The organism is Rugamonas fusca (genome assembly GCF_014042365.1).
Taxonomy (GTDB): domain Bacteria; phylum Pseudomonadota; class Gammaproteobacteria; order Burkholderiales; family Burkholderiaceae_D; genus Rugamonas; species Rugamonas fusca.
This window is the reverse complement of sequence record NZ_JACEZS010000008.1, coordinates 1-54,620: the sequence shown is the minus strand read 5'-3', so window position 1 is coordinate 54,620 and position 54,620 is coordinate 1. Positions and strand designations below refer to the sequence as shown.

At 64.6% G+C, this 54,620-nt stretch carries 61 protein-coding genes, 1 tRNA gene and 1 other RNA gene; 38 read left to right on the top strand and 25 right to left on the bottom strand.

Features of this window, described 5'->3' with window-relative positions; all coding sequences use genetic code 11:
- Positions 1–41 precede the first annotated feature (41 nt).
- The 4 genes from H3H36_RS11045 (at position 42) to H3H36_RS11030 (ending at position 4,993) form a co-directional block, all read left to right on the top strand.
- A complete protein-coding gene (locus H3H36_RS11045; RefSeq protein ID WP_182217358.1) occupies positions 42–443 on the top strand; it encodes a hypothetical protein in 402 nt (133 codons plus the stop codon).
- Positions 444–513: 70 nt separating this feature from the next.
- On the top strand, positions 514–942 hold the full coding sequence (locus H3H36_RS11040; RefSeq protein WP_182217356.1) for a hypothetical protein: 429 nt from the start codon (positions 514–516) through the stop codon (positions 940–942).
- Between the two features lie 767 nt (positions 943–1,709).
- Positions 1,710–3,908 (top strand): DEAD/DEAH box helicase, encoded by a 2,199-nt coding sequence (locus tag H3H36_RS11035; protein WP_182217354.1) that lies wholly within the window; start codon positions 1,710–1,712, stop codon positions 3,906–3,908.
- Between the two features lie 182 nt (positions 3,909–4,090).
- On the top strand, positions 4,091–4,993 hold the full coding sequence (locus H3H36_RS11030; protein WP_229219860.1) for an alpha/beta hydrolase family protein: 903 nt from the start codon (positions 4,091–4,093) through the stop codon (positions 4,991–4,993).
- A 47-nt stretch (positions 4,994–5,040) separates the two neighbouring features.
- On the opposite strand, the gene H3H36_RS27705 is transcribed toward H3H36_RS11030, so the two are convergent.
- The 7 genes from H3H36_RS27705 to H3H36_RS10995 all read right to left on the bottom strand — a co-directional run bounded on the left by H3H36_RS27705 (position 5,041) and on the right by H3H36_RS10995 (position 10,918).
- Entirely contained in the window at positions 5,041–5,856 is an 816-nt protein-coding gene (locus H3H36_RS27705; protein ID WP_182217351.1) for a GNAT family N-acetyltransferase, read from the bottom strand.
- A gap of 5 nt (positions 5,857–5,861) precedes the next feature.
- Positions 5,862–6,296: a type 2 periplasmic-binding domain-containing protein gene (locus H3H36_RS11020; RefSeq protein WP_182217348.1), complete on the bottom strand. Its 435-nt coding sequence runs from the start codon at positions 6,294–6,296 to the stop codon at positions 5,862–5,864.
- A gap of 14 nt (positions 6,297–6,310) precedes the next feature.
- On the bottom strand, positions 6,311–7,486 hold the full coding sequence (locus H3H36_RS11015; RefSeq protein WP_182217345.1) for a porin family protein: 1,176 nt from the start codon (positions 7,484–7,486) through the stop codon (positions 6,311–6,313).
- 17 nt (positions 7,487–7,503) lie between these two features.
- Positions 7,504–8,292 carry a substrate-binding periplasmic protein gene (locus H3H36_RS11010; RefSeq protein ID WP_182217343.1) on the bottom strand — a complete coding sequence of 263 codons (789 nt, stop codon included), beginning with the start codon at positions 8,290–8,292 and terminating at the stop codon, positions 7,504–7,506.
- A gap of 130 nt (positions 8,293–8,422) precedes the next feature.
- On the bottom strand, positions 8,423–9,232 hold the full coding sequence (locus H3H36_RS11005) for an SDR family NAD(P)-dependent oxidoreductase (protein WP_182217341.1): 810 nt from the start codon (positions 9,230–9,232) through the stop codon (positions 8,423–8,425).
- 50 nt (positions 9,233–9,282) lie between these two features.
- A complete protein-coding gene (locus tag H3H36_RS11000; RefSeq protein WP_182217338.1) occupies positions 9,283–10,212 on the bottom strand; it encodes an alpha/beta fold hydrolase in 930 nt (309 codons plus the stop codon).
- A gap of 7 nt (positions 10,213–10,219) precedes the next feature.
- Positions 10,220–10,918 carry a TetR/AcrR family transcriptional regulator gene (locus H3H36_RS10995; RefSeq protein WP_182217335.1) on the bottom strand — a complete coding sequence of 233 codons (699 nt, stop codon included), beginning with the start codon at positions 10,916–10,918 and terminating at the stop codon, positions 10,220–10,222.
- Between the two features lie 145 nt (positions 10,919–11,063).
- On the opposite strand from H3H36_RS10995, the gene H3H36_RS10990 reads away from it, so the two are divergent.
- Complete coding sequence (locus H3H36_RS10990; RefSeq protein WP_220459715.1) at positions 11,064–12,566, top strand: flavin-containing monooxygenase; 1,503 nt, start codon at positions 11,064–11,066, stop codon at positions 12,564–12,566.
- Between the two features lie 48 nt (positions 12,567–12,614).
- Here H3H36_RS10990 and H3H36_RS10985 read toward each other — a convergent pair whose 3' ends face one another.
- A complete protein-coding gene (locus H3H36_RS10985; RefSeq protein WP_182217333.1) occupies positions 12,615–14,567 on the bottom strand; it encodes a putative bifunctional diguanylate cyclase/phosphodiesterase in 1,953 nt (650 codons plus the stop codon).
- Between the two features lie 136 nt (positions 14,568–14,703).
- A complete protein-coding gene (locus tag H3H36_RS10980) occupies positions 14,704–15,354 on the bottom strand; it encodes a GIN domain-containing protein (RefSeq protein WP_182217331.1) in 651 nt (216 codons plus the stop codon).
- Positions 15,355–15,633: 279 nt separating this feature from the next.
- Here H3H36_RS10980 and H3H36_RS10975 point away from each other — a divergent pair, with 279 nt between their 5' ends.
- From H3H36_RS10975 to H3H36_RS10950, 6 genes are all read left to right on the top strand, one after another.
- Positions 15,634–16,335 carry a methyltransferase gene (locus H3H36_RS10975; protein ID WP_182217328.1) on the top strand — a complete coding sequence of 234 codons (702 nt, stop codon included), beginning with the start codon at positions 15,634–15,636 and terminating at the stop codon, positions 16,333–16,335.
- Positions 16,332–17,570 (top strand): sulfotransferase family protein, encoded by a 1,239-nt coding sequence (locus H3H36_RS10970; protein ID WP_182217325.1) that lies wholly within the window; start codon positions 16,332–16,334, stop codon positions 17,568–17,570. The genes H3H36_RS10975 and H3H36_RS10970 overlap by 4 nt, the downstream gene beginning before the upstream one ends.
- Positions 17,465–18,505: an arginase family protein gene (locus H3H36_RS10965; RefSeq protein WP_182217654.1), complete on the top strand. Its 1,041-nt coding sequence runs from the start codon at positions 17,465–17,467 to the stop codon at positions 18,503–18,505. Before H3H36_RS10970 ends, H3H36_RS10965 begins: the two co-directional genes overlap by 106 nt.
- 122 nt (positions 18,506–18,627) lie before the next feature.
- Positions 18,628–19,089 carry a GNAT family N-acetyltransferase gene (locus H3H36_RS10960; protein WP_311196624.1) on the top strand — a complete coding sequence of 154 codons (462 nt, stop codon included), beginning with the start codon at positions 18,628–18,630 and terminating at the stop codon, positions 19,087–19,089.
- A gap of 94 nt (positions 19,090–19,183) precedes the next feature.
- Positions 19,184–19,963 (top strand): class D beta-lactamase, encoded by a 780-nt coding sequence (blaOXA, locus tag H3H36_RS10955; protein WP_182217323.1) that lies wholly within the window; start codon positions 19,184–19,186, stop codon positions 19,961–19,963.
- A 117-nt stretch (positions 19,964–20,080) separates the two neighbouring features.
- The gene (locus tag H3H36_RS10950) at positions 20,081–20,317 is read left to right on the top strand and encodes a hypothetical protein (RefSeq protein WP_182217321.1); all 237 of its coding nucleotides are present in this window, start codon (positions 20,081–20,083) and stop codon (positions 20,315–20,317) included.
- 15 nt (positions 20,318–20,332) lie between these two features.
- Here the strand turns inward: H3H36_RS10950 and H3H36_RS10945 are convergent, their stop codons facing one another.
- The 4 genes from H3H36_RS10945 to H3H36_RS10930 all read right to left on the bottom strand — a co-directional run bounded on the left by H3H36_RS10945 (position 20,333) and on the right by H3H36_RS10930 (position 24,529).
- Positions 20,333–21,103, bottom strand: a complete 771-nt coding sequence (locus H3H36_RS10945; protein ID WP_182217319.1) for a ParA family protein — start codon at positions 21,101–21,103, stop codon at positions 20,333–20,335.
- A gap of 117 nt (positions 21,104–21,220) precedes the next feature.
- On the bottom strand, positions 21,221–22,441 hold the full coding sequence (locus H3H36_RS10940; protein ID WP_182217316.1) for a TIGR04552 family protein: 1,221 nt from the start codon (positions 22,439–22,441) through the stop codon (positions 21,221–21,223).
- Between the two features lie 273 nt (positions 22,442–22,714).
- Positions 22,715–23,872: an iron-containing alcohol dehydrogenase gene (locus H3H36_RS10935; protein ID WP_182217313.1), complete on the bottom strand. Its 1,158-nt coding sequence runs from the start codon at positions 23,870–23,872 to the stop codon at positions 22,715–22,717.
- A 216-nt stretch (positions 23,873–24,088) separates the two neighbouring features.
- Positions 24,089–24,529, bottom strand: a complete 441-nt coding sequence (locus H3H36_RS10930; RefSeq protein ID WP_182217311.1) for a nuclear transport factor 2 family protein — start codon at positions 24,527–24,529, stop codon at positions 24,089–24,091.
- A 203-nt stretch (positions 24,530–24,732) separates the two neighbouring features.
- Between H3H36_RS10930 and H3H36_RS10925 the strand changes: the two genes are divergently transcribed.
- Positions 24,733–25,587, top strand: a complete 855-nt coding sequence (locus tag H3H36_RS10925; RefSeq protein WP_182217309.1) for a GNAT family N-acetyltransferase — start codon at positions 24,733–24,735, stop codon at positions 25,585–25,587.
- A gap of 79 nt (positions 25,588–25,666) precedes the next feature.
- Entirely contained in the window at positions 25,667–26,203 is a 537-nt protein-coding gene (locus H3H36_RS10920; RefSeq protein WP_182217306.1) for a DUF2058 domain-containing protein, read from the top strand.
- A gap of 13 nt (positions 26,204–26,216) precedes the next feature.
- On the opposite strand, the gene H3H36_RS10915 is transcribed toward H3H36_RS10920, so the two are convergent.
- From H3H36_RS10915 to H3H36_RS10895, 5 genes are all read right to left on the bottom strand, one after another.
- The gene (locus H3H36_RS10915) at positions 26,217–26,855 is read right to left on the bottom strand and encodes a TetR/AcrR family transcriptional regulator (RefSeq protein WP_182217304.1); all 639 of its coding nucleotides are present in this window, start codon (positions 26,853–26,855) and stop codon (positions 26,217–26,219) included.
- A 52-nt stretch (positions 26,856–26,907) separates the two neighbouring features.
- The gene (locus tag H3H36_RS10910) at positions 26,908–27,696 is read right to left on the bottom strand and encodes an SDR family NAD(P)-dependent oxidoreductase (protein ID WP_182217301.1); all 789 of its coding nucleotides are present in this window, start codon (positions 27,694–27,696) and stop codon (positions 26,908–26,910) included.
- A gap of 162 nt (positions 27,697–27,858) precedes the next feature.
- On the bottom strand, positions 27,859–28,239 hold the full coding sequence (locus H3H36_RS10905) for a GFA family protein (protein ID WP_182217299.1): 381 nt from the start codon (positions 28,237–28,239) through the stop codon (positions 27,859–27,861).
- A gap of 76 nt (positions 28,240–28,315) precedes the next feature.
- Positions 28,316–30,046, bottom strand: coding sequence for a bifunctional protein-serine/threonine kinase/phosphatase (locus tag H3H36_RS10900; RefSeq protein WP_182217296.1), 1,731 nt, complete (start codon positions 30,044–30,046; stop codon positions 28,316–28,318).
- A 55-nt stretch (positions 30,047–30,101) separates the two neighbouring features.
- A complete protein-coding gene (locus tag H3H36_RS10895; protein ID WP_182217294.1) occupies positions 30,102–30,923 on the bottom strand; it encodes a formate/nitrite transporter family protein in 822 nt (273 codons plus the stop codon).
- Positions 30,924–31,561: 638 nt separating this feature from the next.
- Here H3H36_RS10895 and H3H36_RS27325 point away from each other — a divergent pair.
- Both H3H36_RS27325 and H3H36_RS10890 read left to right on the top strand, forming a co-directional pair.
- Positions 31,562–31,684, top strand: a complete 123-nt coding sequence (locus tag H3H36_RS27325; protein WP_255461829.1) for a hypothetical protein — start codon at positions 31,562–31,564, stop codon at positions 31,682–31,684.
- On the top strand, positions 31,685–32,029 hold the full coding sequence (locus tag H3H36_RS10890; protein ID WP_311196623.1) for a phosphate-starvation-inducible PsiE family protein: 345 nt from the start codon (positions 31,685–31,687) through the stop codon (positions 32,027–32,029).
- A 287-nt stretch (positions 32,030–32,316) separates the two neighbouring features.
- Here the strand turns inward: H3H36_RS10890 and H3H36_RS10885 are convergent, their stop codons facing one another.
- Positions 32,317–32,679, bottom strand: a complete 363-nt coding sequence (locus H3H36_RS10885) for a hypothetical protein (RefSeq protein WP_182217292.1) — start codon at positions 32,677–32,679, stop codon at positions 32,317–32,319.
- 79 nt (positions 32,680–32,758) lie between these two features.
- Positions 32,759–33,181, bottom strand: coding sequence for a DNA-binding protein (locus H3H36_RS10880; protein WP_182217289.1), 423 nt, complete (start codon positions 33,179–33,181; stop codon positions 32,759–32,761).
- A gap of 206 nt (positions 33,182–33,387) precedes the next feature.
- Between H3H36_RS10880 and H3H36_RS10875 the strand changes: the two genes are divergently transcribed.
- Positions 33,388–33,699: a helix-turn-helix domain-containing protein gene (locus H3H36_RS10875; RefSeq protein WP_182217287.1), complete on the top strand. Its 312-nt coding sequence runs from the start codon at positions 33,388–33,390 to the stop codon at positions 33,697–33,699.
- Entirely contained in the window at positions 33,699–35,834 is a 2,136-nt protein-coding gene (locus H3H36_RS10870) for a Mu transposase C-terminal domain-containing protein (RefSeq protein WP_182217284.1), read from the top strand. Before H3H36_RS10875 ends, H3H36_RS10870 begins: the two co-directional genes overlap by 1 nt.
- A 34-nt stretch (positions 35,835–35,868) precedes the next feature.
- On the opposite strand, the gene H3H36_RS10865 is transcribed toward H3H36_RS10870, so the two are convergent.
- Positions 35,869–36,141, bottom strand: coding sequence for a hypothetical protein (locus H3H36_RS10865; RefSeq protein WP_182217282.1), 273 nt, complete (start codon positions 36,139–36,141; stop codon positions 35,869–35,871).
- A 129-nt stretch (positions 36,142–36,270) separates the two neighbouring features.
- On the opposite strand from H3H36_RS10865, the gene H3H36_RS10860 reads away from it, so the two are divergent.
- The 18 genes from H3H36_RS10860 to H3H36_RS10775 all read left to right on the top strand — a co-directional run bounded on the left by H3H36_RS10860 (position 36,271) and on the right by H3H36_RS10775 (position 45,837).
- Positions 36,271–37,011: an AAA family ATPase gene (locus H3H36_RS10860; protein ID WP_182217279.1), complete on the top strand. Its 741-nt coding sequence runs from the start codon at positions 36,271–36,273 to the stop codon at positions 37,009–37,011.
- Between the two features lie 12 nt (positions 37,012–37,023).
- On the top strand, positions 37,024–37,662 hold the full coding sequence (locus H3H36_RS10855; RefSeq protein ID WP_182217277.1) for a hypothetical protein: 639 nt from the start codon (positions 37,024–37,026) through the stop codon (positions 37,660–37,662).
- Positions 37,649–37,984 carry an XRE family transcriptional regulator gene (locus H3H36_RS10850; protein WP_182217274.1) on the top strand — a complete coding sequence of 112 codons (336 nt, stop codon included), beginning with the start codon at positions 37,649–37,651 and terminating at the stop codon, positions 37,982–37,984. The genes H3H36_RS10855 and H3H36_RS10850 overlap by 14 nt, the downstream gene beginning before the upstream one ends.
- Complete coding sequence (locus H3H36_RS10845) at positions 37,981–38,304, top strand: hypothetical protein (protein WP_182217271.1); 324 nt, start codon at positions 37,981–37,983, stop codon at positions 38,302–38,304. The genes H3H36_RS10850 and H3H36_RS10845 overlap by 4 nt, the downstream gene beginning before the upstream one ends.
- A 30-nt stretch (positions 38,305–38,334) precedes the next feature.
- Entirely contained in the window at positions 38,335–38,964 is a 630-nt protein-coding gene (locus H3H36_RS10840; protein ID WP_182217269.1) for a DUF3164 family protein, read from the top strand.
- A complete protein-coding gene (locus H3H36_RS10835; RefSeq protein WP_182217267.1) occupies positions 38,961–39,167 on the top strand; it encodes a hypothetical protein in 207 nt (68 codons plus the stop codon). The genes H3H36_RS10840 and H3H36_RS10835 overlap by 4 nt, the downstream gene beginning before the upstream one ends.
- 6 nt (positions 39,168–39,173) lie before the next feature.
- An RNA gene (locus H3H36_RS10830) (hammerhead ribozyme type II) lies at positions 39,174–39,241 on the top strand.
- 6 nt (positions 39,242–39,247) lie between these two features.
- Positions 39,248–39,727 carry a hypothetical protein gene (locus H3H36_RS10825; protein ID WP_182217265.1) on the top strand — a complete coding sequence of 160 codons (480 nt, stop codon included), beginning with the start codon at positions 39,248–39,250 and terminating at the stop codon, positions 39,725–39,727.
- Between the two features lie 3 nt (positions 39,728–39,730).
- Positions 39,731–40,153: a gp16 family protein gene (locus H3H36_RS10820; RefSeq protein WP_182217263.1), complete on the top strand. Its 423-nt coding sequence runs from the start codon at positions 39,731–39,733 to the stop codon at positions 40,151–40,153.
- A gap of 10 nt (positions 40,154–40,163) precedes the next feature.
- On the top strand, positions 40,164–40,595 hold the full coding sequence (locus H3H36_RS10815; protein ID WP_182217261.1) for a Mor transcription activator family protein: 432 nt from the start codon (positions 40,164–40,166) through the stop codon (positions 40,593–40,595).
- A 168-nt stretch (positions 40,596–40,763) separates the two neighbouring features.
- Positions 40,764–41,015, top strand: coding sequence for a putative holin (locus H3H36_RS10810; protein ID WP_182217259.1), 252 nt, complete (start codon positions 40,764–40,766; stop codon positions 41,013–41,015).
- Positions 41,015–41,644, top strand: coding sequence for a transglycosylase SLT domain-containing protein (locus H3H36_RS10805; protein WP_220459712.1), 630 nt, complete (start codon positions 41,015–41,017; stop codon positions 41,642–41,644). The genes H3H36_RS10810 and H3H36_RS10805 overlap by 1 nt, the downstream gene beginning before the upstream one ends.
- Entirely contained in the window at positions 41,641–42,048 is a 408-nt protein-coding gene (locus tag H3H36_RS10800) for a hypothetical protein (RefSeq protein ID WP_182217257.1), read from the top strand. Before H3H36_RS10805 ends, H3H36_RS10800 begins: the two co-directional genes overlap by 4 nt.
- An 87-nt stretch (positions 42,049–42,135) precedes the next feature.
- A complete protein-coding gene (locus H3H36_RS10795) occupies positions 42,136–42,372 on the top strand; it encodes a TraR/DksA C4-type zinc finger protein (protein ID WP_182217255.1) in 237 nt (78 codons plus the stop codon).
- 13 nt (positions 42,373–42,385) lie between these two features.
- A complete protein-coding gene (locus H3H36_RS10790) occupies positions 42,386–42,712 on the top strand; it encodes a hypothetical protein (RefSeq protein ID WP_182217253.1) in 327 nt (108 codons plus the stop codon).
- Positions 42,712–43,221 carry a DUF1804 family protein gene (locus tag H3H36_RS10785; protein ID WP_182217250.1) on the top strand — a complete coding sequence of 170 codons (510 nt, stop codon included), beginning with the start codon at positions 42,712–42,714 and terminating at the stop codon, positions 43,219–43,221. Before H3H36_RS10790 ends, H3H36_RS10785 begins: the two co-directional genes overlap by 1 nt.
- Entirely contained in the window at positions 43,218–44,969 is a 1,752-nt protein-coding gene (locus tag H3H36_RS10780) for a hypothetical protein (RefSeq protein WP_229219859.1), read from the top strand. Before H3H36_RS10785 ends, H3H36_RS10780 begins: the two co-directional genes overlap by 4 nt.
- 430 nt (positions 44,970–45,399) lie before the next feature.
- Positions 45,400–45,837 (top strand): DUF4376 domain-containing protein, encoded by a 438-nt coding sequence (locus H3H36_RS10775; RefSeq protein WP_182217247.1) that lies wholly within the window; start codon positions 45,400–45,402, stop codon positions 45,835–45,837.
- Positions 45,838–46,422: 585 nt separating this feature from the next.
- Here the strand turns inward: H3H36_RS10775 and H3H36_RS10770 are convergent.
- From H3H36_RS10770 to H3H36_RS10755, 4 genes are all read right to left on the bottom strand, one after another.
- Positions 46,423–46,498: transfer RNA gene (locus H3H36_RS10770), tRNA-Phe, on the bottom strand.
- A gap of 72 nt (positions 46,499–46,570) precedes the next feature.
- Complete coding sequence (locus H3H36_RS10765) at positions 46,571–48,937, bottom strand: S9 family peptidase (protein WP_182217244.1); 2,367 nt, start codon at positions 48,935–48,937, stop codon at positions 46,571–46,573.
- A 123-nt stretch (positions 48,938–49,060) separates the two neighbouring features.
- A complete protein-coding gene (locus H3H36_RS10760) occupies positions 49,061–49,639 on the bottom strand; it encodes a hemerythrin domain-containing protein (RefSeq protein WP_229219858.1) in 579 nt (192 codons plus the stop codon).
- 390 nt (positions 49,640–50,029) lie between these two features.
- On the bottom strand, positions 50,030–50,821 hold the full coding sequence (locus H3H36_RS10755) for a transporter substrate-binding domain-containing protein (RefSeq protein ID WP_182217242.1): 792 nt from the start codon (positions 50,819–50,821) through the stop codon (positions 50,030–50,032).
- 239 nt (positions 50,822–51,060) lie between these two features.
- On the opposite strand from H3H36_RS10755, the gene H3H36_RS10750 reads away from it, so the two are divergent.
- The 3 genes from H3H36_RS10750 to H3H36_RS10740 all read left to right on the top strand — a co-directional run bounded on the left by H3H36_RS10750 (position 51,061) and on the right by H3H36_RS10740 (position 54,435).
- Complete coding sequence (locus H3H36_RS10750) at positions 51,061–51,315, top strand: hypothetical protein (protein ID WP_182217240.1); 255 nt, start codon at positions 51,061–51,063, stop codon at positions 51,313–51,315.
- A 158-nt stretch (positions 51,316–51,473) separates the two neighbouring features.
- On the top strand, positions 51,474–52,262 hold the full coding sequence (locus tag H3H36_RS10745) for a substrate-binding periplasmic protein (protein ID WP_182217238.1): 789 nt from the start codon (positions 51,474–51,476) through the stop codon (positions 52,260–52,262).
- A 115-nt stretch (positions 52,263–52,377) separates the two neighbouring features.
- Positions 52,378–54,435, top strand: a complete 2,058-nt coding sequence (locus H3H36_RS10740) for a S9 family peptidase (RefSeq protein ID WP_182217236.1) — start codon at positions 52,378–52,380, stop codon at positions 54,433–54,435.
- Positions 54,436–54,620: the final 185 nt, after the last annotated feature.

Genomic DNA, 54,620 nt, shown 5'->3' with positions numbered 1-54,620 from the left:
GGAATTGTCCCGGCGCCGAAACCAGAAAAGGATTACACATCATGACCAAAATTATCGCTTCCCTGATCGCCGGCCTGTTCGCTACCGCTGCCTTCGCACAAGCGCCTACCGCCAGCGCCACCACCACCGCCGTCAGCGCACCTGTCGCGGTGAAAGCCGAAGCGAAAGACAGCAAGGCCGCCGTCAAGGCCGAAGTCAAGGAAACCAAATCCGCCACCAAGGCTGAAGCGAAAGCCGATAAGGCCGCTGCCAAGACCGAGGCGAAACTTGAAAAGGCCGACGTGAAGGCCGACGCCAAAGCCGCCAAGACCGAAGTGAAGACGGAAGCCAAGGTTGAAAAAACCAAGGAAACCAAAGAACACAAGAAGGCAGAAGAAGGCAAGGCCAAATCCGCCGCCGAAGCAGGCAAGGTGGCCGCCAAGGAAGCTGTCATCACCAAGTAATCAGCACCGGATTCGAACGCAGTACACACCGACACATAACGCACACTGAATTGTTTAAAGGATTACTACCATGAGCAAAATTATCTCCGCCCTGATCGCTACCCTGTTCGCCACCGCCGCTTTCGCCCAGGCTCCGGCACCGGCCGCAAACGCCACCGCGGCTACGGCCAGCAGCGCGCCCGTCGCCGCCAAGGTCGCCACTAACGAAGCCAAGCCTGCCGCCGTCAAAGCGGAAGCCAAGGACACCAAGGTGAGCGCCGCCACCGGCGAGGGCACGGAAGGCGCGAAGACCGAGACCAAGGAAGCCAAGGTGAAAACGCATCACCACAAGGCCGCGAAAGCCGCCAAGGCCAAGACCGAGACCAAGGATGCGGCCAAGGATGCGGCCAAGGTGAGCGAGTCGGCGGCGCCAGTGGCTCCTGCAGCGAAGGCCGCTCCGGCAGCACCTGTGGCACCGGTGGCGCAAGCCGCGCCAGCAGCGAAAGTGGCAACGAAATAATCCGCGCGGTATCGTCGCGATGAAGGACAGGGTTCGCGCCCTGTCCTTTTGTTTTTCTGCTGCGAGGACGGCTGCCAGCGCGGAGTCATGTGCCATAGGGGGCCGCTATTAAAATTTTGGCCCTCGTCGATATCGGTCTAATTGACGTGGAAAGAATCTAATCCGCTCCAGAAATGGCAAGCCGCTGCCTGAAACGGTCTAAAAAATCCACATGCGAATCTAATTCGATCGCGTTTTGGAAGATGAAAATCTAAAACGTACCAATTTCCGATTCCGCTGTCTAACTTTTAGTACGCTCCCTGGCGACAGCCATTGGATACGTGCCGCCGATTGCAGGTCACGTGCCGACGCGCAAGGGCCATCGGCCCGGCACGCGTGACAGACGGCCAGACGAGTCTAAAACTTGAAGTGGAGAACGGAATTCTAGTGCGCTTTAGATTTTCGCTTCCGAAAAAGCGACCGATTTAGATTTGCGCTTGATTTTTCTGGACCGTTTTAGACTTCGGCGTCCCGATTCTAGACCCGTTTAGATCCCATCGGCCCTGTTTAGTCCGAGTTAGCCTACGCTCCTTTTTTAACGCGTCCCTCCCCGGGCGCGCGTCCCTCCACTTCTCTTTCGATCTACGAATCCATATGTTGCCCGCAGCCGCGAGCGGAGTGGGCATTCGAAAATACCGCTAATTCAGCCCACCTGGCCAGGAGAGAGTAAACTACGCACCAATTTCTTTCGCAATTAGGCGATTCGAACAATTTTTGTGAGTGACGCCATGTCTGCATCCCCAATTGCCCTTTTCTCCGACCTGAACCTGAGTGCCCCGCTGATCAAGGTGCTGAACGAAGTCGGCTACGAGTCGCCATCGCCCATCCAGGCCGCGACCATTCCCTTCCTGCTCGATAACCAGGACGTGCTGGGCCAGGCCCAGACCGGCACCGGCAAGACGGCCGCCTTCGCGCTGCCCATCCTGTCGCGCATCGACATCAAGCAGGCCACGCCGCAAGCGCTGGTGCTGGCGCCCACGCGCGAACTGGCGATCCAGGTCGCCGAGGCGTTCCAGACCTACGCCGCCCACATTCCCGGCTTCCACGTGCTGCCCATCTACGGCGGCCAAAGCTACGGCCCGCAGCTGTCGGCCCTGCGCCGCGGCGTGCACGTGGTAGTGGGCACGCCTGGCCGCGTGATCGACCACCTCGACAAGGGCTCGCTCGACCTGTCCAGACTGAAAACGCTGGTGCTGGACGAAGCCGACGAAATGCTGCGCATGGGCTTCATCGACGACGTCGAACGCATCCTGCAGGAGACGCCCGAATCGCGCCAGACGGCGCTGTTCTCGGCCACCATGCCGTCGGCCATCCGCCGCATCGCCAATACCTACCTGCGCCAGCCCAAGGAAGTGACGGTGGCCGCCAAGACCGGCACCAACGAGAACATCCGCCAGCGCTACTGGCTGGTGAGCGGTATGCACAAGCTCGACGCGCTGACCCGCATCCTGGAAGCGGAAAGCTTCGACGGCATGATCATCTTCTCGCGCACCAAGCTCGGTACCGAGGAACTGGCCACCAAGCTGCAGGCGCGCGGCTTCTCGGCCGCCGCCATCAACGGCGACATCCAGCAGGCCCAGCGCGAACGCACCATCCAGATGCTCAAGGACGGCAAGATCGACATCCTGGTCGCCACCGACGTCGCCGCGCGCGGCCTGGACGTGGAGCGCATCAGCCACGTGGTCAACTACGACGTGCCGCACGACCCGGAAAGCTACACCCACCGCATCGGCCGCACCGGCCGCGCCGGCCGCAGCGGCGAAGCGATCCTGTTCATCACCCCGCGCGAAAAGAACCTGCTCAAGTCGATCGAGCGCGCCACCCGCCAGCCGATCGGCATGCTGGAACTGCCCACCATCCAGGCCGTGAACGACGTGCGCATCGCCAAGTTCAAGGAACAGATCACGGAAACGCTGGCGCAGGGCGAGCTGGAACAGTTCCAGGGCCTGATCGAGGACTACGAGCAGGAACACAACGTCCCCGCCGTCGAAATCGCGGCCGCGCTGGCCAAGATGGCGCGCGGGAACGTGCCGCTGCTGCTCGATAAAAAGCAGCTGACCACGTCGTGGGAAGAACGCCCCGCGCGCGCGGACAGCTTCGATCGCCCCGAGCGCGGCGAACGTCCGGAACGCGGCGAGCGCTTCCCGAAAAAAGAGCGCATCGTGCGCGCCGCCGATCCCGGCATGCAGACCTACCGCATCGAAGTGGGCTACCAGCACGGCGTCAAGCCCGGCAACATCGTCGGCGCCATCGCCAACGAGGGCGGCGTCGATTCCAAGCACATTGGCCGCATCGAAATCTACGACGACTACAGCGTGCTCGACATGCCCGATGATCTGCCGGCCGACGTGCTGCAGCACCTGGCTTCGATCAAGGTGGCGGGCCAGCAGTTGCGCATCAGCCGTGACGATGGCGGCGTGACGCCGGCTCCCGCCGCGAAGGCCGCGCCGGCCGCGCCAGCAGCCGCACCGAAGAAGGCCTCGCCGCTGGCCAAGGCCGCGCAAGTGGCGCCGGACGAACTGGAAGCGGCGCCGGCCAAGAAGAAAAAGGAAAAGCCGGGCAAGGTGCAGATTCCCATGAGCGCCTTCCGCATTGAAGTGGGCAGCAACAACGCCGCCACCCCGAGCAACATCGTGGGCGCCATCGCCAACGAAGCGGGGCTGGAAGCCAAGTACATCGGCCGCATCGAAGTGTTCGACACCTACAGCATGCTGGAGCTGCCGGCCGGCATGCCGGACGATATCTTCCAGCACCTGGGCAAGGTGTGGGTGGGCGGCGCGCAGCTGCGCATCAGCCATGCCGACCACATGCCACCGGAATCGGGCAAGTCCACGCCGCCCAAGAAGCCGGCACCGGGCGCGAAGGGCGACAAGTTCAAGGCCAGGCCGGCCGCACCGAAGGGCGCCAAGTCCCGCAAGGACTATTGAACGCCGCCAGCACGAAGTCAGCTGAACGACATGCGCTGAACGACGTGAGCTGAACGAGATGTAGTGAACGACAGGGCCTGCGGGCCCTGTTGTTTTTGGTGGCGCCACCAGCGCGCCAAATGCGTGTAGCATGCCGCTCAACCTATCCGGTTTATCCAACCTGACACCGAGAGGACGACAGCATGTTGAAAAAAATGCGCAAGCGCCTGATGGCCGGGGCCACAAGCCCGGCGGCCGGTGGCGCGGCCCCGGCGCCGATGACGCTGGACGATTACCTGGCCCTGGGCGGCCGCCAGCCCGACCTGCGCGTGGATTACGGCGACGGCCCATCCCAGTTCGCGGAGTTGTTCGTGCCGCAGGGCGCAGGCCCGTTCCCCGTGGTGGCCCTGATCCACGGCGGCTGCTGGACCGTGCAGTATGGCGGCATCACGCAGATGCGCAACATGGCGACCGAACTGGCGCGCCAGGGGATCGCCGTCTGGAACATCGAATACCGCTGCCACGACCAGCCGGGCGGCGGCTACCCCGGCATGTATCACGACGTGGCCAACGCGCTGGATGGGCTGCGCGCGCTGGCGGCCCCTCATCATCTGGACCTGTCCCGGGTGGCGCTGGTGGGCCATTCGGCCGGCGGCCACCTGGCGCAATGGGCCGCCGCGCGCGCGCGCCTGCCGCGCAGCAGCCCCTTGTTTGTGGAACACCCGCTACCGGTGCCGGTCGTGATCAGCCTGGGCGGCCTGGCCGACCTGCGCAACGAGGCCGCGCTGATCCTGTGCAGCTGCGAGCGCGACACGGCGCAACTGGCCGGCGAGCCCAGCGCGGCGCGGCCGGACGTCTTTGCCGACACGTCACCGGCCGAACTGCTGCCATGCGGCGTGCGCACGGTGCTGATCCACGGCCAGTTCGACACCATCTCGCCGCTGCGTGCCGGCGAGGATTATGCGCGCCGCGCCCGCGCGGCCGGCGACGCGGCCGAAGTGATCGTGCTGCCAGGCGGCAGCCATTACGACGAAGTGTCGGCCGGTTCGCCCTGCTGGCCCATCGTGTATGGCCAGATTCGCAAGGCGCTGGGAAGGGAGCCGTAACGGCGGCGCTGGACGCACACACCGCGTGTCCAGGGCGCGGAGGCGGCTCAATAATCGGAGTATTTGCGCGCGTCGCCGCGTACCCGTTCGACCGGGTACTTGCGGCGGTTCAGTTCCATCTTCTCGCGCAGGGCGGCCGCCAGGTCCACATTGGTCTTGTCGGCCAGCTGGATCAGGTAGGCCAGCACGTCGGCCAGCTCGTGGCGGATGCCGGTGCGCTTTTGCTGGTCCAGTTCCGCGTCCACGCCCGTGGGCAGCCACTGGAAATGCTCCACCAGTTCCGCCACCTCCACCGACAGCGCCATGGCCAGGTTCTTGGGCGTGTGGAACTGCTCCCAGTCGCGCTCGCGCGCGAACGCGCGCAGCTCGTCGCGCAGGGCCGTCAGCTCGCCTTCCGGCGCCCGCGCGGGGCCGGTCAGCGGCTTTTCCATGAACACGCTGAGCGGATCGTCGCGGTAGTCGCCGTAGGGCGGGCAGCGGCGGAAGCCGTGGCGCGCGTACAGCGCCAGCGCCGGCGGCTGGGACGGTCCCGTCTCCAGCGTCATGCGCGGGCAGCCGGCCGCCCGCGCCGCATCCTCCAGCATGTCCAGCAGGCGGTCGGCCGCGCCCTGGCCACGGCATTGCGGCCGCAAATACATGCGCTTGATTTCGCCATATTCCGGCGTCAGCACCACGGCGCCGCAGCCGACGGCCGTGCCGGCGTCGTCGCGCACCACGGCGAACTTCACGTGCGGCTGCTTGAGCGTGGCCAGGTCCAGCGCGTACACGCTTTCGGGCGGATACAGGGTGAGGTGGTAGGCGTCGAGTTCTGCGATCAGGGCGATCACGGCCGGCTGGTCCGGCGATTCAAAAGTGATGTGCATGCCCGCTAGTGTATCGACAGCACGGCACGCACGCTAGAGTCCAGCGCGCTGCGGTCGATATAGCCTACCAGGTTGGGATTGTCGGCCACCAGCCGCTTGATGGCCGCGTTGTCGCCCGATTCCACGGGGGGCTGGCCCCGTCCCGTAAACAGCATCCGGGCCCAGTGCGCCTTCATCTGGGCCGGCGCCTTGCCGCTGGTTTTCAGATAGAACGCATCGCGCACGGGCGAGCCTTCGCTCTGGTCGATTGGCACGGCGTGCAGGCCGTTGGGGAAGTCGGCCGATTTACCGAGGAACAGGTCGGACGCCTGTTCGCCGCTGAGCGTCTTGAGCGGATTCCTGGCCGAGACGATCACCACCACGTCGGCGCGGCAACTGGCGCCGGCCAGCAGCACGGTGGCCAGCAGCAGGCGCACGAGAACGGAGACGGGCAGGTGCATGAAGGGCCTCGTCATCAGAAAATGAAGTCGGCCAGCGCGCTGACCACGTTGACCTGGCCGCCGCGCGGCGTGCCCGGCGCCACGCTTTGCAGCGTGCCGTAGGAGCCGGCGCCCAGGTGCACCTGGTCCCACTGCAGCTTGAGGTCCAGATTGCGCGCCATGTCCCAGCGCACGCCGGCCGCATAGGTGTGCTGGGCGATCGGTGGAGCGCCCGTGTCCGACAGCGGCTTCAGGGCCGACACGGTGGCGTACGGCGTCAGGTTGCCGATGCGGACCCCGCCGTTCACATACCACGCGGCGCGCACCGCCTCGATGCCCCTGGCGTCGTAATTGGTCACCCGCACCCACTCGGCCGATGTGAACCAGTCGCCCGGATCCCAGGCCGCGCCCAGCGACCAGAAGCGCCCGCGCGGCGGGTTCTGGTTGTCCACGTCGCGCTGCTGGTACGCCGCATGCAGTGTCAGCGGGCCATGCTCCAGCGTGTCGAACACGCCCATCGCGGCGCTCGAATGGACGTCGATGCCGCGCGTGTTGGTGACGGTGCGCTTGCCATACAGGACGCTGGTGGTGTTGCTGGTGTCGCCGCTGCGCACGCGGTACGAGGCGTCCACGCCATCGCTTTCCTTGAGCGCCAGCAGCCGGTACACCTCGATCGGCGGACGGGCCGTCACGTTGCTGTAGCCGACCCGGCGCGAATCGGAGGCCAGGAAACTGGCCAGCGCGATGCGGCCGGCCCGCACGCTCAGGTTGGGCGTGATCGAATATTTGAGGTTGGCCCAGTTGATGAAGGGCTGGTAGCTGTTGTTCCAGCGGTACTCGGACAGCACCTGCACCACGGCCTGCAGCTGCGGCGTGAAATTGGCCGTGAACTGCACCCCGAGCCGGCTGTCCACGTCGCTGCTCCACTGGTGGTTGCGGCCCGTGCCCTGCGGCTGCAGGTTGTCGAACACATAGTCGGCGCCATGCTGGTCGGCGTGGGCGTAGCCGAACGTGCCAAAGCCGTTCACGGACAGCAGCGGGCGCGCGGGATAGTCCGGCGCGGCAGCGGGCTGGGATGCCGCCGGGCTGGCGCCGTCATGGTCCGCGGCGCTGGTGGCCAGCTCGCCGGCGTGCGCGGCGCCGCCGGCCAGCGTCAGCAGCAGGGCGGCCAGGGCCGGTGTTCGTGGCGTAACGGCGCGAGCTTGGGGCATCCGGACTCCGGGGCGGGTTAGTCTTCCAGGTAATGCGCTAGCAGTTTATCGAGTTCCTTGGTCTTGTCCAGCCGCGCCAGTCCGGCGTTTATGGTTCGCAACAGTTGCGCCGCCCCGGCGCCGCTGGCGGCCACGCCGAAATACAGTTCGCGCAAGGGCGAACCGGGCAAGGGCTGGCTCACCAGCGTGCCATCGACCAGCATGCCGCGCAGCGTGGGGTTGATCAGGTACTGGCCGGCCATGGTTTCGCGGCTGTCGATGAACAGGTCGCAGCGGCCCAGGTGCAGCTTGCCGATCAGCTGCTCGTAGCCGATGGTGGCGCCCCGGTCCACGTCGGCCGTGGCGATGCCGTAGGCCTCGAAGCGGTAGCCGCCCAGGCCGCACAGGTGGTAGCGGTGCACGTCGGCCAGCTGCCGCAAATGGATGCCCTGCGGGCGTGCCCGGCGCGAATAGAAGTACACATTGTGCATGGTGAAGTAGGCGTCGCTGAGCAGCAGCTTGCTGGCGGTGGCGTCGGCCTGGCCGATGTTGAGCGCCAGCGCCACGCGGTGGTCGGCCACCAGCGCCAGGCAGCGCGCCCACGGCAGCAGTTGCACTTGCACTTGCCAGCCGTGGCGGGCCCCGATCAGGTTGAGCAAGTCCACGCTGGCGCCCACCACCTGGCCGCTGCGCTGGCCGTGTACGCGCTCGGCGTACACGAACGGCGGCATCTCCGCCTGGTCGGCGCAAGCCTGGACGGTGGCCGCGCCCGCCTGGCACATGGCCAGGCTAAACAGCAGGAGCAGCAGGGCGTGGACTCGGTTCATGGGGTAATGGGACGCGACGGTGGTTGCCCGATCCTCATTCTAGCAAATGCCAGTGTCACGGTTGCCATTGTTGTTGTGCCAAAGCAAATCAAACGCCACCCGCGCCCGCACGCCACCGCCGCGTGGCGTGTCAGGCCATGCGTTCGAGCAGGCGCACGGCGCGCCCGTAGGACACGGGCATCAGCTTTTGCAGCGCGTTGAGCAGGCCGGCCAGGTGGCCGAATACGATGCGCCGCTGGCCGCGCGCCACGCCGCGCAGGATGGCGCGCGCCATGTCCTCGGGCGGCGTTTTCAACAGCTTGTCACCCTTGGCCACGAAGCCCCGTTCCGTCGCGTCGGCGTTCACGGAAAAGCGCGCCGCGTGGGCGATGTCGGTGCGGATGCCGCCCGGATGCACCGAGGTGGCCGACACCCCCGTGCCTTCCAGCTCCTGCCACAGGCATTCCGTGAAGCCGCGCACGCCGAACTTGGAGACGTTGTAGGCCCCCTGGCCGGGGAAGGCGACGATGCCGAAAATGCTGGAGATGTTGACCAGTTGCCCTTCGCGCTGGGCCAGCAGCATGGGCAGGAAGGCCTTGCAGCCGTAGATCACGCCCCACAGGTTGATGCCCAGCTGCCATTCGATTTCCTCGATGGTGCTGTGGGCGATGGTGCCGGCCAGCGTCACGCCGGCGTTGTTGAACACAAAATGGGCGGTGCCGAAATCGCGCCGCACCTGTTCCGCGTGGCCGAATACCTGTTCGCGACTGGACACGTCCACCCGGTAGCTGCGCGCGTTTGCGCCGGCCGGCAGCTGGCGCATGGTCTCGGCCAGCCCCGCCTCGTTCACGTCCGATAGCGCCAGCCGCGCGCCGGCCGCCGCCAGTTGCAGCGCCAGCTGGCGGCCGATGCCGCTGCCGGCGCCTGTCACCACGGCCACCTTGTCCTTGTAGTGCTGCATCGCCAGTCTCCCCTTGTTGTCGTTGTCAGTGTCGTTGTCGTGTGGCCGCGTCAGGCGCACGCGCGCTCTCGCCGGAACGCCAGGTAGTCGCGCGCGCTCTGGCGCGGCGCTTCCAGCATGGGCAGGTGGCCGATATTGGGCATCAAGATGGTGCGGCTGCGGCGGAACAGGGCGCCCAGCGCGGCGGCGCCGGACGGATCGAGGATGCGGTCCTGCTGGCCCCACACGATCAGGGTGGGTGGCGCCAGCTCGCGGTATTGCTGCTCCAGCAGCGGCGCCGTGGTCAGCTGGTGCATGATCTGGCTGTGCAGCGCATGGTCGGCCACGCCGCGCTGGCCCAGCGCCTTGCGCACGCAGTAGGGCAGGAACGGCTCGCGGTGGGTGGCGCTGGCGATCATCCGGTCGATGTCGCCCACCTGGCGCAGCAGCAGCGGTATGTCGCCCGTGTCGCGGTAGCGCTCCAGGATCGCTGAACTCTGGGCGGCGGCCGTGCCGGCCGGGTCCAGCAGCCACAGGCTGGCCACCCGTTGCGGATAGGTGGCCGCGAACTGGGCGGCGATGAAGCCACCCATGGAATTGCCGCCCAGGTGCACGGGACCGGGCGCCACCTGGTCCAGGAAGGCGCGCAGCCGTTCCACCTGTTCGGCGATGGTGTAGCTGGCCGCCGCGTCGCGCGTTGCTTCGCCAAAGCCGGGCAGGTCGGGGATCACGACATGGTAGTGGGGCGTGAGGAAGCGGGCAATGCGGGTGAAGTTGTCCTTGTCGCCGCCAAAGCCATGCACCAGCACCAGCGGCGCACCCTGTCCACCTTCCAGGTAGGGCATCACGAAGCCCGGCACGGCGGCGCGCTTGAGCCGCAGGCCGGCGCGCCACCGTTCCAGGTCCATGCCCAGCCGGGCCGCCGTCAGCGGCGCCAGCCGGTTGGCCAGCAGGATCACAACGAGGAGCGCCGCCAGGACTGCGGCAACGGTATCAACCATATCCATCTCAGGTGCTCCGGCGGCGGGTGGCAGCGGGGGGAATCGGCGCGGCGGGGCCCTGCCAGACGGCTGCCGTGGCCAGGCCCATGGCCAGCAGGTTTTTCACCAGCACGGTGCGCGCCGGCTTGAAGTCGGCCAGCGCCCAGTTCTTGGCCGTCTGGTAGATGGCGCCCAGCAGCGCGCCCGACAGCAGGCGCGGCGACAGGCCGTTGGCCGGCCTGGCCGGCAAATCGGCGCAGATCACCTGTTCGATCAGGTCGGTGGACAGGTCCAGCCGGTGGCGGTAAGTGGCGTTGGCCGCCTCGCTGGCGCCCTCGATCTCCATCAGCACCAGTCGCGCGCGCGCCTTGTCGGCCGCCACGGCCGCCAGGTAGGCGTCCAGCGCGGCCAGCATGCGGTCATGCGGATTGGGCGCGGCGCGCGCCACCTTGGCCGTCACCTTGGCCAGGATCGTGTCGGCCGCCTCGTTGTAGGCGCTGCACAACAGTTCATCGAAATTGCTGAACGATTCGTAGAAATAGCGCTCCGTCAGCCCCGCCTCGGCACACAGCATCTTGAGCGTCGTGTGATGGTAGCCGTGGGTGCCGAAGCAGTGGATGGCGGCCGCCAGCAGGCGCTGGCGGCGCTCGCTCACGCGCTGTTCATTGCTGGCGCCACGGTACACCCGCTCGCCCTTGGCCGCTTCCGCCGCCGTCGTGATTTTCATCTTGCCGCTCATGTCGTCGCGCTCTCATTGGTTTGACATCGTCCAATGTCACTATCGGATCTATGTTGACATTGAATAATGTCAATTGTAAAGTCATTTTACTGACATTGAGTAATGTCAGATAACGATAACTGGAGGCGGCGACATGGAGACGATGGCAAGCGGCGAGGGTGTGGACAACGGGCCCGTACCGGTTCTGGAAGTGGCCGTGATCGGCAGTGGCTTTTCCGGCCTGTGCATGGGCATCAAGCTGCGCGAGGCGGGCATCAGCAATTTCGCCATCCTGGAGAAGGACGCCGTGTTCGGCGGCACGTGGCGCGTGAACCACTATCCGGGCGCGGCCTGCGACGTGCCCAGCCACCTGTATTCGTTCTCGTTCGCCCAGAACGCGGACTGGAGCCGCAAGTTCCCGGCCCAGGCCGAACTGCTGCGCTACACGGAGCACATCGCCCGCCACTACGGCCTGATCGAGCGCATCCGTCTGGGCACGGCCTTGCTGGCGGCCGACTACGACGCTGCCAGCGGCTGCTGGCAGCTCACCACCAGCGGCGGCCAACTGACGGCGCGCAACCTGGTGATCGCCACCGGCGCCCTGTCGCGCCCGGCCATGCCGACCGTGCCGGGACTGGAGAACTTTCGCGGCAAGGTGTTCCACTCGGCCCACTGGGATCACGACTACGACTTGCGCGGCAAGCGGGTGGCCGTGATCGGCACGGGCGCCAGCGCCATCCAGTTCGTGCCCGTCATCGCCGGCCAGGTGGCGCAACTGGACCTGTACCAGCGCACGGCGCCGTGGGTGCTGCCCCGGCCCGACCGCGCCATCACGGCCGTGGAACGGTGGCTGCTGCGCCGGGTCAAGCCGCTGCAGGCGCTGTACCGGGGCCTGACCTATGTGCGCTACGAAGCGCGCCTGCTGGCCTTCGCCAAGTGGCCGTGGCTGATGCGGGCCGTGGAGTGGCACGCGCGGCGCCACATCGCGCGCCAGATCCCGCACGACGCGGCGCTGCGCGCCAAGGTCACGCCCACTTACCGGGCCGGCTGCAAGCGGCTGCTGCTGTCGAGCGATTACTATCCGGCCCTGGCCCGCTCCAACGTGGCCGTGATCACGGACGGCATCGCCGAAGTGCGGGCCGGCAGCGTGGTGGGGCGCGATGGCCGCGAGCGGCCGGTGGACGCCATCATCTACGGCACCGGCTTCGACGTCGAGCACGCGCTGGGCCCGGTGGCCGTGCGCGGGCGCGACGGCGTGCTGTTGAGCGAGGCGGCGCGCGGCGGGCTGGAAGCTTACAAGGGCGCGGCCATCGCCGGCTTCCCCAACCTGTACATGATCATCGGCCCCAACACTGGCCTGGGCCACAACTCCATGATCTACATGATCGAGGCCAATGTGCGCTACGTGGTGCAGGCGCTGGCGCTGCGCCGCGCGCGCGGGCTGCGCGCGGTGGAAGTGCGGGCCGACGCCAGCCGCCGCTACAACGACCAGTTGCAGCGGCGCCTGCGCGGCACCGTGTGGAGTTCCGGCTGCAAGAGCTGGTACCTGACCAGCGGCGGCCGGAACAGCACGCTGTGGCCGGGCTTCACCTTCGAGTATCGCCGCATCACGCGCCAGTTCGACAGCGCCGCCTACCGGCTCGACGGCGCGGCCTGAATCCGGCCCATGGCACGGGTGGGGCAGTGGCGGCCCGCGGCCGGCGCATCACGCCGCGTCGGCGGGCGCCGGCGCGCCGGGCGCCGGCGCCGGCGGAACGCCGCCCGCCGCCAGTCGCGCCAGCAGCGCCTCCACCGGCGCCGCGCGCCCGTACAGGTAGCCCTGCATGCAATGGCAGTGGTGGCCGATCAGGAAGTCGGCCTGGGCCTGGGTCTCCACGCCCTCGGCCACCACCCGCAACTTCAGGTGGCGCGCCATGTCCAGGATGGTCTGCACCAGCGCGCCGCTGCCCGCGTCATGCGGCGCGTCCGTCACGAAGCTGCGGTCGATCTTCAGTTCGTACAGCGGCATGCGGCGCAGGTAGGCCAGGCTGGAATAGCCGGTGCCGAAATCGTCGATGGAAAAGCGCAGTCCCAGCGCGGCCAGCGCGTGCATGCGTTCGATGGTGGCGTCCATCTTCTCGACCAGCAGCCCTTCCGTCACTTCCAGCACCAGCATGCTGGCCGGGGCGCCGCTGGCGGCCAGCGTGGCGCGCACCTGCTCGACGAAGCCGGCCTGGCGGAACTGGCTGGGACTGACGTTGACGGACAGGGTCAGCATGTGGCCGGCCCGCGCCAGCCGCAGCGCGGCGGCGCAGGTCTGCTCCAGCGCCCACTGGCCCAGCTGCAGGATCAGGCCCGACTCTTCGGCCACGGGAATGAACACGGACGGCGGCACGGCGCCGCCGCCGGGCAGCGGCCAGCGCATCAGCATTTCCGCGCCCACGGTGCGGCCGTGGCGGTCCACCTGGGGCTGGGCGTGCATCTCCAGCCGGCCCGCCGCCAGCGCGGCGGCCAGGTCGCGTTCCATGTCGAGCCGGCGTTCCACGTCCGTCTGCATGGCCGTCTCGTAGAACGCGACGCCGTTGCGGCCGTCGGCCTTGGCGCGGTACATGGCCGTGTCGGCCTCGCGCAGCAAGTCGAGCGCGTTCTGGCCGCTTTGCGGCAGCAGCGTCACGCCGATGCTGGCCGAGCAGCTGTAGCGCTGGCCGTCGATCTCGAACGGGGTGGCGATGGCGGCCCGGATCTTGTCGGCCACCGTGCGCGCGGCCAGCGTGGCCGCCTCCAGCGCGACGGCCAGGTGCGGCAGCACGACGACGAATTCGTCGCCGCCGATGCGGGCCACCGTGTCGGCCTTGCGCATCAGCGGCAGCAGCCGTTCGGCCACGGCCCGCAGCAGCGCGTCGCCGGTGCCGTGGCCGCGCGCGTCGTTGATGAACTTGAAGCGGTCCAGGTCGATGAACAGCACGGCGCTGTAATGGCGGTCGCGGGCGCTGGCGGCCAGCAGCGTGTCGATGCGGTCGATCAGCAGGCGCCGGTTGGGCAGGCCGGTGAGCACGTCGTAGAACGCGAGACGGTGGATGTCATCGTTGACGGCCACCAGGTGGTTGCGGCTTTGTTCCAGCGAGGCCGCGCTGGCGGCCAGTTCGTCGAGCGAGCGGGCCAGGTGGCGCAGCAGCACGGCGCACGACAGCGTGAGCACGGCGGCGATGAACAGGAAGTTGAGGGCGATGATGAACGAGCGCAGCATGCCGTAGGCGGGCAGGCCCATCACCTGCAGGCCGGCGTCGGCCCGGTAGCCCAGGGCCAGCACGGTGGCCGTGGTCAGCGCCAGCATGCACAGGGCGCTCCGGAAACCCAGCAGCAGCGCGGCCAGCACGGGTATGGCCAGCAGGTAGATCTGGCTGATGGGGCCGACCTTGAGCAGCAGGCCCACGCCCACCACGTAGATCACGGCCAGGAAGTGCCACACGCGCGTGGCGTAGGGCAGGCGCCGCAGGCGCCAGATGGCGCCGATCCAGACGATGGCGCCGACGTCGATGGTGGCGATCAGCCAGATGCCTTCGCGCGCGGCCAGCAGCGCGCTGGGGATGGCGGTGGCCACCCCCAGCACGAACACGATCAGCAGCAGGCGCGCGAGGATTTGCGCGCGCCAGTGCGCGAGGGCGGCGGGCGCAGCCACGGTATCGGCCTCCAGGGTATGCGGACGGGAGCTTCACTTTCGCTACCGATGGTACTGGCAAACGCCCGGCATGTCACCATGACAATTGTCCCGGTTGACCTCGCTTGTGGGCGCGTGGTGGGCGTGCGCCCGCCCCTCAGTCGCCGGCGCTGACGCTGCCGATGCCCTGCACCGACTTGTTGATCACGCGCGGGTGGCCGTAGTAGGACAGCGAGCCCATGCCGCGCGCGATGGCGTTCAGGGTGTCGCGCGCATACACGCTGACGGCGCCCACGCCCTCGAAGTTGACGTCCACCCGCTCGGCCTGCAGCGCGTGGGTGTCGACTTCGCCCACGCCCTTGGCGGCCAGCCGCAGCAGCTTGACCTTGCCGTTGGCCACCAGGTGGCCGGCGCCCAGGTAGCTGACGTCGAGCCGTTCGCCGGCCACCCGGTTCACGATGGTCTCGCCGGCGCCTTCCACCTTCAGCCGGCTCAGCGAGGGCAGGTTGATGGCCACGTGCGGATGGCCGTTGCTGGCCTGGCCGCCGTGGCGCTCGGGCAGCGAGATGGTCAGCTCGTTCTGCACCACCTCGGTCTTGAGCTGGGACACGAAGTCGTCGCTGCCGCTGACGGTCACCGATTGCGGCTGGCCCACGTTGACCGTGATGCTGATCGGCCCCTTGCAGTTGATGGCGATGAATGGCGCCAACTGGCGCACGCTGTCGGCGGCGCCGGCCGGTGCCGGCAGCAGCGACAACGGGACCAGCACGGTGGCAAGCAGGGGCAGGGACAGGGACAGGCGGCACATGGAACGCTCCTTGTTGGGTACAAATACAACATTATTGTTATGGCATCCAGCCATTGTACGGCGTGCCTGTGGCGCCGGGGCGCGCGCTGCGACGAAGCGCGCCTTTGGCGGGATGAACGGCCGTCACTTGCAAAAAGTATGTTGCTGTTTAGCTACGTTTTCATGTTATTTTAAAACTAATCGGCATTTCGGCGCGGGCGCCGCCTTGGCTATACTCGACCTGGCCGGGCCGGCGCTGCTCACTTCTGTTTCACTAGTTACCCACTGCGAAGGAATGACATGGAACACGTACACGCTGCAGGCTTGTCCCAGATCGACCGTTGGCAAAAGAACCGCCAGAAGGCGTTCAAGGCCATCCCGCCCGAGGGGCGCATGATCAAATACCTGGGCAAACAATTCATGGTCTACCCCGGCACGTTCTGGCCATTCACGGACAGCCAGCCGCTCGTGCGCCAGCTGCAGGTGGACCCCGGCGACGCCGTGCTCGACGTGGGCACGGGCTCGGGCGTGATCGCCGTGCACGCCTGCTACGCGGGCGCGGGCCGGGTGCTGGCGCTGGACGTGAACCCGTCGGCGCTGCGCAGCGCCACCTACAACGCGGCCTTGCACGGCTTCGAGGACGTGATGGAAGTGCGCGAATCGAATTTGTTCCAGAACGTGGGCGACGAGCAGTTCGACGTCATCACGGCCAACCTGCCGTTCCGCGACAAGCCGGCCCACGACGTGGTGGCCCGTTCGCAGTGGGACACCAATTTCGAAACCAACACCGGCTTCTTCGAGCAGGTGGGGCGCTACCTGAAGCCGGGCGGGCGCATCTACTTCGCCCAGGCCAGTTTCGGCGCCATCGCGCAGACCCGCAAGCTGGCCGAAGCCAACGGCTACAGCGTGCGCGAACTCGACAGCGCGGCCGCCGACAAGGCCGAGATGAAAAAATTCTTCGTGTACCTGATCCAGCGCGCCGCGCCGGTTCGGCCCGCATGAACGGGCTGATCGACGCTGTCAATTCGATCCGCGCCGTGGCGCCGTCCGAGCTGGGCGGCGCCGTGCGCCAGGTGGCCGTGATCCTCACCAGCCCACGGTCCGGCTCCAGCCTGCTTACCAGCGTGCTGGCGCGCCACCCCGGCATCGCCACGCTCGATGGCGAAATCGAACCCTACCTGGCCCTGACCGGCAACGGCTTTGGCTATTCCAGCAACAGCGACGCCATCGGCACGCTGGCCAACCGGGCTGCCCTGGCCGATTGCGTGCTCGACGACCTGACCGTGGCCGATAACGGCCCGCCCGACCTGGACCTGATCAAGCGGCGCTGGCGCAACCGGCTGCTGCTGCAATTTCCGTCCGTGTTCGCCCAGCCGTCCGAACTGCGCCGGCTGGGCCAGTCGCTGGACGAGGCCGTGACGGCCAGCGCGGCCCAGCGCTGCGGCGGCGAGCGGGCCTGGCAGGAATACGTGCTGGGCAAGGTGTTCCGCCACGACGGCTGGCGCATGGCCTATTACGACGGCATGGCGCGCGACGGCGCGGCCGGCGGCTTCGACGTGCCGCTCAAGCTCGAGGAGCCGCCATTCGTGATGCCGCGCCACCAGCGGCGCCCGTTCGGGGCCGATGACGCGGCCAGCAAGGTGTTGCTGTTCAAGACCCCGCCCGACGTCTACCGGCTGGGCCTGTACCGCCAGCTGTTCCCCAACGCCGACATCAAGTACATCCACCTCACGCGCGGCTACGCCCAGGCCGTCAACGGCCTGATCGACGGCTGGCAGTCGCCGGTGGGCTTCTTCTCGCACGACCTGCGCTGGGCCGGCGTGGACTTGCGCATCGTCGGCTACACGGACGTGCTGCCGTTCGGGCGGCGCTGGTGGAAGTTCGACCTGCCGCCCAACTGGCGCCAATTCACGGCCGCGCCGCTGGAGCAGGTGTGCCTGAACCAGTGGCTGTCGCCGCACCGCGCCGTGCTGGAAGCGGGCGTGCCGGCGCTGCGCTTGCGTTTCGAGGACTTCCTGGCCGACCCGGTGGCCGCCATGGGCCGTGTCACGGGCTACCTGGGCTTGCCGCCCATGGCCATGCAGGCGCAACTGCCGGTGACCATGGCCACCGAGCAGCCGGCCCGCCAGCGCTGGCGCAAGCGCGAGCAGGCGCTGCTGGCGCTGGGGCGCCAGGGCGAGGTGGCGGCCATGATGGACGCGCTGGACTACGGCATGGACCCGGAGGGCTGGCTATGAAGCGGCGCCTGCTCGTGCCTTTCCTGATGGGCCAGCGGCGCGACGGCCTGGCCCGCGTGTGTGAACTGGACCGCCACGACTGGCAGGTGGTGCAGGTGGACGAATGCCAGGCCACCACCATCGCCGACCGCGGCGAGCAGATGCGCAGCATGGGCAAGGTCTATGGCCGGCTGGCGGCGGCCGTGCGCGACATCGTGCGGGCCGGCGACATGCCAGTCAGCATCTCGGGCGACTGCGTGTCGTCGCTGGGCATGCTGGGCGGGCTGCAGCAGGCTGGCCGCCCGCCCGAGCGCATCCTGTGGCTGGACGCCCATGGTGACTTCCACACCTGGAACACCAGCCAGACCCGCTACCTGGGCGGCATGCCGCTGGCCATGCTGGTGGGCCGGCCCGACCGCCGGCGCGACAACCGCGACGCCATCGGCGCGCTGCGCTCGGCCGTGGGCGTGACGCCCTTCCCCGAGCAGCGCATCGTGCTGTCGGACGCGCGCGACCTCGACCCCGGCGAAGCCGAAGCGGTGGCCGCCTCGGGCCTGGTCCAGTGCGAAATCGGCGCTATCCTGCGCCACCTGTCGCCGGCCGAACGGCTGTACGTGCACTTCGACACGGACGTGATCGATGCCGAGGCCCAGATGCCGGCCTTGAAATACCACGTCAAGGCCGGGCCCAGCCTGGCGGACATGGGGGCGCTGTTCCGCGCGCTGCGCGGCTACAACATCGTGGCCGTCTCCGTGTCGGCCTGGCACGAGGAAAAGGACGTGGAGAACCGGGCCGCGCTCGCTTGCCTGGAACTGCTGCGCGAACTGGACCCGGTGCCGGACGCGGCGGCGCCGCCCGATCGCGAGCCGGCGCCGCCCATGCTGCGCGCGCTCACGCCGGAACAGTGCACGTTGCCGGCGCCGCATGGGGCATGGGAAGGGGTGTCGGCCAGCTAGCGTCTGGCCCTGGTCCGCGCCACCTTGGCGGGATGTGGTAATTTGCGTATTTTCAACATTGATCAAGATGCTATCCTGTGCGCCCCTGGCCGCGTGCGGCCGCAAACGGAGCAGATGATCACGTGACCGACGCAGCCACACCGCTATTCCGCCAGGCCCGTGCGGCCGACATCGCCGCCATGTCGGCCATACGCCTGAGCGTGACTGAAAATGCCCTGTCCAACCCGGCCCGCATCACGGAGCGGATGTATCGCGATTACCTGGCAGCGCTGGGCCGCGGCTGGGTGGTGGAAATGGACGGGGCCGTCGTCGGATTCTGCTACGCCGACAAAACGGACTGCTCCATCTGGGCCCTGTTCATCGCGCCGGGACACGAGGGCCGGGGCTATGCCAAGGCCTTGCTGCGGCTGGCCGTTGACTGGCTGTTCGCGCTGGGCGCGGACCAGGTGCGCCTGAGCACCGGCGCCGGCACGCGGGCCGAGCGCTTCTATGCCACGCAAGGCTGGACGCGCGAACTGGCCGACGACCAGGACGTGTTCTTCCGGCTGGCGCGGCCCGCCACGCCTATGCGCCGCGCGGCGTGAGGCCGGCCGCATTGGCCAGCCTTACCTGTGGCCACCCGCGCCGCGGTGCCGCATGGCGCGGGCCGGTCCCTGCACACTGTTTAGTAGGAATTCAATGAGATTGCTGAAAGTCGCGGCGCTGGCCGCCTGTTCCTGGTCTGTCATCTGCGCGGCCAACGCGGCGGAAATCTGTACCGCGATCGCGAACGTCGAGCGTGGCGATGTCGTGCTCGAACGTGGCGCCTGCCAGGAGCGCGTGACGCCGGCCTCCACGTTCAAGCTCGCCATCAGCCTGATGGGCTATGACGCCGGCTTCCTGCAGGACGAACTGCATCCCGTGCTGCCCTACCGCAAAGGCTATGTCGACTGGCGCGCGTCGTGGTTGCACCCGACCGAGCCGACCAAGTGGATGCGCGATTCCGTGGTCTGGTATTCGCAGCAGATCACCACGGCGCTGGGCAAGGACCGTTTCGCCGCCTACGTCAGGCAGTTCCAGTACGGGAATGCCGACGTCACGGGCGATGCGGAAAACGATGGCTTGACCATGTCCTGGATCGGCTCGTCGCTGCGCATTTCGCCGCTGGAGCAACTGGCGTTCTTGCGCAAGCTGGTGAACCGCCAGTTGGGCGTGAGCCAGCACGCCTACGACATGACGGCCGCCATCACGCACTACGAGATAGCGCCCGACGGCTGGGACATCCATGGCAAATATGGCGCCGCGTCCGGCTATGGCTGGTATGTCGGCTGGGCCGCCAAGGGCGCTCGCACGGTCACGTTCGCGCGCCTGATCCGTAAAGAGAAAACCGATCCGCAAGAAGTGCCGGCCGGCGTGCTGGCGCGCGACGCCTTCATCGCCGAGTTTCCGGCGCTGATGGCCAGGCCGACGCGCGGATGACTTTCGGGCCGCCGGCGCGGTATGCTGTGGTTAACGAAACCTTGCGCTGAGCGGCGCTGTGGCGCATGGACGGTGTCGTGGCCAGTGGCCGCGCCTGACACTTCCGGGAGAATGACTATGCCCTTCAAAAACATTGATGGCTATGAAGTCGAGTGCACGGGGGAATTGCTGGAGGGGACCAAGCTGTGGGGCGCCTATGTGTGCATCAACGCACCGTCGAATAACCCCATGCACATGCATACCATCTATCCCAAGCGGCGCGTGTCGGTGGAACTGACGTTGGCGGACCGGGCCGCCGCCGAGGCGGAGGCCGAACGCGCGGCGGCGCGCATCTTGCAGGAACTGCGCCCCTAGCGCGTTCCTGGCGCGTCACGCCGCCTGCAATTCCTCGTACAGGGCCAGGAATTCCTGGCTCAGCTTGTGGCGCGCGTCCAGGTGGATCATGGGCAGGTTGCGGTCGTGCGATTCGCGGATGCGGATCGAGCTCGACAGCTTGTTGTCCAGCACCGGCAAGCCTTCCTCCTTGAGTTCGTCCACGAGGCGCTGCGGCAGCAGGGCGCGCGGCTGGAACTGGTTGACGACGATGCCTTCGATCTCCAGCCCCGGATTGTGGTCGGCCTTGATCTCGGCCACGTTGTTGATCAGCGTGTACAAGGCCTGGCGCGAGAAGTCGTCGCAGTCGAACGGGATCAGACAGCTGTCGGCCGCGATCAGGGCCGACTGGGTGAAGAAGTTGTAGGCCGGTGGCGTGTCGACGAAGATTTCATCGAAGTCCTTGCTCAGTTCGTTGAGCGTGTCGCGCAGCTTGTAGATTTTGTGGCGCGATTCCAGCTTCGATTGCAAGTCGCCCAGTTCCGGATGGGCCACCATCACGGACAGGTTCTCGAACGGCGTTTCGTGCACGTACTGGCTGGCCGCCTTGGCGAACATGGAAAAACTCAGCAGCTGCTCGAAATAGGCGCCCATGGTGGGCGCCACGTCGTCGGCCGCCTGGCCCAGCAGGTAGCGGCTGGCATTGCACTGTGGATCTATGTCGATCAGCAAGGTTCGCTTGCCCTGGTGTGCCGCGATGGCGGCCAGGTTCACCGCAATGGTCGATTTACCGACGCCGCCTTTCTGATTGAAGATCACACGTTTCATCTGCTGGTCCATGAGTGGATGGGAATGCAACGATTCTAGCATGGTGCGATGCAGCAACGAATGCTGCGGCGATCCTGCATGTAGCAATTTGATCACACCGGCGCTGCGCGCCGCGCGTCAATGTGCCAGGGCGGTGATGGGGGCGGAGCCGGCGGCCACCGGGCTGGCTTCGGGCGCCGTGGCGGCCAGCGGCGGCTGGCAGGCCGCGATCCAGTCGTGCAAGGCCCGTCCCAGCACGCGCAGGCGGGCCGTTTCCACCTGGCGCCGCTTGTACGCCTCGTGGCTGGCCGGGCCGCTCAGGCTGCGCTCGTGGCTGGCCTTGTCCATCAGCTGGATCTCGTATTCGAAGAAGAACCCTACATCGTAATTGCCGATGTCGGCGCCCGGGTCCGGCTGCAAATGGATCATCTTGCGCACCGTGACCTGGATGCTGTTGAAGCCGGCGCCACTGTGCGGGTTGTCGCTGCGCGTCTGCGGCTTGGCCAGTTGTGCCATTTCCTCGTCCATGCGCTGCAACAGCTGTTCCGGGTAGCCGTCGCTGTGCTCGAGCACGGCACGGTACTTGCTGAACACTTGCTTGGCCGCCTCCAGGTCGAGCAGGGTGTTGCGGGTGCGCTGGGCGTCCACGTTGGTGACCGACAGCAGGTGGGCGCGCTGCAAGGTGCGCAGCGCGAGCAGGCATTCGAAGCGGGTGTTGAAGATCAGCCGCACGCCCAGGTGGTCATAGATGTCGGCCGCCAGGTAGCCGGCTTTCTGGAGCAGCTTGAGCAGGATGCTGTGGCGGCCCTTGTTGTTCTTGCGCTCGAACTGCAGCAGCGGCAGGCACACTTCGCCGTCCGTGAGGAAGTGGTGACCGCTGTCGTCGCAATGGATCACCTCGTCCAGGCTGGCAAACACCTGCTCGCGGATGGTGGAAAAGTGGCGCAGCTTGAGGTTGTTCTCGAGGTAGAAAATGCCGTGCATGACCTTGAGCACGGCGCACGACCACATGCGCAGCAAGTCCGAATGTTGGCCCCGCATGGAAGCGTACACCAGCAGTTGCAGCGGATCGTCGGGCGCGGCCACGGCGGCCGGAATCAGCTGGGCCTGGCTCGGTTCGAGGAAGGTGTGGATGATGAAATCGACCGCCTCGCGATGCACGCGGGCGATGTGGGCCGGGGCGGCCGGCTGGTCCAGGTCGAAGCCGTATTCGCGCACGAACTGGCGCGCGTCATGCAGGTTGCGCAAGGCCAGGGCGCCCAGGTCGATCGCCGACACGCCGTTGGCGATCGCGTTCAGATAGCTCCAGTTGAGCGAAAACTTGTGCTTACTTTTGAGCGAGGCGCGTAGTTCTGTCATGGCACGCGGGCAGGAAGCAACAATCTGCCCCACCGCGCCAGTCTCCATGGCACTGGTGGGGGCATCGACTTGCATACGACTTGCCATATGCGCGTCCATTTCAGTATTGCAGCCTGCCGTGCGGCAGTCAATCTAACCGACGAACAACTTATATTGCCCCGCACAAAAATCGGGGACGTAACGCGGTTTTCCCTGAGAGAAAAACCGTGTTACGTCCCCGATTTTGCTTTGAGGATAAATCGTGTTACGTCCCCGTTTTTTACGTTCCCGTTTTCACAGGGCGTGCTGCAGGATGGCGCGGCTGACTTCCAGCGTGACGTCGCGCCGTTCACCGAGCTTGCTCATGCCGTGCGCTTCCAGCTGGGCCAGCACGGCTTCCACCGCCTCCTGGCCCAGGCCGTAGTCAGCCAACCGGGTGGGGATGCCCACGCTTTCGAAGAAGGTGCGGGTGCGCTCGATGGCGGCGTCGATGCGCTCCTCCTCGCTGCCGGCCGTGATGCCCCACACGCGCGCGCCGTACTGCAGCAGCTTGTCGCGCTTGCTGTCGCGCCGCACGTGCAGCAGGGCCGGCAGCACGATGGCCAAGGTGCGGGCGTGGTCGATGTTGTAGAGCGCCGTCAGTTCGTGGCCGATCATGTGGGTGGCCCAGTCCTGCGGCACGCCGGCGCCGATCAGGCCGTTCAGGGCCAGCGAGGCGGCCCACATCAGGTTGCTGCGGGTGTCGTAGTCGTCGGGCGCGGCCAGCGCGCGCGGCGCGATCTCCACCAGCGTTTGCAGCAAGCCTTCGGCGAAACGGTCCTGCGGCAGCGCTTGCGCCGGGTAGGTCAGGTACTGCTCCGTGGTGTGGACGAAGGCGTCCACCAGGCCGTTGGCCACTTGCTTCACGGGCAGGGTGTAGCTGCGGGTCGGGTCCAGGATGGAGAACTTGGGGAACAGGTGTTCGCTGCGGAATGGCTGCTTGGTGTGGGTCGCCTTGCGCGTGACGACGGCGCCGTTGTTCATTTCCGAGCCGGTGGCCGGCAGCGTCAGCACGGCGCCGAACGGCAGCGCGCGCTGGACCACGGCGCCGCGGCTGCTGGCCACGTCCCAGGCGTCGCCGTCGTACACGGCGGCGGCGGCCACGAACTTGGTGCCGTCGATGACGGAACCGCCGCCTACGGCCAGCAGGTAGTCGAGCCGTTCGGCCCGTACCTGGGCGATCGCGCCTTGCAGCGTCTCGAAGCTGGGATTGGGTTCGATGCCGCCGAATTCATGCACCACGCGCCCGGCCAGCGCGGCCCGCACGTCGGCCAGCGTGCCCGTTTTTTCAGCGCTGGCGCCGCCGTACAGCAGCAACACGCGGGCCGTTTCCGGCACCAGCCGCGACAGGGTGGCCGTGGTGCCGGCGCCGAACACGATTTTGGTGGGGTTGTAATACTCGAAATTCAACATGGTGAGGTTCCTGAAGGCGTGGACTAAGTCAGTGCGCCATGCGCGGCCAGTGCGCGCGCGGCACGGGCAGTGTAGCAGGTGGGCGTCTTCAGCGTGCGGGGTGCGGCGAAACGGCCAGGGCCCAAGGCGGGGGCCGGGCGATCGGGGCCAGGACGGACGCGGCGCCGGGCGGACCGTGGTGGCCCGCGCCGGCGCCGGTAGTGGCGCGCGTTGCCGTCAGTGGTGCAGCGGCATGCTGGCGGCGGCGCCCGTCAGTTCGGGATGGAAGGCGCGGTCGCCAGGCGCCGTGTCCCAATAGGCACGGAAGCGGGCCACCTTGCCGTCCTTCAGGCTGAACACGTGGACCCAGGGGTTGTCGAACCGGCGCCCGGTGGGCTTGGCGATCCAGGTGGCGTCGCCGGTGACGACCACCGTGTCGCCCTCGGCGATGAACTGGCGCGGCTGGAAATAGATGGTCTGGACCGCCGCGTCCAGCCTGGCGAAGAATTGGGCGATGCCTTGCTTGCCGTGGTAGCTGCCGGCATAGGGCGTGTATTCGGAATCGGGACTGATCCATTCCGCGTCGTCGTGGTACAGCTCCATCAGCTTGCGGATGTCGCCGCTCTGGAACAGCTGGTAGCCTTGCATCACCAGTTGCTTGTTCTGTTGTGCATTCATGGCGTCTCTCCTGATCGTCGTCCGCCCCGCGACAGTCGCGGATGGTCGTGTCGGGAGTGTCCGATCAGATCAGCCTAGTTCGCCGGGGGCCAATGTCAAGGCGTGTGGCCGGGCGGACTGTGATGAGGGCGTGCGGCCATAGCGCCGCAGCGTGAATTGGCCTACAGTGAGGACTTGAGTGATGCACGCCACAGGAGCGCAGGATGACGCCCGAACCCATGTTGATCCGTCCCATGCACGCGCAGGAGCTGGACACCGTGCTGGACTGGGCGGCCGATGAAGGCTGGAATCCTGGCCTCAACGACGCCGCCTGCTTTCATGCGGCCGATCCGGGCGGCTTCCTGCTGGGCGTGGTGAACGGCGAGCCAGTCGCCAGCATTTTCGCGATTCAATACGGCACCACCTTCGGCTTCATCGGCGGCTACATCGTGCGGCCCGCATGGCGCGGGCGGGGACACGGCATGGCCCTGTGGCGGGCCGGTATGGCGCGGCTGGCGGGGCGCAACGTGGGCCTGGACGGCGTGCTGGCGCAGCAGGGCAATTACACCAAGTCCGGCTTCCAGTTGGCCCACCGCAATATCCGCTACGAGGCGTATGGCCGGCCCGGCGTGGACAATGAGGCCGTGCCGCTGGCGTCGCTCCCGATTGACGCGGTGCACCAGTATGACCGCGCCTGCTTCCCGGAGCAACGCAGCCGTTTTCTGCAATGCTGGATTACGCAGCCGGACTGCATCGCCGTCGGCATTCCGGGCGCAGCGGGCGGGCCGGGCGTGGCCGCCTATGCCGTGCTGCGGCCGTGCCGCAACGGCTACAAGATCGGCCCCCTGTTCGCCGACACGGCGGTGCAGGCCGAGACCTTGTTCCTCAATCTGCTGGGCCAGGTGACGCCGGGCGCGCCCGTGTATCTCGACGTGCCCGAGGCCAACCCGGCCGCCATGTCGCTGGCCGCGCGCCACCAGCTGCGGCCCTGCTTCGAAACGGCGCGCATGTACACCAAAGGCCAGCCGGCCATGGACATGGCGCGCCAGTACGGCATCACGACGTTTGAGCTGGGCTAGCGCCAGTTTGCTATGCTAGCGCCTTTGCGCCGGCCGGCGTTTGGGTCCGGCTGGCGTTCCCATAGACGGAGTGGTAAGCATGGTTTCCTTGCAGGAGCAGTTGTTAAAGGCCGGCCTGGTCGACAAGAACAAGGTCAAGAAGGTCAACCAGGACAAGAGCAAGCAGAAGAAAGAGGAGCGCCGCACGGGCACGCAGAGCGTGGACGAGGCGCGCCTGGCCGCGCTGGAAATCCAGCGCAAGAACGCGGAGCGTGCGCGCGAACTGAACGCGCAGCGCGACGAGGCGGCCACGCAGAAGGCCATCTACGCACAGATCGTGCAGATGGTGCAGAAGAACCGCCAGAACAAGGGCAAGGGCGACATCGCCTACAACTTCACCCATGGCAGCAAGATCGAGCGCATCTACGTGTCGGCCGACGTCCGTGAGCACCTGGTGGCGGGCCGTCTGGTGATCGTGTGCCTGGGCGATGCGGTGGAGCTGGTGCCGCGCGTGATCGCCGACAAGATCGCCGAGCGCGACGCGTCGCTGGTGGTGCGTGTCAGCAAGAGCAGCACGGCCGTCGATGAGGACGATCCTTACGCCGCCTTCCAGATTCCCGACGATCTGATGTGGTGACGGGCTGGCGCGGTCAGTTGAACGCGGCCGACCACAGCCGCTCGATGGCCGCTTCCAGTTCGGTATGAAAATCCCGTTGCAGCACTTGCAGCGCCGGTTGCTGTAACAGCGGGCGCAGCGCGTCGGGAAAGTCGAGCGCCTGCCACAGCCCCAGGGTCAGCGCATAGGTTTGCAGCAGCAGGGTGGCGCCCCAGCCGGGCGCGCGCGTGCCGCGTTCCAGCAGGGCGCCGGCCTGCGTCATCCCTTGCGCCAGGTTCAGCTTGAAGCGCTGCATGGCTTCCAGCGGCAGGTTCTTTTCCAGCACGGTGTTGCCCAGCGCGGCCAGTTGCAGCAGGTCGCCGCTGTCGCGCACCAGTTGCGTGTAAGCCCGCGCGAAGCGGGCCGCCGTGCCGGGCTGGTCCATGTCCAGCGCCGTCAGCAGCGGCGCCAGCGCCGCGAACAATTGCGCGAAGCTGTCTTCCAGCAGGGCGACGAAGATTTCTTCCTTGGTGCGGAAATACAGGTAGACCGTGCCCTTGGCCAGGCCCGCCGCGCTGGCGATATCGGCCACGGGCGGCAGGGCGTTGCGCTCGCGGTAGAGCTGGTGGGCGGCGTCGAGCAGCACGCGGCGGCGCTGCTCCCGGTGTTGCTCGGTCAGGACGGGGCGTCCCATGGGTTTCCTTAGCGTTAAATGGCTCCGGATTCTACAACGAATCGGTCGTGTCTCAGTTCTTCATCAACTGGTAGGCGACACGGCGTTGCGCCATGCGCGGCATGAGGCGGTTGCCCAGCACCGTGAGTGCGTTCAGCCAGCCCGGCACGATGGAGGCGCGGCCCCGGTCGAGCGCGCGCAGGCCGATGTGCGCCACGGCCGCGCTCTTCATCATCAGCAGGCGCTGGTACAGGGTGGCGCGCTGGCCGGACACGTCCAGGAAGCCGGTGGCGGAAATGCCGGGCGACAGCACGGTGACGGTGACGCCCTTGCGCTTCAATTCTTCGTGCAGCGCCTCGCCGAACAGCAATACGTAAGCCTTGGTGGCCGCATAGGCCGCATAGGTCGGCGTGGCCTGGTAGGCGCCGATGGACGACACCAGCAGGATCTTGCCACGGCCGCGCTGCGCCATGTCGTTGGCGAAGGCGTGGGTGAGCTCGGTCAGCGCCACCATGTTCAGTTGCATCATGTCGAGCGTGCGGGCCAGCGGCTGCTCCAGGAACGGGCCCCACAAGCCATAGCCGGCGTTGTTGATCAGAATGTCGATGCGGATGCCGCGCGCGTCCAGCGTGGCCTTGAGCGCGTGGGCCGCGCCCGGCTGGGACAGGTCCACGCTTTCAATCTCGCTCACGGTGCCGTGCTGGCTGGCCAGTTCGCGGGCCAGCGCCTGCATCGGTTCAGCACGCCGTGCCACCAGCACCAGCTTCGCCCCGCGCGCCGCCAGCAGGCGCGCGAAATCCACGCCGAAGCCGCTCGATGCGCCCGTTACCAATGCCCATTGTCCGGTCAGATCCTGTCTCATCGCCACTCTCCACGGTTAAATGACTGAAGGTCATAATATGGCTAGTTTAATGACTGGCGGTCAGTTGTCAACCGATGGGCTGAGAGGAGGGGTACTAAAATGCGGGCAGGGGAAGCGAACTTCCCCGCCGCCGGGAGGTGGATGATGAGCGAGGCGGCGCCGTCAGCGCTTGGGCAGCCAGGCCGGTTTGTTGTCCGTATGGAGCTCACGCTCGACAGGGCCGTCGTAGGGCGGCTCCAGCGTGCCCAGGGTGATCGCGATGCGGTCCGGCGCCTGGGTGCTGCGCCAGAACAGGGTGGAGCCGCACACGCTGCAAAAGCCGCGCCGGCCATGGTCGGACGAGGCGTATTCCGTCACCAGTCCGGCGCCCCGCTCGATCGCAAAGCCGGCGCTGGCGACGTTGGCGTAGGAGCCCGATGCCGCGCCATGCTGTTTCTGGCACATGGTGCAGTAGCAATGGCTGGCGTCGCGCACGGGCAGGGCGGCCCGGTAGGCCACGCCGCCGCACAGGCAGCTTCCGTGCAAATATTGCGGGTCACTCATCTGCGTGTTCTCCTGTTGCTGGCTGGATCGTATGGTCGGTGGCGCTTAATGTTATCAGAACCATACGATGGGCGCGTCAGTGTCCCCGGAAGGCCAGGCTCAGCAGCAGTGCGCTGGCCAGCACGAACGACATCCCTTTCCAGAACGCCAGCGGGTGGCGCTCGATCAATGGCAGGCGCTGGCGGCCGAGGAAGGCCCGGTTCGGCTGCTCCAGGTCGTACAGGAATTCGGCCACGTCGTCGTAGCGCCGCAGCGGGTCCGGGTGCACCGCTTTCTTGATGGCCTCGTCGACCCACGGCGGCACGTCGCGGTTGCGTTCCGGGGCCGGGTCATAGCGCAGCTTGCGCTGGGCCGCGCGGGTGCGGGCCTTGGGCACCTCGACGCCGTAGGGCAGTGTTCCCGTCAGTATCTGGTAGACCAGCACGCCCAGCGCATAGATGTCAGAGCGCGCGCTGCCATCTTCGCCGAGGAAATATTCCGGCGCCGTGCATTGCAGCGCGCCGGGCAAGCCGGCCTGTTCGGCGGGGCCGCAAAACTCGCTGATGCCGGCCACGCTGGCGGCGCCCAGGTCGATGATGGTGACCATGCCGGCGCCGTCGATCATGATGTTCTCCGGGCGCAGGTCCTGGTGCACCATGTCCAGCCGGTGCAGGGCGCGCAAGCCTTTCGCCACCTGGCCGACGATGCCGCGCACCATTGGCAAGCCGGGCCGGGGGTGGTCCTGCAGCCATTGCGCCAGGGTCTGGCCCTCGATGAATTCGGTCAGCACATAGAGGAAGTTGCGCGTGCGGCCGAGCACGACCGGCTTGAGCACGTGCGGGCTGTGGATGCGGCGTGCCACCCATTCCTCCATCAGGAAGCGTTCGATATAGGCCGGATCGTTCTGCAGGTCGATGGCAGGCGCCTTGATGACCAGGTGCTGCCCGCTGTCGGGGTCGTGCGCCAGGTAGATGTGGCTGCGGCTGCTGCCGTGCAGTTCGCGCACGATCTTGTAGCCGTCGAACATCTGTCCGGGCTCCAGCAATGGCGGGAAGGGCAGCATGGCGTAGCGCCGCACCAGCTCGTTGACCTCGGGGCTGGGCAGCGCGTCGATGCGCACCAGCTGCACGGTCAGGTTGTCCGGGCTGCCGCGCCGGTAGGCTTCTTCGACGATGGCTTGCGCGGCCAGGTCCAGCTGCTGCGGCGTGGCGGTGATGGCGGCGGCGATGGCGGCGCCGTCGACGTATTCATAGACGCCGTCCGTGGCCAGCACGAACAGGTCGCCCGCTTCGACGGGCACGGTGCGGTAATCGATGTCGAGCTGGCTGTCCACGCCCAGTGCGCGGCTCAGGTAACTCTGTTGGGGCGAGACCTGGATGCGGTGGTCGACCGTCAGCTGTTCCAGCGTGGCGCCGTGCAGGCGGTAAATGCGGGTGTCGCCGACATGGAAGATGTGCGCCGTGGCCGACTTGATGACCATGGTGCTCAGCGTGCACACATAGCCCTGGTCCTTGTCGTAGCGGCCGCGCCCTTGCTGGGTCTGCGCGTAGAGCCAGGAATTGGTGGCCGCCAGCACCCGTTCGGCCGCGGTCTTGACGCTCCACGCGTCGGAGGTGCAGTAGTAGTCGTCCAGAAAGCCGGTCACGGCGAACTGGCTGGCGACCTGGCTGACATCGCTGCCGCTGATGCCGTCGGCCAGCGCGATGGCGATGCCCTTGTGGCCCAGTTGCGCGCCGCTGGCATGGTAGATGCCGTGAAAATCCTGGTTGACGTCCTTGCGTCCCTTGCAGGAGAACTGGCCGGCGGAAATGGTGAGTTGCTTGGACATGAAAGGGGATGCGCGCGGGCGGCGTTGGCGCCGGCCCGCGCGGCATGCGGCAGGCTCAGGCTGCCTTCTTGAGCGCGCGCTTGGGCAAGGTCTTGACGTGGGTAGTGTACAGGGTGAGGCCGGTGAAGGACAGGCCGCCCACCAGGTTGCCCAGCACGGTCGGGATCTCGTTCCAGATCAGGTAATCGAGGATGGAGAAATGACCGCCCATCAGCATGGCCGACGGGAACAGGAACATATTGACCACCGAGTGCTCGAACGCCATGGCGAAGAACAGCATGATGGGCATCCACATGGCGATCACCTTGCCGCTGACGGAGGTGGAGATCATGGCGCCGACCACGCCTGTCGATACCATCCAGTTGCACAGCATGCCGCGCACGAACAAGGTCAGCATGCCGTAGGCGCCGAATTTGGCGTAGCCCAGCGTGCGCGCCTCGCCGATGCCGGCGATGGTCATGCCGACCTTGCTCGGCTCGGTCTGGAAGCCGTTGGTAAACACGATGGCCATCAGCACGGCCACCGTCAGCGCGCCGAGGAAGTTGCCGACGAAGATGACGCCCCAGTGCTTGAACACGGCGCGCAGCGTGACGCCGGGGCGCTTGTCGAGCCAGGCCAGCGGGGTCAGGACCAGTACGCCGGTCAGCAGGTCAAAGCCCAGCAGGTACAGCATGCAGAAGCCGACCGGGAACAGGATCGCGCCCACCAGCGGGATGCCGGTCTGCACCGAGCAGTGGACGGCGAACACGGCCGACAGCGCCAGGATGGCGCCAGCCATGTAGGCGCGAATCAGTGCATCGCGGGTGGCCATGTAAATCTTGGACTCGCCCGCATCGACCATTTTGGTGACGAACTCTGAAGGTGCCAGGTATGCCATGTTGTTCCCTATCCTTAAATTATTATGTGATCAGTAAAGTATTTCGCGGTGCGGATACACTTCCTACGATCACCAAGCAATAGTTGGGCCTATTGGAATTGCGGCGGTTCCGGGCGCCGCGACGGTGCGGCGACGCATTGTTCTGGCGCGCGCGAGCGCGTCATGCACCATGGCGGGCCCGGCTGCATTGTTGTGGTGCGGCGGTGGGCATGTCTGCCCTGCGCCGTGTAAACAACAACGCCGATCCGCATAGATCGGCGCGTCGGTTTGAATATTCTTGGTGGTCCAGCGCGGAATCGAACCACCGACACAAGGATTTCAATTATTCTCTTCAGAAAGGTAGGCTGCTCGTAAACTTCTCCTGCAGTTACCGTATATCATGCAGCGGCATCATGAGCTTTCTCAAACCAGCGTCAAAATTCCTCGATTGATGAATGCATCGCGCTGTAATCGCAGTAAAATCGGTTGACCGAACGACGTCCTTGACGAGCGCCCATGCAGAACTCGCCGGGTGTGGCGCGAGGTAGGACCGGGCATTCAACGTACCAACCAGAAGCAGCTGGGTCACCCCATATCACGTCATAAAAACTGAAGACGCGATCCCAAGTGTTCAGCCAATTCGTTACGAAAGCCAACACGTGAACGAGCCTGACAAACGAACTGCTCATTTTGACGATGCCTTTATCGGTTGGCTGAGAGAATCCATCCGCTGGGCGGTACGCGCGCTGTCTGTTCTCATGATGCTGGTGATTTGGTGGTGAGTGGCGGACGTGATATATGAGTTGTACGAGCGCATGAGCGCGCATCCGTACATGTTGCTCAACATCAGCGACATCTTGGCTACCTTCGGAACGTTCATGGCGGTGCTAATCGCTATCGAGATATTCATCAACATCGTCAGCTACCTGCGCGAAGATGTGATCCATATCAAGATTATGCTGTCGACCGCCTTCATGGCTGTCGCGAGAAAAGTCATCGTGCTCGACTATAAAGAAACCGGGGCAGACTATGTCTATGCCACCGCCGCATTGATGCTCGCCTTAAGTGTGGCTTACTGGCTGGCTGTCGTGAGAAACCCAAGTAAGGCGCAACATGGAGAGTTATAGTCCCAGGGGAAGCGCTGGTGATCGATCTCACGCCTCGATCAGCTTAATCGCTTGACTTTCTATGATTATCGTCGGGCACGTTAAGAAAATAATCTGCGCGATGCCTGCGGATGCCTGTGGGCTCTGTTAATTCCAGCGTGTTTCGAACCGAAGAGCTCGATCATGTGGCAGCCACGATGGCCTGAACTGACGACAGTATTTCGTGAGATCATTTGCGCCCCGAGCGCCCGTGACGCCAGCCCCGTGTCCGGCTGAGTCGATTTCCGGAAAAGGCCGCTGATCGCGGGTCATCGATCAACTGTGGGGGAGTGCTTGTTTTGACACGGGGACAAAGGGTTGAGAAATGGCCGCAAACCCAGTAACCATGCGGCATAGCGACCAATTTCCTTACTGAGAACGTTTTGGCACGGAATGCTCAAAATTGAGTGAATTGTGCTGACTTTTGCTCTTTTTTTGACACCTCTACGGTACTTCTTCGCTAAAGAACGAGCGGGCATGTAAAGCGGCTCGTTCGCGCTGGCCTTGCGTTGAGTTGCAGATAGGCAGGTAAGCCAAGCCTTCTTGGCTTGCATGGCGCCGTAGCCTACAGCGTTATCCATCATACCCATCAGCAAATTTAAAGCGGAATTTTGATCTTTTCGTATGTTCATTGCAAAATTGCTTCCCTTAAAGCAACAATTTTAGCAATGAAACGAAATGGCTGTTTTTAGATTCTAACCAATTGTCACACTAGCCTAGTGCACGCAGAACAACGTCGATAGCGGCATCATCGCTTCCTTCCGACTTAACCAGGAACTCATAGAGAACTGTGATCACCGCCGGCCGCCGGTCTGCATCAATTTTTGCATCCCTAGTTTGTTCCCATGTGTCCACGGCTTTAATCGCAAGTTCCAGTTTGTGCATATCCACTTGGGAAGAACCTCGCACAATCGTCCCAACGACGGGTGCGGCAGGCCTTTGCTGAGAATCCTGGGTTGAAGGAGGCAAGTACTTGGCTGGTAGCCTGTAAAGGCGCCTAGTGCCTCCTATGCCGGTGGCCAGCTCAAACTCCCAGCCGTCACGCTTGGCCATAACGTTGACAGCTGCCCTGGTCGTGGGTAGCCCAGGTATTTTTAGTGCAGCGATCTCACTGGCCGACAGCAACTTTTCCACAATTCACTTCTCCAATTAAAAGTGGATTCGAATGCGCAACAAAAAAGCGCAGCAATCCACTTACAAATTCCCAAACAAATCAAACACCTATGCTAATTACATCCTCAAATTAGCAAATACACAAGTGGATTTTTAAGAATTCAGTTTGACCATCCAGTTAAACTCACTTACAATCCACTCATGGAGCCACCATATAGGAGTATCCCATGAGTGTATTGAACAATCAAAAAAAATCCAACCGAACTGACTGGCATAGAGCGGATGTGGTCGCTGCTCTTCATAAAAAGGGATGGTCGTTACGCGAGCTGTCCCGCCAAAATGGGTTGAGCGCAGGAACACTTAAATCCGCTTTGGACCGGCCTTATTTGAAGGCTGAGGAGATCATCGCGAGCGCAATCGGCGTCACTGCCGATGAAATTTGGCCACAGCGCTACGAAAAAAGGGAATTCAGCCCCGAGCTTCCTCCCAGCGTAGGCAAATCGAGAACGGCATCCTTTGAAGTTCAGGGAGCGATGTAATGCCGGCCTTGATAGTTAAGCAGCACTATAGCGCAGCGGAGTTGGCCAGCTATGCGCTCTCTAGTGTCCCAACCACACGTGCAGCATTGCGCGTCAAGGCCGAGCGCGAAAGATGGCCCTTTGTCGAAGTCGCTGGCCAAGGCGGTATTCGCCGCGAATATACTCCGCCGCCGTCAGTCCTGAAGGAAATTAGTGACAAGGCTATGAAGAGTGTCGTTGCCGCCGTAGAGCCTCGTCGCATCAAGGTCGGTCCGGAGAATCAAATCCCGCTGATCGCGACCGAAAGCCAGGCGCTGGTAGCCGATGCTCGGAAAGGCGTATTGCTGGCGCTGCAAACCCTGATGAATCGCTCTGGTTACGCGATGAAGAAGGCCGCGCGCGTCATGCTTGAAATGGCCCAGTCCGGCGAAGCCAACCCGCAGCTGGTCGCCATGCTCAAAGCGGCACGGGACGGACGCGGACGCCAAAGCCCTGACGGCCTGCCATCGGTGCGTAGCCTGATCCGCTTCGTGGAGTATGACCGCTCGTCCGCGCTGACCCCGCGCCATCGCGGCCGGGATATGTCGGTTCCGGACTGGGCGCCGACCTTCCTGGGCTATTACCAGAAACCGGAGAAGCCAACTGTGGAGCATGCCTACCGTATGTTCGCCACCGAGTGGGCGGCCAGTCAGGCCGGCGGCATGCCCAGCATTTGGCAGGTGCGCCGCTTCCTGGACAAGGTCGGCAAGGTTACGCTGGAAATGGGTCGCATGGGATCGCATGAAATCAAGTCGATCAAGCCATTCATCCGCCGCACTTTCGACACGCTGCTGCCCAGCGACGTGTACACCGCCGACGGCCACCGCTTTGACGCCGAGGTACAGCACCCGCTGCACGGCCAGCCGTTCAGACCGGAAATCACGTCCGTCCTTGACGTGGCAACGCGCCGCGCCGTGGGCTGGTCGGTCGGTCTTGCGGAGAGTGCCTTCGCGGTGCTGGACGCACTGCGCGATGCTGTTGTCAACGGCGGCATCCCAGCGATCCTGTACGTCGATAACGGCTCCGGCTACAAGAACGAGCTGATGACCGACGCCGGCACGGGCCTGATGGCGCGGCTGGGCACGGAAATGATCAACAGCCTGCCGTATAACTCCCAGGCGCGCGGGATCATCGAGCGGTCGCACAAGACGATCTGGGTCAATGCGGCTAAGCAGCTGCCAGGCTACATCGGTCACGACATGGACCGCCAGGCGAAGCTGAACACGTTCAAATTGTCCCGGAAAGCGATCAAAGCGCAGAAGGCCGGCGAGACGGTCGCCATGCCGCTGATCGGCTGGCCCGGCTTCGTTGAATTCTGCAAGTTGAAGGTCGACGAATACAACAACAGCCCGCACCGATCACTGGCAAAAATCACAGACCCCACCACCGGCCGGCGCCGCCACATGTCACCGAACGAGGCCTGGGAGCTGGCTGTCGCCAAGGGGTTCGAGCCGCACACGGTTCCAGACGACGAGCTGCGCCCGTTGTTCAGGCCACAGGTGCTGCGCACTGTCCATCGCGGTGAGATCGAGGTATTCGGGAACCGATATGCCTCGAAATACCTGGAGGAATTCCATACCGATCAAATGCGGATTGGCTATGACATCCACGACCCGGAAAAAGTGTGGGTGTACGACCCTGACGGCCGGTTCGTCTGCACCGCCGAACTCAATGGCAACAGCCGCAGCTACATCGCACCATCTGTAACGGATCGTGCCCGTGACAAGCGACTGGACGCAAAGATCAAGCGTCTTGATGTCAAGCACGACACGGCTCTGCGAGAGCGTCATGGCGCACCAGCGCTGGAGAACATGGAAAGCGTACACATTCCCGGTTTCATCAACATGACGCGCGACGAACTGGCGCGTTCAAGGCAAGCGCCCCTGGTTGATGTCACCGAGGTGAATTTCACCGACGTTGAGGTCGTCGCCGCCCAACCGATTGTGCCTGATGCGCCGGAATGGAGCGTGCCAAACACCCCGCAAGAGCGCTGGGACGAATGGCAACGGATGGAATTGGAAGGAGAACTGCAGGATCGCAGTGAGAAGCAGAAAAGATGGCGGCAGACGTATCAAGCCACCCCCGAGTTCCGCATGTACCAGCGCAAGTGCGCTTAATTAGAAAGGCACCAGGTAATGGACCAACAAGTCATCAGCCGCGCTTATCTCGAACAAGTGCGAGAGACGCGAAAAGCCCGCGCAGCTCATCGATTGAAGCAACGCATGGAACATATTTCGGGTCTCCGTCCAGTTCATTCGCCTGACGGCTTAGAAACTTCGGAATCGCATCCGACGGGAAGTGATGAGTCAGATCAAGCTGGCTTAGCAGCCACGCAATAACCATTTTCTGTGCTTCGATTTGCCCTTCCAGTTGTTCAAGTCGGTCGTCGGTAACGAGCATGAACTCATCCAGTTTTTCAGACATGCGGCATCCAGTAGCAAAACAGTAAAAGAAGAACGGCGGCACCAAACAGGCCGCCGCCGAACCAGCGCCAAGGCGCATAACAACACGATGCCGCTGCAACGGCGTCGGTCTAAAAAAGGAAGACGAAGTATGACGAATCTGAATCCCATGGTCAATCGCATTGCATCCATCTCCAATCTCGACCTGGTCGCCGTCGCCACTGAACGGCTGATTTCCCGCGTCGACGGTCTGCCGGGCATGGGCGTCATCTACGGCGAGGCCGGACGCGGCAAGACCATCGCCTGCACGGCTCTGGCCAACCAGTCGCGGGGCTACTACGTGCAGATGCGCAGCGCATGGAACCGCAAGGCACTGCTGGAGAAAATCCAGTTTGAAATGGGGATCAAACCAGCGGGCACCATCGCCCACATGCTGGACGTAATCTGCGAACAGCTGGCCGCCAGCCGCCGTCCTCTGATCATTGACGAGTTCGATTTCTGCCTGCGTAGCGACGGCATGGTGGAGCTGGTGCGCGACATTTACGAAGGCAGCCAGGGAACGCTGCTGCTAGTCGGCGAAGAAATGCTGCCGCAGAAGCTCAAGAAGTGGGAGCGCTTCCACAGCCGCGTCATGGCGTGGATACCTGCGCTGCCGGTGTCCGTCGCCGACGCGGCGAAGCTGGCTCCGATCTACTGCCCCAACGTGGCAATTTCCGCCGATCTGCTGGCCCACATCGTAGAACTGGCCCACGGGTCCGTGCGCCGCGTCAGCGTCAACCTGACGCTGATCCATGAACAGGCAATGATGCAGGCCGAAACCGAAATGACGCTGGCCAAGTGGGGCGACAACGCCCTGTACACGGGCGAAGCACCAAAACGTCGCGCAGCATAAGGATAGAACTAGATGTCAGCAACAAAGAACAAGCGCAAGCCAGTGGAAATGGAAATGGTTGGCGGCAAGGGCTCCCGGCAAATCGCCTGGGAAGCAATACGAAAGCATAGCGGCACTTTTACCTGTTTGGAAATTGCCCATAAAACGAAGATCGCTGAGGGCACTTTGTACACCTATATTCAAGGGCTGGAGAAGGCCGGATTCTTGACCGGCCACATGCCAGCCAACGCAACAATCGGTACGGCGAAAAAATGGGAGCTGGCACGTGACAACGGTATCGAAGCGCCACGTTTGACACGCGAAGGTAAGCCCATCGCCCAAGGCGCCGGCACCGAGGCGATGTGGCGCTCCATGCGCATCATCGGCGAATTCAACTTCCGTGACCTGGCGGCCTACGCTTCGACGTCCGGCACCCCGGTGGCGGAAGGCACCGCGAAGGCCTATATCAGCGCGCTCAATGCAGCTGGATATCTGGTGGTCACCAAGCCGGCCGCAATGGGCAAAGCGCCATCCCTGGCGCGCTATCGCATCGCTCCGGGCAAGAACACTGGACCGCGCGCGCCGATGATCCAGCGCACCAAGTCCGTCTACGACCCCAATATCGCCCAGGTCGTCTGGAAAGATGAGGAGAAAAGCCATGACGACCTCTGATCCGCGATGGCTGCAGCTCCTGCGGGATGAGGCCGAGAAAACGAGCATCGGCCGCGCCGCTCTGCGCGTGGGCTATTCGCGCACCGCCATTAGCCAGGCGCTCTCAGGGAAATACCCTGGCGACCTTGGAAAGCTGGAACGCATGGTGCTGGCCGCCTTGGAGCTGCCGATGGCCGTGGCCTGTCCATACCTGCAGCTGAACCTTCCGACCACCATGTGCCATGAGTTCGCCGCCAAGCGTGCACCGACACACAACCCCGTCGCCATGCAGCACTGGCGCGCATGCCAGCAATGCGACATGTACAGCGGAGAGGACAAATGAGCCACCAGTCCGCCCCTCAATCGCGCCCGCTTGAGCTTGTGCCAAACAAGTCGCAATCGAGTGCCCAGGTGTTCAACAGCACGCTGCTGCGCCGACTGCAGGTGACTAACCGATGCATCCGATGGTTGCGTAAAAACGGCGTTAAAGCCCTGCAAGTGGATGTCCATGCGGCCACCCCGACGGTGCTGGTGTCAGAACGGGCCGCCGTATGGCTGCGCCGTGAGGCATTCCGACGCGGGCTGCGCTGCTTCTCGGACCACACCGGAGGCTCCCTGTTTATCGATGACTGCGCACTGTCCTGGCGCAGCACCAAAACTTAACCATTTTTTCAACAGCAAGAAAGGCAACACATGAACGCAACCGTACAGAACCTGGACGTGCCGGCCGGCTTCCGCAAGAACGCACAAGGCCACCTGATCCCTGAGTCCACCATCAAACCCATCGACCTGACGCGCGATGCCCTGGTACAGGAGCTGATCGCGGCCGCCAAGGCATCCAGTCAGCAACTGGCTGAATTCAAGGCCCGTGTGTTCGGGGACGTGGCCGCATTTGTCCAAATGTCGGCAGAGGAATACGACGCTGTTGTCGGCGGCAAGAAGGGCAACGTGACACTGGTGAGCTTTGACGGCCGCTACAAGGTGAACGTGGCCAGCGCGGACAACATCTGCTTCGATGAGCGCCTGCAGGCTGCGAAGGCACTGATTGATGAATGCATCGCCGACTGGAGCAAAGATAGCGGCCCTGAAATCAAGGTGTTGGTGCAGCAAGCATTCGACGCCGACAAGGAGGGAAACATCAGCACCGGCCGCGTGCTGGGCCTGCGCCGCCTCGACATCAAAGACGAGCGCTGGCAGCGCGCCATGACCGCTATCGGGGAATCGGTACAGGTCATCGGCAGCAAGCAATACGTACGCTTCTATGAGCGCGTGGGCGACAGCGGCGAATACGCGCCAATTTCCCTGGACGTGGCCAAGGTATGAAGCTGCAGATCAACGACGCAGGAAGCTGGCGCCATATCTCGAACTTCGATGTGGTGGTTGAGGGAGAGGTCCGGGCGCGGGCCGCCCGACTTGCGTACGCGCTCAATGAGCGCTGCCGGCTCCGCATCCTGGGTGACGGCGGCGAGGTAAAAGCCTATTGCAGCGGTCCTCATTTCCTGTGGGAGGACAAGCACGACCGCTAAAACGAAAAGCGAAACCGGGTCAGCACGGCCCGGTCTGCCCGCCATGGTGGCCGGGCACTGATGAGCAACCAAGGAAATTTATGAAATTGAGCAAAGAGCAAAAGCAGGAGCTAACCGACAAGCTTTCCATGCCATGGGGCAGTGTCGAGTTGCTATGCGATGGTCGTCGGGTATCGCTGCAGGTGCGCAGGTTCAAGCAAATGACCTACCGGGTAATGACGTACGTCGATGGCGTATTTAAGGGCGCTTGGTGCATGGCCGAACCGGCAGTGCCAGAGCACAAGTTCATGCGCAAGTTGGTTCGGCCAAATCTCAGCCCTGCCAAACGGAAGGAAGCGGAGAAGCGCCTGGGTAAGCGTTACGTCGCCAAAGACCCGTACTTCAGCGGCTCCGTCACCGTCTACCTGCCAGACTGGTCGAGCGGAAAGACCGCGATCAACCACCTGTGCAAGGTCTGCGAATCCGTTGAAGTGGCACCGACCGATGAACTCGGAAGTTCCGCGCTCGATATCGACAGCCCTCAACAAAAACAGGTGCTCAACGCGCTGGAATTGGACTAAGAAATGAGCCGCAACGCCAATCTCGCGAAAATTCACATCGCCAAGAAGCAGCTGGCTATGGATGACGACACCTACCGCGCCATGCTGCTGGCGCATGGCGGCGTATCGTCGTCCAAGGACTTGACGCTGATCGGCGCGGCCAAGGTGCTGGCCCACCTGGAGCGCTGCGGCTTCAAGCCGAAGGCGTCGGGCGGTGGCAAGCGCCCGAATGCCGCCGCCGCCAATCGTGGGCTGCTAGGAAAGATCGAAGCCCAGTTGGCCGACGCGCGCCGTCCCTGGTCGTATGGTCACGGCATGGCGAAGAAGATGTTCAACATCGACAAGATCGACTGGCTGAACGCCGAGCAGCTAGGCAAGATCATCGCCGCGCTCAGTATCGACGCCAAGCGCCGCGCCGCACAGGTCGCGCGCGCATCTAAACCTTGAAGTGACAAACATGATGCAAACCGATTTCTCTCACTTGCCGATGAGCGCGCAGAAACTGATCGCGGTGATCGGCCTGCCAGCGACGTTGCGCCTGGTCGACGCCTGCGGCGGAAATTCTGTCAACCTGTACCATAGCGAACGCAGCCTGGAACGCATGGCGGAAGTTGTCGGACGCGCTGCCGCCGAGAAGTTGTTGAAGTTCTACGGCAATGCCCCGTTCACCGTACCGCTGTGCCACAGCGCCCTGCGCCACGTGCGCAACCGTGAGGTGTTGGCCGAGTTCGACAAGCTCACGATGCAGGAAGGGATGTCGGCGCGCATGGCGGTGGCACAAATCACACGTCGGTTTACACCTTACATTCACGAGCGTACCATCTGGCGAATTCTGAAAACCACCGGGGAGGTCAAACAGGCCGATCCGCGCCAGATGAGTCTGATCTAAGCAATTCCCGCCGTTTCCTTCGTTTCAATTCCCTCCAAATCGCAACCAGGTGCTGACACTAGTCAAGCTTGGTTGCCTCGCGCGTAAATCATAAAGTCTCTTCGTCGCAAGCCTGACATCTGTCAGAACTGCCCACGCAACGAAGGGGACGCTTTGAACAAATTACGCATGATCGAATGGCTGCTGGTCGCGGCCGTCTTCTACCTCGCCGCCATCGTCATGATGCAGCTGCACTATAGCGGCCCACTGCAAACGCTGGCCTGGAAACTCGGCCACAGCACGCTGGGAGCATTCATCGGCTACTGGCTGGACCGGATGGCGTTCCGTGACCGGATCACCCCGGACTCTCCCCCGCTGGTGATGATCCGTCGGGCGCTGATCATGGCCGCCTCCATGTACACATTGGCGACGGGCCTGTGATGCGTGCGGCGCTGATCTGGCTGGCTGTCAAGGTTCCGGTCTTGCTGTGCGCGCTGGCGATCATGGTCGTCGCCGGCAAGCTGGCACACGCCACCGACGCCTGCGATCAATACCGGCCAACACTGGTGCGTGAGGCGCAGGCAGTCTATGGTCTGGCGGCGCCGGTGCCGATGTTCGCAGCCCAGCTGCGCCAGGAGAGCAGCTGCCGTGCCTCCATCACCGCCTGGGACAATGGGCGCGGCCTTGCCCAGTTCATGGACGACACATCCAAACAGGTCGCGCACATGTATCCCGAAATCGGCGCTCCCGATCCATATTCGCCGAAATGGGCCATTCGTGCCCTGGTGCGCTATGACGGCTGGCTGCATAAGCGCGTCCAGGGCGATACCGAATGCGAGCGCTGGGGCGCCGCGTTAAAGAGCTATAACGGCGGCCTGGGCTACGTTCTCAAGGCGCAACGCCTTTCCACCACCTCCGGCGCCTGGTTCGGCGCCACCGAGGATATCAATGCCGGCCAGAGCGCGCAAAACTTCGACTACTCGCGCCGCTATCCCCGCCTGATCCTGTTCCAGCACCAGCGACTGTACACCGCGTGGGGCGCCACCGTCTGCCTGGAGGGCCAGCGATGATAACCCGCACCGATTGGGGTGTCGCCGCCATCGCCATCGTCCTGGCCACGCTGGCCGCCATCGACGACCAACACGAGCGCGCGAAGAATGCCGTGGCAATGAACGAGGTCAAGGCGGCGATCAAGGACGGTGAACTGAAACGCCGCAAGGATGCGGCGGCCGTGGCTTCCGGTCTGCGTACCGAGAAGGCCCAGGCCGCGACCGATCACTATTTCAACAACCTGCGCACTGAATATGAAACCGAGCAAAAGAGCAATCCTGGTATTGGCTGTGTGCTTGACCCTGTCAGCCTGCGCCGCTGGAACGACGCAAACGCGCAGTCTGACGGCGCAGCCCCAGGCGAACCTGATGGCGGGCTGCCCGCCGCTGCCCCTCCTGACGGCGCAACAGAACGCAGTCAATAACCACATCGAAGTGGCGCGTCTGTACAAGATGTGCGCCAACAAGGTGAAGGGCTGGGCTGACTGGTACACCTCAACGGAGGCAACGCAATGACGGACGAATGCGAACAGGCCAGCAAACGCGAGGAGCTGGACCGCGAGGTGGCCATCCGCCGCCAGCGCCTGAAGACCATCGCTCTGGCCTGCCGTGCCGGCGTGGAGTATGACTGCCGCGATTGCGGTATCGCTATCCCGGCTGACCGGCGCCAGGCCGCACCAGGCTGTACCCGATGCCGGCCCTGCGAGATGGCAGCGGAGGCCCAGCGCAAGTTGATGCGCCAACCCTGAATAGGAAACACGAATGGAAATTAGCAACGACGATCTGGCCCGTATTCTTGGCCGCATGGAAGCCAAACTCGACCAACAGGCTAGTACCTCGTTGCGGGTCGAAACCAGTCTGACGAATCTGGATGCCAAGGTGACGCGCCAGTTCGCCGAGCACGATTTGCGTCTGCGCGAGCTGGAGGTGGCCAACCCCAAGCAACTGGCCGACAAGTTCAAGGGGCACGAGGACCGCATCCAGGCGCTCGAACGGGGCGCCGCCAAGGCCGGCGTATTGGCCGGCATCGGTTCCAGCCTGGCTATCGCCGCGCTGGTCGAACTGCTCAAACGCAAGCTGGGGCAGTAATGGCCAAGAGTGCGGAAATCCATGCCCTGGTACGTCGGCACTATATCTTCGACCGCCTCTCCCTGGAACAGGCTGCGGGTATGGCCAACGTCGCCTACACCACGGCCAAACGATGGAAAGAAAAGGCGGCGGCGGCCGGCGACGACTGGGACAAGGTGCGCAGCGCCTCCACACTGGCCGGCGGCGACGTGGAGCAGCTGTCCCGGCAAATCCTGACGGAAATGCTGGTGCAGTTTAATGCCGTGCTCGACATGATCAAGACCGATATCGACATGCCGGCAGCCAAGCGCGTCGAGCTGATGTCCAGCCTGATGGACAACATCCACAAGAGCATGTCCGCCATGCGCAAGTTCCTGCCGGAAGCTAACAGCCTGTCCATCGGCATGACCGTGCTGCGCGGCCTGGCAGAGTTCGTACAGGAGCGCTATCCGCAGCACGGCAGCATCCTGGTTGAGATTCTGGAACCGTTCGGTGATGTGCTGCCGAAGATACTGGCCGATGCCAAATGAAACGCAACGACCTAAGCACCAAGGAATTCCAGAGCGAGCTGAGCGAACTGGTTGGTTCGCTGCGCCGCGACATCGAGGCGCACAGCATCGGCCTGGACCCATCACAGAAGGCCATCAAGGCCAGGCGCAAGCGCGTGCTGGACGGCGACTTTCAATTCTTCGCCTACACCTACTTTCCGCATCACATCCGGGGCACGCCATCGCTGTTCCATGACCAGTTCTGCAACCGCTTCCCGCAACTGCTGCGTATGGCTGGCGGCGTCAAGGAATGGTGGATCGCGCCGCGCGGCGAAGCGAAGTCCTCCCTGTTGACCAAGATCGGTCCGGTATGGTGCAGTGTCCAGGCATTGCACCAACGTCCCGACGTGCGGGCCGAGATCGGCGCCACCGGCCCATTGCCGCCGTTTATCGACTACATCATCCTGCTTGGTGCTGAAACCCGGCTGCCGACCAAGCTGGTCGAAGTGTCAAAAACCGAGCTGACCGTCAACGCCGCCCTGGCGCTGGATTTTCCCGAAGTCTGCGGCAAGGGGCCGACGTGGAAGGTGGGCGAATTCGTCACCAAGACCGGCGTCAAGGTAGAGCCGTTCGGTGCCGAGCAGGCGATTCGCGGCACGTTCCATGGCGCCAGCCGGCCCAAGCTGCTGCTGGGCGACGATCTGATCACCGACGCGGAAGCCAAAAGCCCGACCGAGCGTGACAATCGCTGGACGTGGCTGACCAAGGCCATCGACTACCTCGGCCCACCGGACGGCACGGTGAAATACTGCGGGGTCGGTACGATCCTGGACAAGGACGATCCGATCAGTCGCGCCAAGAAGACCATCGGCCACATCGTCCACCACTTCCGCGCGATCGTCCAGCTGCCCGACAACATGGACCTGTGGGAGCAGTGCCAGGAGCGGATGCTCAACGATGACAAGCGCGAGGTCGAGGTGGCGGCGCTGGCCGGCCAGGTGCTGGACGAGTCCAGGTTGCCGTCGTTCCGTTTCTACCTGGCGAACAAGGTCAACATGGATGCTGGGGCCATAGTCTCATGGCCATCAGTGCGCCCGCTGTTCTGGCTGATGCGCCAGCGGGCCGTGTCGAAGCGCGCTTTTGACACCGAGATGCAGGGCGACCCGCGCAGCGATGAGGACAAGGTCTTCGGTAAGGTGCAATTCTGGGTGCAACGCCTGCCCGAATGGATCATGTTCGGCTCCTGCGACCCATCCATGGGCAAGGGGGAAACCTCCGACCCGTCGGCGCTGCTGGCCGGCGGCTACGACCCGCGCATGAAGCGCTTGCACGTCATATCGGGGGCCATCAAGCGCCGGGTGCCGTCCAAGCTGGAGGCGGACCTGATCGACTTCCAGCGCGAGTTCCGTTGCCGCGCCATCGCGTTCGAGAACAACAACGCCTACGAACATTCGCGCCAAACCTTCGCCAACGCCGGCATGGAGGCAGGCGTGCCGCTCCCCCTGGTTGGCGTGACGGCCACAGTATCGCCAGAGGTGCGGATCGACTCCATAGAGCCGTATGTCACCGACCCGTTCACCCCCAAGATTTTGCTACACGCCGGTCTGACCCAGCTGCTATCCTCGCCAATCCTGCAAACCCGACAGCGCTCGCACCAGCGATTGCACTATCGGATGACGGTGTCTATTTGTTGGCGGTCACGAACAGCCCGTCAGTCAAAATCTGGAAACGTACAGCCGATACCTTCAATTTCATTGCGTCCCCGGCGCTTGGTTACTCACCAAGCGTAATCAACTATGTGGCAATGGCTCCCAGCGCGAACTACTTCTCGGTGGGCTTTAACGCCACCCCGTACCACCAGGTGTTCAGCCGGTCTGGCGATACGTTTTCGGCATTCGGTTCGCCAGCTGCAGTGTTATATGGCGATTCCGGAGGGTTCTCGGCGGACGGGCGTTTCCTTGCGTTTCGTGATTCGGGAGGCATAAGGGTCTTCCGCATCACTGGCACGGGGCTAACGCTGCTGGAAACGATCTCTTGTAGCGGCCGTGGATATGACACCAAGTTTTCCCCCGACGGGCGATATCTGCTCACGGTGGACAGCTCCGGTGCCCCTTACGCAAAACTGTTTAACGGCATGCACAAGACGCCGATAATTTCAACCGATAGCAGTGCTGTTCAGGTTGCTACCTCTTACGTTAGAACCGGCCTGTAAGGACTTAGATGAATATCTGCAAGATTAGAAACGGGTTTTATGCTGGCCATCGTGTGGCCGATCAATACTCGACCTGGGACTCCGACGAGGTGAGGATCGATCCTCCCCAAAATATGCTTGAGGGCAAGTTCTATCGGCTCAACGGTGATGGAACCTGGATCGAGTGTGACTCTGGTGTGATGAAAACCCGTGAGGAACTGAAAGCCGAGCGCCAGGTGCTGGTGGACTCGATTACGGTGACAACGAATTCCGGCCACGTTTTCGATGGCGACGAGGTGAGCCAGGGGCGTATGGCGCGCGCCATCATCGCGCTACAAGGTACAGGGGCGCAGTCGGTAACCTGGGTGCTGGCTGACAACTCAGTGATCGAGGCTGGCGTTGGGGATCTGATCGAGGCGTTGGCATTGGCTGGCGCCGCCCAGGCAGCAATCTGGGTGATCGCGTGAGGCGCCTCATTCTCGCCATGATCTGGGTGGCCTGCATCCTCGGCTCGCTGCTCATACTGATCCGTATGGCATGGTGCATCTTTACCAACCAAGAGAGGCGTTCGATATTGCTGTTGCTCTGGATCGGGCCGGGAACAAGGCTACCAACGGCCGTGACATTGAAACAATCAGTTCCAGGGCGAACCGGGCGCGCGATGAGGGGCGCCGCTGGGGCTGCTTGCTGTGCCGCTTGCTCGACCGACTCAGCCCAAACCATTGCCGCGATTCGGCGGGTGTATAGCCTAAGTCCAAGTGTCAATTGTGGCGCAAATAAGGTTGAATCTCGGCAGCAGTGGCGATGCCAAATTAGTTGCAAATCGGTGCCAAATCACGCGCCGCGCTACATCAACGGCGTTTAGCAGGACGACTCTGGGTTTTTGCGAAGAAGAATGGGGCGGGGCGTGGACAGTTGGGCGATTCGGTCGAGACTTCGTCAACCGTCGCGGTTTTGTTTCGAGTGCCGGACATGGACCGGACACGAGGACTGCGAGGTCCCCAAACAAGAACGCCAACCAGTGATGGTTGGCGTTGCGTGAACTATGTTCTTGGTGGCCCGGGGCGGAATCGAACCACCGACACAAGGATTTTCAGTCCTCTGCTCTACCAACTGAGCTACCAGGCCAAGGGCCGAAATTATAGCAGGTGGGTGTGGGGCGCCGTCAAGGGTGAATTTGCCGGCGCCGCCACAAGCTGCTTATTTCAGCGTGCGCTCGAACAACTGGTAGATGCGCCGGTATTCGTCATACCAGCTTTCCGGCTGGACGAAGCCGTGGCGCTCCATCGGGTAGCTGGCCAGTTCCCAGTGGTCCTTCTTCAGTTCGATCAATCGCTGGGCCATGCGCACGGAATCCTGGTAGAACACGTTGTCGTCCACCATGCCGTGGGCGATCAGCAGGTTGCCGCGCAGCTGGTCGGCGTATTCGATCGGCGACGAAATCTTGTAGGCTTGCGGGTCCAGCTCCGGGGTGTTGAGGATGTTGGACGTGTAGTCGTGCTCGTAGCTGGTCCAGTCCGTCACCGGGCGCAGCGCGGCGCCGGCCTTGAACACGTCGGGCGCCCGCAGCAGGGCCATGAAGGTCATGAAGCCGCCGTAGCTGCCGCCGTAGATGCCCACCTTGTCCGGGTCGCCCTGGTGCTGCGCCACCAGCCATTGCACGCCGTCCAGGTAATCTTCCAGCTCCGGGTGGCCCATCTGGCGGTAGATGGCCGTGCGCCAGGCGCGGCCGTAGCCTTCCGAGGCGCGGTAATCCATGTCCAGCACGATATAGCCTTTTTCCACCAGCAGGTTGTGGAACATCTGCTCGCGGAAGTACAGCGGATAGCGCTGGCTGACGTTTTGCAGGTAGCCGGCGCCGTGCACGAACATGACGATGGGGTAGCGCTTGCCCGCTTCCAGCCGGGCCGGACGGTACAGCTTGGCCCAGATCGGTGCGGCGCCGTGGGTGGACGGCACGGCCACCAGTTGCGGCGCGATCCAGTTGCGGGCCTTGAAGTCGGCCGTGCGGGTGTCGGTGAGCACGGTGGGCGCGCCGCCCGTGGCCGGCATGGTGGCCAGTTGCGGCGGCAGATAGCTGGCCGAGTAGCGCAGCAGCAGCTGGCGTCCGTCCGGCGACAGCGCGAAGTTCTCCACGCCACCGAGCGTTGTCAGGGTGCGCAGCGCGCCATCCTTGACGGAGCTGGCGCACACTTCATACGTGCCCGGCAGCTTGGGGTTGCACATGAAATAGACCTGGCTGCCGTCGGCCGTCCATTCCGGCTGGCTCGCTTCCCAGGCGCCGGCGGTGAGGGCGCGCGGCTGGCCGCCGGCAGGCAGCGTGTACAGGTGCGAATAGCCGCTTTCTTCCGACTGATACCACAGCGTGCTGTTGTCGGGCAGCCAGCCGAAGTGGTTGCCGCGGTAGTTGATCCAGGCCGGATCGGTCAGCCGGTGCACGCTGGCCAGCGTGGCGCGGGCCAGGTCCACGGTGGCGATCCAGCGGTCCTTGTTGTCGATGGCGCGCACCATCACGGCGGCCCGGCTGCCGTCGGCGCTCCATTGCAGCACGCCATCGTCCGGGTCCACGCGCACGGGACGGTTGCCTTTCAGCGCGGGCAGTTGTTGCGCCGCGCGCAGCGCGGCCAGTGGGTCGGTCGCGATGCCGGGCAGACTGTCGTAGGGCAGGTCGCGCACGCTGCGCGTGGCCAGGTCGACCAGCTTGAGCGTTTGCGGCACGGGGCCATCGTGGGCCACGCGCTGGCGCTGGTCGACCGCTTCCTCGTAGCCCGATTCCGTCACGAAGCGGGCCATCTTGTCGCGCGGCGCCTTGGCGCCGTCGCGCGGCGTGGTCACCACCAGCAGGTGGCGGCCATCGGGCGACAACGCGCTGCCGCTGAGCTCGACCTTGTCACCGAGGTAGACGGGCAGCGGGGCGCGGGTGGCGTCGGCGCGGCGCCGGGCCAGGTCCTGCTCGCGTTCCTGTTCGCGTTCCTGCTTCTGGCGCGCCACCGTGCTCAGCAACCGCAGTTGCAGCGCGCGCAGGGCGTCCGGCTCCGGTTTGGCGTCCGGATCCTTGAGGGTGCGCAACTGGGCCACGGGCGTGACCAGCCGCTCGGCGCGGCTCCAGCTGTACCAGTCCTGGCCGAGGCGAAATTGCACGTGGGCACCGTCGGCCGCGTACTGGGGCGCGGCGGCCGGGGTGCTGCCACGCACGATCTGGACCAGCGCGCCCGTCCTGAGGTCGCGCTCGAACAGGTCGCCGTTGCGCAGCATGATGGCGCGCGTGTGGTCGCGGTTGTAGACCATGGCCGGGCTGTCGATGCCGGCCAGCTGCTGGTCGTCCACCATGGCCGGCGCGCCCGTGCCCGCTTGCCAGATGTCGCGCAGCGGCGAGCCGCTGCGTTTTTGTCTGAAGTACAGGCGGCGGCTGTCCCAGCCCCACCAGGCCGCCTCGACGGGCGTGCCTATCCAGTCGGGATTGGCCATGGCCTGGTCCAGCGTGATCGGGGTGGGAATGGGGACAGGGGCGGCCGCGGACGCGGCGGCGGCCGCCAGCAGGGCGGCGAGAGGCAAAGCAAAACGCATGGTGGGGTTCGCTATTCTGTTGGGTGAACGGGAGCATGGGATCGCCACGCGGCCACGATTCTAGCCCAACAGTGTCAGCGAGGAAACACTGGCGCGCGCCAGTGCGGTGCATGGCCGGCCGTGTCAGCCGGCCGGCATCAGCCGTGGCTGCTCGCCCCGGTAGCCGGGGCGCGCTGGCGCCGGCCGCTGGCGCCCGGCCCCATCGTTGGCCTCATCCTGGGTCAGGAACATGCTGCCAATTTCGAACCACTCCTCGCTGCGGATCACGCGCTGGGCCAGGGGCAGCAGTTCGCGTTCCTCCTTGTCCAGCCGTTGCAGCAGGTTCTGGCAATACATATCGATGGTGCGGCACAGGAAGGTGCTGTGCACGGCACTGCGGCGCATGGCGCGGCGCAGGCATTTGCGTACGGCCGCCAGCATGGTGCGGCCCAGCCGGCTCAACGATTCGAGGTCGGCCAACAGGGGGCCGGCCTCGCCGGTGGCGTTGCGCACGGCCGGCATCAGGCAGGCTTCCACCTTGCGCTGGTGGCGCGCCTCGGCGAAGCGGGCCAGTTCGTCAAGCTGGGACTGGAGATACACAGGATCGACTTCCTGCGGCTTGCGGGCCATGTTCCGCACCTGCTGCAGCAGGCGCGCAATGAAGTGGCGTTCCTTCTTTTGTTCGATTGATAGGGTCAACAGGACATAGGTTGCTGTGAGCATAGCGTTTCCCGGAATACGTCTGACGTCGGCTGCGAGGCATACGTTGGTGGGGGCCGGGCCAGGTGAAAAACCAACACCTTAGCGCTGTCGGGCACGCCATCAACGACTCTTTACAATTGTTCACAACTATCCGTGTGGCACAACTTGGGTAAAAAAACCTGCGAACTTCTTGGCCATCCTGGCGCTTGCATTACCGGCACGTAAAACGTATTGCGGGGGCGCCAAGCCGGCGGAGGCGCCTCGCAATGTTGGGACATGAGCGAACAATTATGCGCCCGATTGATGCAGGAAAAAACTAGTTTTGGCGGCAATGTACGAAAAAAAATCGCGCGCGCCCGTGGCCGGGATCAGGCCGCTTTGGCCGCTGTTGCGCCGGCGCTGCAGTGGCCGTCATGGGGGCGCCACGCTGGCCGCCGCGGCCAGTTGGCGGTAGTCGGCCGACTGCCGTACCTGGCCGATGGCGTGCCAGATCGCTTCGATGCGTTGCGGATCACGGCTGTAGGTGCGGCGGCTGAACATCAGGTGGAAGGCCAGTGCCGCGTAGGGCGGGGCGGCTTGCTGCACGCGGTCGCGAAAGCGCGGATCGGACTGGACCAGGCGGCTCGCTTCCTTGCCCTGCAGCACGGCCACGTCGAACAGGCCGCTCACCAGCAAGCGCAAGCCGTCGTCGGCCGATTTGACCAGCTCGCGCGGCTGCAAGCCCTGGGCCCGCAGGTTGGCGCCGATCAGGTAACCCGACTGCACCGCCACCTCGCCGCGCGGCGCGCTCAGTTGCCGGCCGTTCCAGTGGCCCTGGCCGCCCACCCGCAGGAACACATTGACGTCGTCTACATACAGGGCGCGGGCCGGATCGGCGCTGCCGTCGGGCAGCGTGGGGACGACGGCGAAGCTGCGCCGCGAACCGGCGTCGGCCGCCGCGATCACGCCATCCACCGTGCCCACCCGCAGTTCCTCCATGCAACGCCGCCACGGCTTGGCCGCATAGCTGAACTGCTCGCCCAGTGCGCCCTGCACGCGGTTGAGCAACTCGAAATTGAGGCCGGTGGCGGCCGGCATGCTCCATGGCCGCTGTGCCACGTCCTCGAAACACAAGGTCAGCGGCGCCGGCGCGGCGCACACCGCCCGCGCCGCCAGCGGCAGCGCAAGGGCTAGCCACGCGCGTAACAACTTGCCAGTTGCCATAGTCGGATCCTGTGGAAGCCTCGGTGGGGACGGACGATTGCGACCGTAGCAGATTAGCATGACTTGCCATCGCGCTGGAACCGGCGCCAGCGCGGTGGCGTCGCTTTCTTGCGCTGCGGGTGGTCATGTGACAGATTTGATGCAGGGTAGTCAAAAAATGTATCATCATTTTCCAATGATGCTAAGATGATAATTCGTTGCATCCCCCCTACATCTATTTTTAATGGAAGGTCACCATCATGCCCCACACTACCTTGCGCCTCCCCCTGTCGCTGGCGGCCGCCGTGGCGCTGCTGGCCGGCTGCGCCAGCGCGCCGGCCGACACCACCGTCGCCTCGGCCCAACCAGCCGGTCCGGCCGCCAAATGCCGTAACAGCGAAGCGCGCACCGGCACCTCCATCGTGCGCAAGGACTGTTCGAGCAACGACAACGTGAGCACGGTCGATCCGCACGACATGATGGACAGCAAGCGCACCGCCTTGCCCAACCGCTGACGCGCCAGGCGCCGCCGCGCGCCCGCCGCCACCACGCCAGCCCGCGCGGCTGGCGTGGCGCAAGCTGGCCCGCTACCGTGAAAAAGCATGCGGTTGATGGACAGGCCCGCGCCGCTGCCGCTATAGTGAGGCGACCCCTGTTCGTACGAGGCAGCTCCATGCACCGCCCGTTGTCACGGCCGCCGCCGTCGCCCCTGTTATTGCTGTCGCTGCTGTCGCCCATGCTGCTGGCGCTGGCCGGCCCCGCCGCCGCGCTGCCGCTGCGGCTGTGCATCTTCGACCGTCCCTTGCCCCCCATCACCATGCCCGACGGCAGCGGCCAGGTGCAGGAACTGCTGCGGCGCGCGGCCCGCTCCACGTCCATCGCCATCCAAAGCGTGCCCGCCTCGCGCGCCAGTTGCCTGGCCCAGTTGCAAAGCGGCCAGGTGGACGCCATGCTGGGCGCCTTTCTGCCCGAGCGGCTCGCGTACGCGGCCTATCCCATGGCCGGCGAGCAGGCCGATGAGAGCCAGGCCGTGGCGCAAGCGCGCTTCATGGTGTACCGCCGCCACGGCAGCGCGGTGGACTGGGATGGCCACCAGTTCAGTAACCTGGGGCGCCAGCCGGTGGGCATCCAGCCCGCCTTCCTGCATGCCAACCTGCTGCGCCAGCTGGGCGTGGTGACGGACGAGGCCAGCCTCAACACGGCCGATAACCTGGGCAAGCTGGCGCAACACCGGGTGGCGGCCGTGGTGGCGCTGGAAGGCGAGGGCGCCGCCTTGATCGCCAGCCGCTACGCCGGTGAGATCGAAGCCTTGCCCCAGCCGTTTCATGTGACGCCCATGTACCTGGTGCTCAACCGCGTCTATTACGGGCAGCACCGCGCCGCGATCGACGCCTACTGGCTGTCGTTGCGCCAGTACCGGCTGTCCGTGGACTACCAGCAATACCAGCAGCGGCCGCGATAGGGGGCCGATTTCAGCGGGCCGGTGGCGGACTTGGTATCATGTCCGGCTTGCCGGCGACCCGCTGGCTTATATCAGGCCGGCGACCCGCCGGCTCACTTACGTCGGAGATCAATCCATGACATTACGTCTGTTGTTGCTGGGGACCGCCATGGCGGCCACCAGCGCGCTGGCCGCACCGCGCGGCTTCACGGTGGAAGATATGGTCAACATGGAGCGCGTGGGCGCTCCCGTGCTGGCGCCGGACGCCAGCCGCGTCGTCTACACGGTGCGCACGACCAACCTGGACAAGAACCGTGGCAATACCCAGCTGTGGATGCTGGACCTGCGCGCCGCCAAGCCCGTGCCCCAGCGCCTGACCCAGAGCGAGGCCAGCAGCACCGATCCGGAATGGTCGCCCAAGGGCGACGCCATTTATTTCCTGTCGTCCCGTTCCGGTTCGCAGCAAGTGTGGCGCTTGCCGCTCGGTGGCGGCGAAGCCGTGCGCGTGACGGACTTGCCCGTCGATGTGGACAATTTCCGCCTGTCGCCCCAGGGTGACCGGCTGGCCTTCAGCCTGGCCGTGTTCCGCGACTGCGCCGACCTGGCCTGCACCAAGGCCAGGCTGGACGCGCAAGCCAAGAACAAGGCCAGCGGCCGCGTGTACGACCGCCTGTTCGTGCGCCACTGGGATACCTGGGGCGATGGCCGCAACGCCGTGCTGTACTCGGCGCCCATCGACGCGGCCGGCAAGGTCAGCGCCGCGCCCGTCAGCCTGAGCGGCACGCTCGATGGCGACGTGCCATCCAAGCCGTTCGGCGACCACGATGAATACCATTTCAGCCCGGACGGCCAGAGCGTCGTGTTCGCGGCCCGCATCGCCGGCAAGACCGAAGCGTGGTCGACCAACTTCGACGTCTACCAGGTGCCGGCCGCCGGCGGCACGCCGCGCAACCTGTCGGCCGACAACCCGGCCTGGGACAGCAAGCCCATCTACTCGCCCGACGGCCGCACGCTGGCCTGGCTGGCCATGGACCGCCCCGGCTTCGAGGCCGACCGCTTCCACCTGGTGCTGATGGATGTGGCCTCGGGCAAGAAGCGCACCGTGGCTGGCGACTGGGACCGTTCCATCGCCGACTACGCGTGGGCCCCGGACGGCAAGCAATTGCTGGCCACGGCCGACGACGTGGGCCAGCACCGCCTGTTCGCCATCGACGCGGCCAGCGGCAAGGTCAGCGCCCTGTCCGGCAATGGCGCCGTGCACGGCTTTGACGTGCGCCACGACACCATCGTCCTGTCCCATGCCGACCTGGCCTCGGGCGCCCAGCTGTACAAGCAGAAACTGGGCGCGGCCCCTGGGCCGGCCGTGCAGCTGACGTGGAACAACGCGCAAGCCCTGGCCGACGTCAAGATGGGCGAGTACGAGCAGTTCTCGTTCAAGGGCGCCAATGGCGACACCGTGTACGGCTACGTGACCAAGCCCTGGAACGCCGTGCCTGGCGGCAAATACCCGGTGGCCTTCCTGGTGCACGGCGGCCCCCAGGGCAGCTTCGGCAACGCCTGGGGTTACCGCTGGAATCCGCAAGTGTACGCGGGCGCCGGCTACGCCACCGTGTTCATCGACTTCCACGGCTCGACCGGCTATGGCCAGAAATTCACCGACGCCATCAGCGGCGACTGGGGCGGCAAGCCGCTGCAGGACCTCAAGCTGGGCCTGGCCGCGGCGGCCCAGCGCTTCCCGTGGCTGGACACGCAGCGCAGTTGCGCGCTGGGCGCCTCCTACGGCGGCTACATGATGAACTGGATCCAGGGTAACTGGTCGGACGGATTCCGCTGCATCGTCAACCACGACGGCGTGTTCGACACACGTGGCATGGCCTATGCGACCGAGGAAATCTGGTTCACGGAATGGGAAAACGGCGGCAGCTATTTCAACGTGCCGCAGAACCACGAGAAGTTCAATCCGGTCCACCTGGTGGCGAACTGGAAGACGCCGATGCTGGTGGTGCAGGGCGACCAGGACTTCCGCATTCCCACCACGCAAGGCCTGGGCACGTTCACGGCCCTGCAGCGGCGCGGCATCCCCAGCAAGTTGCTGATGTTCCCGGATGAGAACCACTGGGTGCTCAAGCCGGCCAACTCGCTGTTGTGGCATCACACCGTGCTGGACTGGCTCGATACCTACCTCAAGCACTAAGCGCCGCATCCCCGGCCGTCACACCCCGCCTGCCACCTGGCACGCGGGGTGTTTTTGGTGCGCCCAGCATGGGCGCACTCCTGTGGGTGCAAGTCCCGCCGCGAGCTGACCACAGTGAGCGAAGTGAAGCGCAACTGCGGAAGGGTAACTGACTGTGGGAAGGAAGCGTGGAGCATAAATCATGA

Bases quoted from the DNA above. Each gene is read 5' to 3' on its own strand.
- H3H36_RS11045 (WP_182217358.1), top strand. From the start codon at position 42: ATGACCAAAATTATCGCTTCCCTGATCGCCGGCCTGTTCGCTACCGCT.
- H3H36_RS11040 (WP_182217356.1), top strand. From the start codon at position 514: ATGAGCAAAATTATCTCCGCCCTGATCGCTACCCTGTTCGCCACCGCC.
- H3H36_RS11035 (WP_182217354.1), top strand. From the start codon at position 1,710: ATGTCTGCATCCCCAATTGCCCTTTTCTCCGACCTGAACCTGAGTGCC.
- H3H36_RS11030 (WP_229219860.1), top strand. From the start codon at position 4,091: ATGTTGAAAAAAATGCGCAAGCGCCTGATGGCCGGGGCCACAAGCCCG.
- H3H36_RS27705 (WP_182217351.1), bottom strand. From the start codon at position 5,856: ATGCACATCACTTTTGAATCGCCGGACCAGCCGGCCGTGATCGCCCTG.
- H3H36_RS11020 (WP_182217348.1), bottom strand. From the start codon at position 6,296: ATGCACCTGCCCGTCTCCGTTCTCGTGCGCCTGCTGCTGGCCACCGTG.
- H3H36_RS11015 (WP_182217345.1), bottom strand. From the start codon at position 7,486: ATGCCCCAAGCTCGCGCCGTTACGCCACGAACACCGGCCCTGGCCGCC.
- H3H36_RS11010 (WP_182217343.1), bottom strand. From the start codon at position 8,292: ATGAACCGAGTCCACGCCCTGCTGCTCCTGCTGTTTAGCCTGGCCATG.
- H3H36_RS11005 (WP_182217341.1), bottom strand. From the start codon at position 9,232: ATGCAGCACTACAAGGACAAGGTGGCCGTGGTGACAGGCGCCGGCAGC.
- H3H36_RS11000 (WP_182217338.1), bottom strand. From the start codon at position 10,212: ATGGTTGATACCGTTGCCGCAGTCCTGGCGGCGCTCCTCGTTGTGATC.
- H3H36_RS10995 (WP_182217335.1), bottom strand. From the start codon at position 10,918: ATGAAAATCACGACGGCGGCGGAAGCGGCCAAGGGCGAGCGGGTGTAC.
- H3H36_RS10990 (WP_220459715.1), top strand. From the start codon at position 11,064: ATGGAGACGATGGCAAGCGGCGAGGGTGTGGACAACGGGCCCGTACCG.
- H3H36_RS10980 (WP_182217331.1), bottom strand. From the start codon at position 15,354: ATGTGCCGCCTGTCCCTGTCCCTGCCCCTGCTTGCCACCGTGCTGGTC.
- H3H36_RS10975 (WP_182217328.1), top strand. From the start codon at position 15,634: ATGGAACACGTACACGCTGCAGGCTTGTCCCAGATCGACCGTTGGCAA.
- H3H36_RS10970 (WP_182217325.1), top strand. From the start codon at position 16,332: ATGAACGGGCTGATCGACGCTGTCAATTCGATCCGCGCCGTGGCGCCG.
- blaOXA (WP_182217323.1), top strand. From the start codon at position 19,184: ATGAGATTGCTGAAAGTCGCGGCGCTGGCCGCCTGTTCCTGGTCTGTC.
- H3H36_RS10950 (WP_182217321.1), top strand. From the start codon at position 20,081: ATGCCCTTCAAAAACATTGATGGCTATGAAGTCGAGTGCACGGGGGAA.
- H3H36_RS10945 (WP_182217319.1), bottom strand. From the start codon at position 21,103: ATGAAACGTGTGATCTTCAATCAGAAAGGCGGCGTCGGTAAATCGACC.
- H3H36_RS10940 (WP_182217316.1), bottom strand. From the start codon at position 22,441: ATGACAGAACTACGCGCCTCGCTCAAAAGTAAGCACAAGTTTTCGCTC.
- H3H36_RS10935 (WP_182217313.1), bottom strand. From the start codon at position 23,872: ATGTTGAATTTCGAGTATTACAACCCCACCAAAATCGTGTTCGGCGCC.
- H3H36_RS10930 (WP_182217311.1), bottom strand. From the start codon at position 24,529: ATGAATGCACAACAGAACAAGCAACTGGTGATGCAAGGCTACCAGCTG.
- H3H36_RS10925 (WP_182217309.1), top strand. From the start codon at position 24,733: ATGACGCCCGAACCCATGTTGATCCGTCCCATGCACGCGCAGGAGCTG.
- H3H36_RS10920 (WP_182217306.1), top strand. From the start codon at position 25,667: ATGGTTTCCTTGCAGGAGCAGTTGTTAAAGGCCGGCCTGGTCGACAAG.
- H3H36_RS10915 (WP_182217304.1), bottom strand. From the start codon at position 26,855: ATGGGACGCCCCGTCCTGACCGAGCAACACCGGGAGCAGCGCCGCCGC.
- H3H36_RS10910 (WP_182217301.1), bottom strand. From the start codon at position 27,696: ATGAGACAGGATCTGACCGGACAATGGGCATTGGTAACGGGCGCATCG.
- H3H36_RS10905 (WP_182217299.1), bottom strand. From the start codon at position 28,239: ATGAGTGACCCGCAATATTTGCACGGAAGCTGCCTGTGCGGCGGCGTG.
- H3H36_RS10900 (WP_182217296.1), bottom strand. From the start codon at position 30,046: ATGTCCAAGCAACTCACCATTTCCGCCGGCCAGTTCTCCTGCAAGGGA.
- H3H36_RS10895 (WP_182217294.1), bottom strand. From the start codon at position 30,923: ATGGCATACCTGGCACCTTCAGAGTTCGTCACCAAAATGGTCGATGCG.
- H3H36_RS10885 (WP_182217292.1), bottom strand. From the start codon at position 32,679: ATGAACATACGAAAAGATCAAAATTCCGCTTTAAATTTGCTGATGGGT.
- H3H36_RS10875 (WP_182217287.1), top strand. From the start codon at position 33,388: ATGAGTGTATTGAACAATCAAAAAAAATCCAACCGAACTGACTGGCAT.
- H3H36_RS10870 (WP_182217284.1), top strand. From the start codon at position 33,699: ATGCCGGCCTTGATAGTTAAGCAGCACTATAGCGCAGCGGAGTTGGCC.
- H3H36_RS10865 (WP_182217282.1), bottom strand. From the start codon at position 36,141: ATGTCTGAAAAACTGGATGAGTTCATGCTCGTTACCGACGACCGACTT.
- H3H36_RS10860 (WP_182217279.1), top strand. From the start codon at position 36,271: ATGACGAATCTGAATCCCATGGTCAATCGCATTGCATCCATCTCCAAT.
- H3H36_RS10855 (WP_182217277.1), top strand. From the start codon at position 37,024: ATGTCAGCAACAAAGAACAAGCGCAAGCCAGTGGAAATGGAAATGGTT.
- H3H36_RS10850 (WP_182217274.1), top strand. From the start codon at position 37,649: ATGACGACCTCTGATCCGCGATGGCTGCAGCTCCTGCGGGATGAGGCC.
- H3H36_RS10845 (WP_182217271.1), top strand. From the start codon at position 37,981: ATGAGCCACCAGTCCGCCCCTCAATCGCGCCCGCTTGAGCTTGTGCCA.
- H3H36_RS10840 (WP_182217269.1), top strand. From the start codon at position 38,335: ATGAACGCAACCGTACAGAACCTGGACGTGCCGGCCGGCTTCCGCAAG.
- H3H36_RS10835 (WP_182217267.1), top strand. From the start codon at position 38,961: ATGAAGCTGCAGATCAACGACGCAGGAAGCTGGCGCCATATCTCGAAC.
- H3H36_RS10825 (WP_182217265.1), top strand. From the start codon at position 39,248: ATGAAATTGAGCAAAGAGCAAAAGCAGGAGCTAACCGACAAGCTTTCC.
- H3H36_RS10820 (WP_182217263.1), top strand. From the start codon at position 39,731: ATGAGCCGCAACGCCAATCTCGCGAAAATTCACATCGCCAAGAAGCAG.
- H3H36_RS10815 (WP_182217261.1), top strand. From the start codon at position 40,164: ATGATGCAAACCGATTTCTCTCACTTGCCGATGAGCGCGCAGAAACTG.
- H3H36_RS10810 (WP_182217259.1), top strand. From the start codon at position 40,764: ATGATCGAATGGCTGCTGGTCGCGGCCGTCTTCTACCTCGCCGCCATC.
- H3H36_RS10805 (WP_220459712.1), top strand. From the start codon at position 41,015: ATGCGTGCGGCGCTGATCTGGCTGGCTGTCAAGGTTCCGGTCTTGCTG.
- H3H36_RS10800 (WP_182217257.1), top strand. From the start codon at position 41,641: ATGATAACCCGCACCGATTGGGGTGTCGCCGCCATCGCCATCGTCCTG.
- H3H36_RS10795 (WP_182217255.1), top strand. From the start codon at position 42,136: ATGACGGACGAATGCGAACAGGCCAGCAAACGCGAGGAGCTGGACCGC.
- H3H36_RS10790 (WP_182217253.1), top strand. From the start codon at position 42,386: ATGGAAATTAGCAACGACGATCTGGCCCGTATTCTTGGCCGCATGGAA.
- H3H36_RS10785 (WP_182217250.1), top strand. From the start codon at position 42,712: ATGGCCAAGAGTGCGGAAATCCATGCCCTGGTACGTCGGCACTATATC.
- H3H36_RS10780 (WP_229219859.1), top strand. From the start codon at position 43,218: ATGAAACGCAACGACCTAAGCACCAAGGAATTCCAGAGCGAGCTGAGC.
- H3H36_RS10775 (WP_182217247.1), top strand. From the start codon at position 45,400: ATGAATATCTGCAAGATTAGAAACGGGTTTTATGCTGGCCATCGTGTG.
- H3H36_RS10765 (WP_182217244.1), bottom strand. From the start codon at position 48,937: ATGCGTTTTGCTTTGCCTCTCGCCGCCCTGCTGGCGGCCGCCGCCGCG.
- H3H36_RS10760 (WP_229219858.1), bottom strand. From the start codon at position 49,639: ATGCTCACAGCAACCTATGTCCTGTTGACCCTATCAATCGAACAAAAG.
- H3H36_RS10755 (WP_182217242.1), bottom strand. From the start codon at position 50,821: ATGGCAACTGGCAAGTTGTTACGCGCGTGGCTAGCCCTTGCGCTGCCG.
- H3H36_RS10750 (WP_182217240.1), top strand. From the start codon at position 51,061: ATGCCCCACACTACCTTGCGCCTCCCCCTGTCGCTGGCGGCCGCCGTG.
- H3H36_RS10745 (WP_182217238.1), top strand. From the start codon at position 51,474: ATGCACCGCCCGTTGTCACGGCCGCCGCCGTCGCCCCTGTTATTGCTG.
- H3H36_RS10740 (WP_182217236.1), top strand. From the start codon at position 52,378: ATGACATTACGTCTGTTGTTGCTGGGGACCGCCATGGCGGCCACCAGC.